General features: G+C 63.1%; 62 protein-coding genes and 1 pseudogene. 17 read left to right on the top strand and 46 right to left on the bottom strand.

From position 1 onward, the window contains the following. Positions 1–27: 27 nt before the first annotated feature. Positions 28–1,428 carry an FAD-dependent oxidoreductase gene (locus WKI89_RS05295; protein WP_337868153.1) on the bottom strand — a complete coding sequence of 467 codons (1,401 nt, stop codon included), beginning with the start codon at positions 1,426–1,428 and terminating at the stop codon, positions 28–30. 423 nt (positions 1,429–1,851) lie between these two features. Between WKI89_RS05295 and WKI89_RS05290 the strand changes: the two genes are divergently transcribed. From WKI89_RS05290 to WKI89_RS05280, 3 genes are read left to right on the top strand one after another with little or no spacing between them, the layout of a single operon-like run. After that, the gene (locus WKI89_RS05290) at positions 1,852–2,085 is read left to right on the top strand and encodes a hypothetical protein (protein ID WP_013012840.1); all 234 of its coding nucleotides are present in this window, start codon (positions 1,852–1,854) and stop codon (positions 2,083–2,085) included. Between the two features lie 32 nt (positions 2,086–2,117). Further along, positions 2,118–2,516 (top strand): antitoxin Xre/MbcA/ParS toxin-binding domain-containing protein, encoded by a 399-nt coding sequence (locus WKI89_RS05285; RefSeq protein WP_182482433.1) that lies wholly within the window; start codon positions 2,118–2,120, stop codon positions 2,514–2,516. Continuing rightward, positions 2,513–2,971: an RES family NAD+ phosphorylase gene (locus WKI89_RS05280; RefSeq protein ID WP_119358747.1), complete on the top strand. Its 459-nt coding sequence runs from the start codon at positions 2,513–2,515 to the stop codon at positions 2,969–2,971. Before WKI89_RS05285 ends, WKI89_RS05280 begins: the two co-directional genes overlap by 4 nt. A 73-nt stretch (positions 2,972–3,044) precedes the next feature. Here WKI89_RS05280 and WKI89_RS05275 read toward each other — a convergent pair whose 3' ends face one another. Continuing rightward, positions 3,045–3,260 (bottom strand): hypothetical protein, encoded by a 216-nt coding sequence (locus tag WKI89_RS05275; protein WP_110528498.1) that lies wholly within the window; start codon positions 3,258–3,260, stop codon positions 3,045–3,047. A 232-nt stretch (positions 3,261–3,492) separates the two neighbouring features. Between WKI89_RS05275 and WKI89_RS05270 the strand changes: the two genes are divergently transcribed. Continuing rightward, positions 3,493–3,669 (top strand): hypothetical protein, encoded by a 177-nt coding sequence (locus tag WKI89_RS05270; protein WP_337868152.1) that lies wholly within the window; start codon positions 3,493–3,495, stop codon positions 3,667–3,669. 66 nt (positions 3,670–3,735) lie between these two features. Here WKI89_RS05270 and WKI89_RS05265 read toward each other — a convergent pair whose 3' ends face one another. Continuing rightward, a complete protein-coding gene (locus tag WKI89_RS05265) occupies positions 3,736–4,455 on the bottom strand; it encodes a sigma-70 domain-containing protein (protein ID WP_119358832.1) in 720 nt (239 codons plus the stop codon). A 351-nt stretch (positions 4,456–4,806) separates the two neighbouring features. Next, entirely contained in the window at positions 4,807–6,309 is a 1,503-nt protein-coding gene (locus tag WKI89_RS05260; RefSeq protein WP_013012834.1) for a VWA domain-containing protein, read from the bottom strand. A gap of 89 nt (positions 6,310–6,398) precedes the next feature. Between WKI89_RS05260 and WKI89_RS05255 the strand changes: the two genes are divergently transcribed. Next, positions 6,399–6,869 (top strand): hypothetical protein, encoded by a 471-nt coding sequence (locus WKI89_RS05255; RefSeq protein ID WP_110528495.1) that lies wholly within the window; start codon positions 6,399–6,401, stop codon positions 6,867–6,869. A gap of 46 nt (positions 6,870–6,915) precedes the next feature. Here WKI89_RS05255 and WKI89_RS05250 read toward each other — a convergent pair whose 3' ends face one another. The 25 genes from WKI89_RS05250 to WKI89_RS05130 form a co-directional block, all read right to left on the bottom strand. Next, positions 6,916–7,119 carry a hypothetical protein gene (locus tag WKI89_RS05250; RefSeq protein ID WP_146237985.1) on the bottom strand — a complete coding sequence of 68 codons (204 nt, stop codon included), beginning with the start codon at positions 7,117–7,119 and terminating at the stop codon, positions 6,916–6,918. Beyond that, on the bottom strand, positions 7,071–7,223 hold the full coding sequence (locus WKI89_RS05245) for a hypothetical protein (RefSeq protein WP_165363906.1): 153 nt from the start codon (positions 7,221–7,223) through the stop codon (positions 7,071–7,073). The genes WKI89_RS05250 and WKI89_RS05245 overlap by 49 nt, the downstream gene beginning before the upstream one ends. Next, positions 7,223–7,726 (bottom strand): hypothetical protein, encoded by a 504-nt coding sequence (locus tag WKI89_RS05240; RefSeq protein ID WP_129865580.1) that lies wholly within the window; start codon positions 7,724–7,726, stop codon positions 7,223–7,225. The genes WKI89_RS05245 and WKI89_RS05240 overlap by 1 nt, the downstream gene beginning before the upstream one ends. Beyond that, positions 7,723–9,015 (bottom strand): hypothetical protein, encoded by a 1,293-nt coding sequence (locus WKI89_RS05235; protein ID WP_129865581.1) that lies wholly within the window; start codon positions 9,013–9,015, stop codon positions 7,723–7,725. The genes WKI89_RS05240 and WKI89_RS05235 overlap by 4 nt, the downstream gene beginning before the upstream one ends. 109 nt (positions 9,016–9,124) lie before the next feature. After that, on the bottom strand, positions 9,125–9,544 hold the full coding sequence (locus WKI89_RS05230) for a hypothetical protein (RefSeq protein ID WP_129865582.1): 420 nt from the start codon (positions 9,542–9,544) through the stop codon (positions 9,125–9,127). Next, positions 9,541–10,167 carry a hypothetical protein gene (locus tag WKI89_RS05225; protein ID WP_129865583.1) on the bottom strand — a complete coding sequence of 209 codons (627 nt, stop codon included), beginning with the start codon at positions 10,165–10,167 and terminating at the stop codon, positions 9,541–9,543. Before WKI89_RS05225 ends, WKI89_RS05230 begins: the two co-directional genes overlap by 4 nt. Positions 10,168–10,176: 9 nt before the next feature. Continuing rightward, a complete protein-coding gene (locus tag WKI89_RS05220) occupies positions 10,177–11,475 on the bottom strand; it encodes an S-layer homology domain-containing protein (RefSeq protein WP_254431547.1) in 1,299 nt (432 codons plus the stop codon). Positions 11,476–11,589: 114 nt separating this feature from the next. Then, the gene (locus WKI89_RS05215; protein WP_129865585.1) at positions 11,590–12,807 is read right to left on the bottom strand and encodes a hypothetical protein; all 1,218 of its coding nucleotides are present in this window, start codon (positions 12,805–12,807) and stop codon (positions 11,590–11,592) included. Next, positions 12,804–13,670, bottom strand: coding sequence for a hypothetical protein (locus WKI89_RS05210; RefSeq protein ID WP_129865586.1), 867 nt, complete (start codon positions 13,668–13,670; stop codon positions 12,804–12,806). The genes WKI89_RS05215 and WKI89_RS05210 overlap by 4 nt, the downstream gene beginning before the upstream one ends. Further along, entirely contained in the window at positions 13,667–14,077 is a 411-nt protein-coding gene (locus WKI89_RS05205) for a hypothetical protein (protein WP_129865587.1), read from the bottom strand. The genes WKI89_RS05210 and WKI89_RS05205 overlap by 4 nt, the downstream gene beginning before the upstream one ends. Further along, positions 14,074–14,664, bottom strand: a complete 591-nt coding sequence (locus WKI89_RS05200; RefSeq protein WP_129865588.1) for a hypothetical protein — start codon at positions 14,662–14,664, stop codon at positions 14,074–14,076. The genes WKI89_RS05205 and WKI89_RS05200 overlap by 4 nt, the downstream gene beginning before the upstream one ends. A 3-nt stretch (positions 14,665–14,667) precedes the next feature. Beyond that, positions 14,668–16,287, bottom strand: coding sequence for a hypothetical protein (locus WKI89_RS05195; protein WP_337868151.1), 1,620 nt, complete (start codon positions 16,285–16,287; stop codon positions 14,668–14,670). Then, positions 16,287–17,258, bottom strand: coding sequence for an AAA family ATPase (locus tag WKI89_RS05190; RefSeq protein ID WP_337868150.1), 972 nt, complete (start codon positions 17,256–17,258; stop codon positions 16,287–16,289). Before WKI89_RS05190 ends, WKI89_RS05195 begins: the two co-directional genes overlap by 1 nt. Beyond that, the gene (locus WKI89_RS05185) at positions 17,222–17,680 is read right to left on the bottom strand and encodes a lytic transglycosylase domain-containing protein (RefSeq protein WP_337868149.1); all 459 of its coding nucleotides are present in this window, start codon (positions 17,678–17,680) and stop codon (positions 17,222–17,224) included. The genes WKI89_RS05190 and WKI89_RS05185 overlap by 37 nt, the downstream gene beginning before the upstream one ends. Then, a complete protein-coding gene (locus WKI89_RS05180; RefSeq protein ID WP_337868148.1) occupies positions 17,668–18,225 on the bottom strand; it encodes an HD domain-containing phosphohydrolase in 558 nt (185 codons plus the stop codon). Before WKI89_RS05180 ends, WKI89_RS05185 begins: the two co-directional genes overlap by 13 nt. Beyond that, positions 18,222–18,455 carry a hypothetical protein gene (locus WKI89_RS05175; RefSeq protein WP_337868147.1) on the bottom strand — a complete coding sequence of 78 codons (234 nt, stop codon included), beginning with the start codon at positions 18,453–18,455 and terminating at the stop codon, positions 18,222–18,224. The genes WKI89_RS05180 and WKI89_RS05175 overlap by 4 nt, the downstream gene beginning before the upstream one ends. Position 18,456: 1 nt before the next feature. After that, positions 18,457–18,951, bottom strand: coding sequence for a hypothetical protein (locus tag WKI89_RS05170; RefSeq protein WP_337868146.1), 495 nt, complete (start codon positions 18,949–18,951; stop codon positions 18,457–18,459). Then, positions 18,938–19,147, bottom strand: a complete 210-nt coding sequence (locus WKI89_RS05165; protein ID WP_337868145.1) for a hypothetical protein — start codon at positions 19,145–19,147, stop codon at positions 18,938–18,940. The genes WKI89_RS05170 and WKI89_RS05165 overlap by 14 nt, the downstream gene beginning before the upstream one ends. Beyond that, a complete protein-coding gene (locus WKI89_RS05160; protein WP_337868144.1) occupies positions 19,137–21,452 on the bottom strand; it encodes a type IV secretory system conjugative DNA transfer family protein in 2,316 nt (771 codons plus the stop codon). Before WKI89_RS05160 ends, WKI89_RS05165 begins: the two co-directional genes overlap by 11 nt. Then, complete coding sequence (locus tag WKI89_RS05155; RefSeq protein ID WP_119358815.1) at positions 21,449–21,670, bottom strand: hypothetical protein; 222 nt, start codon at positions 21,668–21,670, stop codon at positions 21,449–21,451. Before WKI89_RS05155 ends, WKI89_RS05160 begins: the two co-directional genes overlap by 4 nt. Before the next feature lie 8 nt (positions 21,671–21,678). Continuing rightward, complete coding sequence (locus tag WKI89_RS05150) at positions 21,679–23,070, bottom strand: hypothetical protein (RefSeq protein ID WP_337868143.1); 1,392 nt, start codon at positions 23,068–23,070, stop codon at positions 21,679–21,681. A 9-nt stretch (positions 23,071–23,079) separates the two neighbouring features. Further along, the gene (locus WKI89_RS05145) at positions 23,080–24,447 is read right to left on the bottom strand and encodes a hypothetical protein (RefSeq protein WP_337868142.1); all 1,368 of its coding nucleotides are present in this window, start codon (positions 24,445–24,447) and stop codon (positions 23,080–23,082) included. Continuing rightward, positions 24,444–26,888, bottom strand: coding sequence for a TraC family protein (locus WKI89_RS05140; RefSeq protein ID WP_337868141.1), 2,445 nt, complete (start codon positions 26,886–26,888; stop codon positions 24,444–24,446). Before WKI89_RS05140 ends, WKI89_RS05145 begins: the two co-directional genes overlap by 4 nt. Before the next feature lie 79 nt (positions 26,889–26,967). Beyond that, the gene (locus WKI89_RS05135) at positions 26,968–27,279 is read right to left on the bottom strand and encodes a hypothetical protein (protein WP_337868140.1); all 312 of its coding nucleotides are present in this window, start codon (positions 27,277–27,279) and stop codon (positions 26,968–26,970) included. Between the two features lie 7 nt (positions 27,280–27,286). Further along, on the bottom strand, positions 27,287–27,625 hold the full coding sequence (locus tag WKI89_RS05130) for a TrbC/VirB2 family protein (protein WP_337868139.1): 339 nt from the start codon (positions 27,623–27,625) through the stop codon (positions 27,287–27,289). Between the two features lie 54 nt (positions 27,626–27,679). Here WKI89_RS05130 and WKI89_RS05125 point away from each other — a divergent pair, with 54 nt between their 5' ends. Both WKI89_RS05125 and WKI89_RS05120 read left to right on the top strand, forming a co-directional pair. Beyond that, complete coding sequence (locus tag WKI89_RS05125) at positions 27,680–29,401, top strand: hypothetical protein (RefSeq protein WP_337868138.1); 1,722 nt, start codon at positions 27,680–27,682, stop codon at positions 29,399–29,401. Continuing rightward, entirely contained in the window at positions 29,370–29,951 is a 582-nt protein-coding gene (locus WKI89_RS05120) for a hypothetical protein (RefSeq protein WP_337868137.1), read from the top strand. Before WKI89_RS05125 ends, WKI89_RS05120 begins: the two co-directional genes overlap by 32 nt. A 53-nt stretch (positions 29,952–30,004) precedes the next feature. Here the strand turns inward: WKI89_RS05120 and WKI89_RS05115 are convergent, their stop codons facing one another. Continuing rightward, a complete protein-coding gene (locus WKI89_RS05115; RefSeq protein ID WP_119358807.1) occupies positions 30,005–30,643 on the bottom strand; it encodes a hypothetical protein in 639 nt (212 codons plus the stop codon). A gap of 137 nt (positions 30,644–30,780) precedes the next feature. Here WKI89_RS05115 and WKI89_RS05110 point away from each other — a divergent pair, with 137 nt between their 5' ends. Continuing rightward, on the top strand, positions 30,781–31,026 hold the full coding sequence (locus WKI89_RS05110) for a hypothetical protein (RefSeq protein WP_119358806.1): 246 nt from the start codon (positions 30,781–30,783) through the stop codon (positions 31,024–31,026). Positions 31,027–31,112: 86 nt separating this feature from the next. Here WKI89_RS05110 and WKI89_RS05105 read toward each other — a convergent pair whose 3' ends face one another. From WKI89_RS05105 to WKI89_RS05060, 10 genes are all read right to left on the bottom strand, one after another. Continuing rightward, the gene (locus WKI89_RS05105) at positions 31,113–31,679 is read right to left on the bottom strand and encodes a hypothetical protein (protein WP_337868136.1); all 567 of its coding nucleotides are present in this window, start codon (positions 31,677–31,679) and stop codon (positions 31,113–31,115) included. After that, positions 31,676–32,506, bottom strand: coding sequence for a hypothetical protein (locus tag WKI89_RS05100; protein WP_337868135.1), 831 nt, complete (start codon positions 32,504–32,506; stop codon positions 31,676–31,678). The genes WKI89_RS05105 and WKI89_RS05100 overlap by 4 nt, the downstream gene beginning before the upstream one ends. Before the next feature lie 37 nt (positions 32,507–32,543). Then, complete coding sequence (locus WKI89_RS05095) at positions 32,544–34,010, bottom strand: hypothetical protein (RefSeq protein ID WP_337868134.1); 1,467 nt, start codon at positions 34,008–34,010, stop codon at positions 32,544–32,546. Positions 34,011–34,040: 30 nt separating this feature from the next. After that, the gene (locus WKI89_RS05090; protein WP_245958784.1) at positions 34,041–34,271 is read right to left on the bottom strand and encodes a hypothetical protein; all 231 of its coding nucleotides are present in this window, start codon (positions 34,269–34,271) and stop codon (positions 34,041–34,043) included. Next, positions 34,255–34,572 (bottom strand): hypothetical protein, encoded by a 318-nt coding sequence (locus WKI89_RS05085; RefSeq protein ID WP_245958783.1) that lies wholly within the window; start codon positions 34,570–34,572, stop codon positions 34,255–34,257. Before WKI89_RS05085 ends, WKI89_RS05090 begins: the two co-directional genes overlap by 17 nt. 20 nt (positions 34,573–34,592) lie before the next feature. Continuing rightward, positions 34,593–34,940, bottom strand: a complete 348-nt coding sequence (locus WKI89_RS05080; protein ID WP_337868133.1) for a hypothetical protein — start codon at positions 34,938–34,940, stop codon at positions 34,593–34,595. Positions 34,941–35,229: 289 nt separating this feature from the next. Beyond that, complete coding sequence (locus WKI89_RS05075) at positions 35,230–37,158, bottom strand: DUF927 domain-containing protein (protein WP_337868132.1); 1,929 nt, start codon at positions 37,156–37,158, stop codon at positions 35,230–35,232. Between the two features lie 48 nt (positions 37,159–37,206). Further along, complete coding sequence (locus tag WKI89_RS05070) at positions 37,207–38,151, bottom strand: hypothetical protein (protein ID WP_337868131.1); 945 nt, start codon at positions 38,149–38,151, stop codon at positions 37,207–37,209. Next, positions 38,114–38,575, bottom strand: a complete 462-nt coding sequence (locus WKI89_RS05065) for a hypothetical protein (RefSeq protein WP_337868130.1) — start codon at positions 38,573–38,575, stop codon at positions 38,114–38,116. Before WKI89_RS05065 ends, WKI89_RS05070 begins: the two co-directional genes overlap by 38 nt. A 75-nt stretch (positions 38,576–38,650) precedes the next feature. Next, the gene (locus WKI89_RS05060; RefSeq protein WP_337868129.1) at positions 38,651–38,905 is read right to left on the bottom strand and encodes a helix-turn-helix transcriptional regulator; all 255 of its coding nucleotides are present in this window, start codon (positions 38,903–38,905) and stop codon (positions 38,651–38,653) included. A gap of 62 nt (positions 38,906–38,967) precedes the next feature. Here WKI89_RS05060 and WKI89_RS05055 point away from each other — a divergent pair, with 62 nt between their 5' ends. Then, on the top strand, positions 38,968–39,672 hold the full coding sequence (locus WKI89_RS05055; RefSeq protein WP_337868128.1) for a helix-turn-helix transcriptional regulator: 705 nt from the start codon (positions 38,968–38,970) through the stop codon (positions 39,670–39,672). Further along, positions 39,669–41,207 carry a recombinase family protein gene (locus tag WKI89_RS05050; protein WP_337868127.1) on the top strand — a complete coding sequence of 513 codons (1,539 nt, stop codon included), beginning with the start codon at positions 39,669–39,671 and terminating at the stop codon, positions 41,205–41,207. Before WKI89_RS05055 ends, WKI89_RS05050 begins: the two co-directional genes overlap by 4 nt. Here the strand turns inward: WKI89_RS05050 and WKI89_RS05045 are convergent. Further along, a pseudogene (locus tag WKI89_RS05045) lies at positions 41,155–42,198 on the bottom strand (YifB family Mg chelatase-like AAA ATPase); the annotation flags it as partial. The gene WKI89_RS05050 and the pseudogene WKI89_RS05045 sit on opposite strands and share 53 nt — an antisense overlap. Before the next feature lie 144 nt (positions 42,199–42,342). Here WKI89_RS05045 and WKI89_RS05040 point away from each other — a divergent pair. From WKI89_RS05040 to WKI89_RS05030, 3 genes are read left to right on the top strand one after another with little or no spacing between them, the layout of a single operon-like run. After that, positions 42,343–42,642, top strand: a complete 300-nt coding sequence (locus tag WKI89_RS05040; RefSeq protein ID WP_337868126.1) for a hypothetical protein — start codon at positions 42,343–42,345, stop codon at positions 42,640–42,642. After that, positions 42,639–43,541 (top strand): ROK family protein, encoded by a 903-nt coding sequence (locus WKI89_RS05035; protein WP_337868125.1) that lies wholly within the window; start codon positions 42,639–42,641, stop codon positions 43,539–43,541. The genes WKI89_RS05040 and WKI89_RS05035 overlap by 4 nt, the downstream gene beginning before the upstream one ends. Before the next feature lie 34 nt (positions 43,542–43,575). Beyond that, positions 43,576–43,860 (top strand): glutaredoxin family protein, encoded by a 285-nt coding sequence (locus WKI89_RS05030; RefSeq protein WP_337868124.1) that lies wholly within the window; start codon positions 43,576–43,578, stop codon positions 43,858–43,860. A 203-nt stretch (positions 43,861–44,063) separates the two neighbouring features. Here the strand turns inward: WKI89_RS05030 and WKI89_RS05025 are convergent, their stop codons facing one another. Then, on the bottom strand, positions 44,064–45,905 hold the full coding sequence (locus WKI89_RS05025; RefSeq protein WP_337868123.1) for a transcriptional regulator: 1,842 nt from the start codon (positions 45,903–45,905) through the stop codon (positions 44,064–44,066). A 602-nt stretch (positions 45,906–46,507) separates the two neighbouring features. Here WKI89_RS05025 and WKI89_RS05020 point away from each other — a divergent pair. From WKI89_RS05020 to WKI89_RS05005, 4 genes are all read left to right on the top strand, one after another. Continuing rightward, positions 46,508–47,293: a hypothetical protein gene (locus tag WKI89_RS05020; protein ID WP_337868122.1), complete on the top strand. Its 786-nt coding sequence runs from the start codon at positions 46,508–46,510 to the stop codon at positions 47,291–47,293. 181 nt (positions 47,294–47,474) lie between these two features. Further along, the gene (locus WKI89_RS05015; protein WP_337868121.1) at positions 47,475–48,275 is read left to right on the top strand and encodes a hypothetical protein; all 801 of its coding nucleotides are present in this window, start codon (positions 47,475–47,477) and stop codon (positions 48,273–48,275) included. 134 nt (positions 48,276–48,409) lie between these two features. Beyond that, positions 48,410–49,612 (top strand): adenylosuccinate synthase, encoded by a 1,203-nt coding sequence (locus tag WKI89_RS05010; protein ID WP_337868120.1) that lies wholly within the window; start codon positions 48,410–48,412, stop codon positions 49,610–49,612. Positions 49,613–49,665: 53 nt separating this feature from the next. Beyond that, a complete protein-coding gene (locus WKI89_RS05005; protein ID WP_337868119.1) occupies positions 49,666–50,211 on the top strand; it encodes a histidine phosphatase family protein in 546 nt (181 codons plus the stop codon). 2 nt (positions 50,212–50,213) lie between these two features. Here the strand turns inward: WKI89_RS05005 and WKI89_RS05000 are convergent, their stop codons facing one another. From WKI89_RS05000 to WKI89_RS04985, 4 genes are all read right to left on the bottom strand, one after another. Then, complete coding sequence (locus WKI89_RS05000) at positions 50,214–51,341, bottom strand: ABC transporter permease (RefSeq protein WP_337868118.1); 1,128 nt, start codon at positions 51,339–51,341, stop codon at positions 50,214–50,216. A gap of 70 nt (positions 51,342–51,411) precedes the next feature. Next, positions 51,412–51,849, bottom strand: coding sequence for a hypothetical protein (locus tag WKI89_RS04995; RefSeq protein ID WP_337868117.1), 438 nt, complete (start codon positions 51,847–51,849; stop codon positions 51,412–51,414). A gap of 368 nt (positions 51,850–52,217) precedes the next feature. Then, complete coding sequence (locus WKI89_RS04990) at positions 52,218–53,816, bottom strand: DAK2 domain-containing protein (RefSeq protein WP_337868116.1); 1,599 nt, start codon at positions 53,814–53,816, stop codon at positions 52,218–52,220. A 23-nt stretch (positions 53,817–53,839) separates the two neighbouring features. Further along, positions 53,840–54,181 carry an Asp23/Gls24 family envelope stress response protein gene (locus WKI89_RS04985; RefSeq protein WP_337868115.1) on the bottom strand — a complete coding sequence of 114 codons (342 nt, stop codon included), beginning with the start codon at positions 54,179–54,181 and terminating at the stop codon, positions 53,840–53,842. Between the last annotated feature and the right edge of the window lie 131 nt (positions 54,182–54,312).

Here is a 54,312-nt window from a genome sequence, read left to right as displayed (position 1 = left end):
GGTAGTAAGCGCCTGACCGGTGCTGGGTCATCGCACACCTGCCTTCAGCGGGAAACTGACGGCGAAATTCCCCCGAACCGTGAAGGAAGCTGGACGGCTGCCACTGAATTTTTCGATGAGTGCCGGGATGATCACTTGTGCGGCCAGCCTAGCCCCATCCACGTTCTTGGCGGCGGGACCAAGCGTCAAAGAGGCCAGTGGCCCGGCTGCGAAGAGGCCTGGGTGGCCGCTGACCTCAAGCGTGCCGTCCTCCAGGACCGGGTAACGATCGGCGAGGAGCTCGACCTCATCCGGCAGAAGCTGCGTGTCAGGGGATAGGCCGGTCGCCAAAATCACCAAGTCCACATGCTCATCGGCGCCCGATGACAGGTTGAGTTCGAGGCGGCCGCTGGCTGATGCTCGGACAGCCAACACCGTGGCATGACGGTGAACCCGTAAGACGCCCGCTTCTTCTAGGCTGCCCAGCCGCGGCAGGAACTCCAGCATGATGCTGCCACGGGATTCCTCCAGCAACGTACCGACCTTCCGGGCCAGGCTAGGCAGCCGCCGGAACCGCGCAATACCCTCCGTTCGGAAATAAGCCGTGTCGAAATCGGCACACCGGTAACGCTCCTCGCGGCGTAGGATCCACACGGGCCGTGCTCCGGCCTCGAGCGCCCGGAGGATGGTGTGGGCCGCGCTGAGCCCACTACCGACGACGGCGATCGTCTGGCCCGGGTTGAGCGCTGGCTTCGCGTATACCGAACACACCCGCGCGGGATAGCGGCGGGCAGCCTCCGAGAAAACCTGCGGCCACACAGCCTCGCGGTTGCCCGCTGCCAGGATGACTGTCTTGGCCCGGATGACCGGCCCCTCGGCGGTAGCGATCAGATATCCGTCCCGCCCCGGGTCAGGTCTAACCGAGATTACCCGCGCGCGGTAGGCGATCTTGCGGAGCTGATGTACCCCGATCATGTGGGTCGAGTGGCCGATGAACACGTCGAGCGGGACTACGGCGCGCTGGCCCGAGAGGCCCAGCCAGACCTGCTCGCGCTCGAGCGACGTCAACTGGTCGAGGTGAAGACGAGCGAAGTCTAGCATCTGCATGTCGCCGTCCGGGGCGATGTGGTGCTCGTAGGGGCTGCGCATGACCCTTTGCCCGGTGGCGTTCATGGCCTGGAAGAACTGCCCAGCGAGGAAGGAGTGTTTCTCCAGCAGGATCATCCGGCGCCGCAGGCTGGGTACGTGCCAGAGGTGGCAGGCTATGCCGCTGCCAATAATCCCGCCTCCAATAATCACGATATCTGCTGAAGTTGGGGGTAGGTCGGGGCGAACCGCCCGGAGTGAATGATTCACGCCCGGAAAAACACGACCGACTGGACTATCAAGAAGCTCAGGGTCATGCCTGAGCTCTTCGATGCTGTTGCATCGGCGGTTAACTTCCAGCATAGCCTCGAATTTAGATGACTCGGGACTCTTAACAATATAGGTAGAACTACAAACGCCCGGCCTCGGGTGAGCAGGAACCGAGCACGCTTCTCGCTGCAAGGCATGAGCGGCTTTTTTCTTTTGTCCAGCACGAAAACCATGTTTTCTCCTTCCCTTTCGGGACCCCTTACGGGGCTGGTGACGGATATGGGCGGACGCTCCCGTACCGCTCCCCTCGGCCATGTTGCGAACCGGTGCACGTCCCGATCCGTTTCGCGCACACCCCAAAGCTTGTCTGCAACCGGGACTGCCAGGGTCCGGGGCTGGGGAAGCACCCCGGAGTGGGTCTTGAACCTGTTCGCAACGTAGCGACATCAGCGCCTTGTCCATGGGCTCCATCGCTTGGCCTCGTCATAGACGGGCTCCAAGCCCCTGGCTTCAGCCATGGGGTCTACGACCTGCCTGTGCGCCGCGCAGTCAGGACTTACGGGTTGGTTGTCTTTCGATGGGGAGGCGGCCACCGCCTTCCTGCACTTCAGCGCGGACTACTTCCGGGTGCTGGCGAAGCGCTACGGGGAAGACGCCCGCTTCCGCCGGGGGCGGGACTACCTCGAGGCCGATCTCTCCCAGGCCCCCCGCACCCTGCGGGCGGCGAGGAGGCTGGGGCTGGAGCGTTGACTTGTTCAAGGTGGAACGCCATAATGTCCCATATGGGAACAGTGCTCCCCCTCCGCTTCGACGGCTCACCCACTGACGTGGCGAGCGTCCGGGAGGGGCTGCCGGTGGAACTCATCCCCGAGGTGGCCCGGCGCTACGGTCTGGATCAGCAGGAGGTGCTGGAGGCAGCGGGCATCCCCAGGAGCAGCCTCCACCGCTACAAGGGCCTGGGACGCCTGAACCGGGAGCAGTCCAACCGCCTGTACCGGGTGATCTACCTGCTGCGCCGTGCCGAGGAGCTCTTCGGCTCGCCCCAGCTGGCGGCCTCCTGGATGAACAGCCCCAAGGTGTTCCTGCACGGCTCGAGCCCCCTCGCGTACCTGGACACTGAACCTGGCTCCCAGGCGGTGGAGCACCTCCTGGGCCGCCTGGAGGACGGCCTGGTGACGTGAGGGCCTGGCGCATCGCCTCGCGCAGCTACGCCCACACCGCCTTCACCGGGGAAGGGGCAGCCAAGAGCCCCGGACGCTGGAACCGCCTCGGGGTCCCGGTGGTGTACCTGGCCGAACACCTCTCCACCGGCATCCTGGAGGTGCTGGTTCACGTGGACGACCGGGCTCACCTGACCGCGTTCGCAGCCATCGAGGTGGAGATCCCCGATCCCCACGTCGAGGAGCTGAGCGAACTGCCCCCCGACTGGCGGCAGTTGCCCGAGCCCTACCCCGAGTCCACCCAGGCTCTGGGTCTCGAGTGGGCCCTGAGCCTGCGCTCGCTGGCCCTGCGGGTTCCCTCGGCGGTGGTGCCGGTGGAGTTCAACCTGCTGCTCAACCCCCGCCACCCCGCGATGAGGGAGGTGCGCACCGGCGAACCCCAGCCGCTCTTCCTCGATCCGCGCCTGCTGCGCTAGGGTACACTCTGTGCAAAAAAAGAACCTCCCAAGGAAAAGGATTATCCTCGGAAGGCAAAGAAGGACGGAAGGGTTAGTCGAGGATGACGACCGAAGGGAAGAGAGCCCTCACAAACTCCACAAAACCCCGTTGAAGGGCTTCACTGCGGAAAGTGATCCTATAGGCGGGCTTGAGCCAACCCTGGTCTCCTTCCCATTCGACGAGTCCACCTGCTTTGAAGCCCAGGTAGAGCAACTCCGCAAGCTTCTCGCCGGTGCGCAGATCTGGACAGACAAAAACCTTTTCCATTTTTACCTCCTGACGACAATATTGTATTGTTCAATCTTGACCGCTTCAATCCCCCTCGAGTACCATAAAAAGTGGAAGGGGAAGCCTTTTCCCCTCCTGACCGCAGATGCGCCGGGCTTTCCCGGCCATCTTGCGTTAAGATGGAGCTATGCCTAAAGCAATTCACGAAGGAACCCGAGTTCGCTTCGTTGACACCGATCACCCGGAGGACCTGGCCTGCTTTCTGCGCCACATGGCTGCGTCACTCGGGGAAGAGCCTCTGCTTGATGTTTCAGGCGATACGGTGGTTATCGAATGCCAGACTGCCCCACGGATGCTCGAGTTCCTCGAGGGGTGTCTCAACGGGCGTCTGGTGCCGGTATGGGACAGCAACGGGGCTTACTTCCGCGAGCGCGGCCCGATGAACTAGCCACCGGCCCAAAAAAGAACCTTCCAAGGACAGGGATGATCCTCGGAAGGCAAAAAGGCTTGCCTGCTATGCGACCATGCGGGCCTTGAGCGTCGCCGCCAGGGCGTCCAGATTGGCCTGGGAGACTTCCTCTCCCGCCAGGAAGCGGTCGAGTGTAGAGAGTTCCTCAGCCTTCAGCCCCAGTCGGGCTTTCTCCAGGGCTTCCTCAAGCTCCTCGAGCACGTCTTCCTCTTCGGTTGACGCAACCATCTCCTCCAGCCGTGTGCCGGTCTCCGGGTGTGGAGCCGATAGGCTGAGAATGCGGTTTGCCTCCTCCAGGTAGAGCAGGCGCTCGAGGGTCTCCTCATCGACCCCGAGGGCCTGCGCCAGCTCGGGGTGGGTGGGGGCGCGTCCCTTTTCCCCTTCCAGCTCCAGCCGCACCGCCACCAGCTTCTTGAGAAGCCGGTTCTCGCGGTACGTGCCCACGCCGTCCTGGGTCAGCCGCTCCCGGACCTTGCGGTCGAGGGCCACGTTCACCCAGAAGGTGAGGTTCTTGGAGCCGGAGGGAAGCGGTTTCGAGAGCACCTCCACCACTTCACACAAAAGCTCCTGGGCCAGGTCACGGGCCTCGTCGCCGAGGCGGTGGAACAGCCGGAAAGCCTTCTCGAACGCCAGGTAGCCGTAGTGCGCCACCAGGGCCTCGAAAGCCTGGCCATCCCCGTGCTTGTAAGCGATGTAGTTCCGCATGACCATCTCCCGCGACAAAAGCCCGAGGCCGCCGACCATCAGCCGGATGCTGTCGTACATGGCTTTACCTCCTGGGAATATAATACTTGATAACGGCAATAAGAAGTGACATACTGAGGACGCCTGCGAAGGCTGCCACAGCCGAGTGCTGATGGTTTTACTTCCTGCACCGAAGCCCCCCGCAAGGGGGGTTAGGTGTCTAGGTGTTATGTATGGCCGCGGTCGTGTTTTTAAGGCCCGCATACCTCCGTTCCGGTCAGCGCGCTTACGCAGGGTCCGACGTCTACCGCCAACAGATATACGACGGCAGGCGCATCCTCATACGGGCGCCCTGGCCCTTGGAGAAGCGTCGAGTTCTCCGCAGCCGGCAACGCCGGGCGGACCCGCCCGGCGTTGCGAACCTTCAGTAGCCTACTTTCCGGAGCGGTCATGGGGTACCACCACGTCGGCCGAGCCGTAGCCAGTGTTCCCGCTGGCGTCGGTGGCCCGGTACGTGACTGTGTAGACGCGGCGGTTGCCCTGGGCGCTGCGCTCGGCCCGCACGAAGATCCGGCCGTTAGTGGTGATCTGCACGTCATCAGCGGTGTTCCCGTCGCCCTGGCCGTCGTCGGGCTCGCTTACCTTCACCCCGACCAGCTCCACCCTTGGGGTAGGGTCGAGGTTGTCGCTGGCACTTACAGCAGGCTTGACCTCGACCAGCTTGTGGTTGGGTGGCCAGAGGGTAGATGGGGTAACGCTCACGGTAACACTGGGGGGCTCACGGTCTACCGTGGAAGGGTCGGTGTCCCGGATGTTGTTGAAGATTTCACCCAGGGCATACTCGAAATCGGACTGGCTTCCGCCGGGGAGGTAGAAGTACTTGCCCCCGGTTTCCTCGGCGATGCGCTTGAGCACGACCTGGCTAGAAAGCGCCGTTGTGCTCACGCTCTGAACGCCAATGCCTGCCCGGCTGGATACCGAAGCGGGCGGGAGACCACAATCCCCTGAGAGCAGCACGTTCACCCGGACATTGTTGAGCTTGGCCACCGCGAGGATCCCGCTCACGTCGCCGGGCTGGGCTGAGGCGTCGGTGATTACCACCAGATCTCGAGTGTGGTCCACATAAGGCCAAAGGGCCAAGATCCCCGAGCTGATTCCGCCTAGCACGTTCTCGGGACAGTCATCGCCACCCCAGGCGTAGAGGCCATTTACCCAACCAAGGATGGCGTTGCGGTCGGTGGTGGTGCCCAGGACCCTGACGTCGTCTTTGAAGGTGATCAGGTTCCACAGGGTGTACTCGTCCTCAGGGATGCTATTTATATACCCGGCGAGGGAAGCCTTGACCGCTCCGATGACGCTGCCCATTGAGCCGGTATCATCGACCACCAACGATACTGCGCGGGGTCTGCACTGAACATTGCGCTCGTTGGAGTACCGCCGTGCTAGCGGAATCGCGATCACCCCGCCATCAGGGTTGACCGCCTCGATGTTGAGCTTGCTTCGGTAGACTCCGTCACGGCAAGTGGCCACAACGACCAGCTCGTACTGCCTCCAGGTCGCACCTGCCGCTCCCACCTCCTTACGGACCCGGGGGCCGGTGGCAACCTTGGTCCAGACCCCGCCCTGGTTGCGTTCTAGCTCCAGGAACGCTGTGAGGAGGAAGGGCTCACTGCTGGGCGGGCATCGACCGATGGCATCGGCTTTGACTTCGGTAGGATTGTACCCCGACTGGTGCGGATAATTCAGGGTGAAGACGCATAGGCTGATGTCGATCCCCTGTGCGCTTACACCCCCAGCCGTACCTCCTATGGGATCGAACTGAACAGTGACAGCATCAGGGTCGGGTCGTTCCTGACCAAGATTCACCTTGCTGGGACTGACAGAACAAGCTGATAGCAATGCAGTTAACGCTAACAAAAAACGAACCTTGTTCATGGACTTAAGTCTAACAGTAAGAACTAGACCAAGGATGTTTGGATGACCTGCTGGGCGGTATGCAAAGGTCCCAGGTCTATACTGGCAACATGCAGCCCATGTCTGATCCTGATCTAGAGTTGCTGCGGGGGAGCCTACTCGAGGCAGCCGAAGCGCTGAGCCGTCTGGCTCGGGAGCCTGGCCCAGGAGGCCTCGAGCTCGCGGCCGCAGTAACCCAGGCTGTCTCGGAGCTGAACGGACAAGTCAATGCCCTGCTGTTGGGTCTTGCCGCTCGACCAGTGGAACCCATGGATGAGGCCTACCTGCGCTACCTAAAGGACCTGGTCCGACTGCGGGCAGGGGTGATGGAACTCGAGCAACTCCTGCTCGATCGTGCAGCCTTCGAGCGAGCGCGGGAGGAGTGGCTGGGCTTGACGGTCTTGCTAGACCGAACTTTAGAGCCGTTGATTGATCTGATGACGTTCGCTGATCCTAGCCAGCCGGAGGCTGACCTGAGCCGGGGCTACTCCTTCGACAGCGAGACTCTAGGCTTCACCCGAGTGAGGTTCAAGCCGCGTTGACACTCCTACGGCGGGCGGGAGGAAAGGCGTCTGTCACCCGGGGTGGTCAGTGAGCCCCATCCAGGCTGGCTTCGGGGAACTGCTCGAGGGGCTTGCCTGGGTCCACCCCTCCTTCACCACCCGGCTGGCCGTGCCCGGGGCTCAGTTCGTCCACCCCAAGGTCTGGCTGGGCATCCCTGTCCCCGAGGAGGCCCGCGTCGTTCAGCGCCCGGCCTGCGAACGCACCCACCGCCACAGCCAGGCCAGCCACAGCCAGGCCAGCAGCAGACCCACCGCAATTCCCACCCCCACCCCAGCCTTGAAGCCGAAGCCCACACCCTGTTGCCAGACCAACGCGACGTGCTCGAGGGTCATCAGAGTCGAGGCTCTACCAGCACCACGTCGTTCTCCCGCTCCAGGGCGTAGATCAGGTCATAGATCGGGCGGAAGAAAAGGGGGCTGAAGCCGAAGAAGACCGACACAAAGCTCTTTGGCGTAGGCTGAAAGCTGAACCGGCCCACCGCCCGAGGCTGATTACTATTGTTCCGCAGCATCTCAAACACGCCCCGCTGACGCTCCCACCCTTCGGTAAAGACCTGATCGAGGGTCTTGTTGCCCATCTCCCACCCCAGGGCATTGTTCCGCTGGGCCTTGTTGAAGAAGAGGCAGTTGACCGTCTTGGGTTCAGGCAACCCCCGCAAGGTTACGGCCTTGACCTCCTCCTTGAGGGCTGTCCACACCGCGTTGCACTCCTCCGCCGGCAGTGGCCGCCACAGAGGCCCAAGGGGAGTCGGCAGCCCGCCGGGGGTCATCACCTCCCCCTGGGCCAGGGCAAACCCCATTACCACCACCAGTACCAACAAACCTCTGATTCTCATCTAAAAAACCCTCCTTTCTTTCCGATGCCAAGGTAGCGGCTGACCCGCCGCACCCAAGATTCTAAAGCCGCGATGCGGTTCTCCGTCGAGCGCCGCATGAGCTCCTCGGCCTCCTCCAACCGGTTCTCTACCTCGAGCAATATCCGCCCCCGCTCCTCGTCCATCCGGGCCCGCAGCTCCCGTAGCTCCTTCTTGCCGGGGGGCAGGGATTTATCCTCGGAAGAGGAAGCAGGCGCGAGGGTGTCTACCCTATGGCTCACCTTCAGGGCCAGGTCTCTGGCCTCCCGTACCGCCTCGCGTAAGGCCCGAAGCCCTGGGGCCATCCCCCCCAACCGGGTCTCGCTGCGGTGCAGGCCCGCCTCCAGCCGGGCCACCGCCCGGCGTAGCTCCTCCACCTCGGCCTCGAGGCGGCCTATCTTCATCAGCGCCGCCCCCAGGGTCAGGGCATCCTCGCTGGGCAGGGGGAGCCACTCCCCCTCTGGCTCCTCGTCCGTTCGGTGTACGGGCCCTGCCCGTCCCAACAGGGGATCGTCCGGTTCGTCCACCTCGAACACCCGTTCGGCCTCCCGCGTCCGGCTGGCCGCCTCCTCCTCGGACGCTCGCACGGCCTCCAAAGCCTGCCGCCGTCCGACCGAACGTTCGGGGCTGTAGAAGTTCATGGCCGCCCGCATCCGGGCCTCGGCTAGCTGTCCGTTCGGCTCCTCCCCGAACACCGTCCGGTAAGCCTCGATCCACTTGAGGCGGCTGCGGTTTTCCTCGGAAGAGGAAGCAGGGCTCGTTTCGGTGTCCACGTTTGGTTGTACGTCCGACCCAACTGGGGCAGTCTTGCCCCCTGGCTCCTCCTGGCTGTTCGGTTCGGGAGGCAAGTCCCTGATCTGTTCAAGGGCCTCCTTCCGACTCCGCACCGCTCCGTTCTCCATCAAGCGCATGGCCCGGCTCACCCGCGCCTCGAACAGCTCGTCCACCTCCCCGAACACCGCCCGGTAGTCCTCCCGCCAGCGGGTGCGGTTCTTGCCGGTCAGAGGTCTCGCTTCAGCGACCGGCAGGGGGTTGTCCATCCTGGACAAGGGGGGTTGTCCATCCTGTCCATCCAGGTTGTCCATCCTGTCCTTTGAGGTTGTCCGGGGTTGTCCATCACCCTGTCCACCCTGTCCATCCGGGTTGTCCACAGCCAGGACAGGGGGGGTGTCCAGGGGGTGTCCATCCTGTCCCTCCACCCTGTCCACTAGAGGGGGTTCAACCACCTTTTCTCTCGCCTGCACGTTTTTTTCTTCATCCTCGTTAGACATTTTCAACCTCTGTCTTTTTAGCGTTTTCCTCTCTCCCACACGCAAAAGGACAGGGGGTGTCCGGGGGAGGGGGAAGGTGGTAAATAAGGCGCTACAAACATGTCCAGTTTCAGGGTTTGACTGGGAAGGGCAGGGGGCCCATCGTGTACTTGACCCAGGCAAGCCATATCCCGAAGCCAACCACCATACCGATCTCCCACCACCAGCTCCGCCGCTCCTGCCTGCTTGCCAGCACGAGCATCTGTGCGGTGTAGGCTGCCGCTACTGCCACCATCATCGCCTGCACGAACCCCTGCTCGTCCAGCCGGGGGCCCATAGACAGCACCCCCACCGTCCAGCCCGAACCCAGTCCTATACCCAGCCCCGCCGTCGCCTCGTGCGAGGCAAGCCGCAAAGCCGGGATTACAGCCAGGACTGCCACTGCGAGCAGGTTGGGTGAGTACATTACCGCCAACCCGATATAGGCTGCGTACACCAGGGCCGCCAGCGCCCAGAACACCACGTTCGTCCGACGTTCGGGCTCGTTCATGGCACCACCACCCTCCCGTCCGCCTCCAACCGGCTGACCCGCACCACCCCCTCGGTCTCACCCTGCACCAGCCGGAAGGCCACGTCCTTCCCGGTCGGGGTGGACAGGGTGGCCTTACCCTGGGCCACCACCTCACGAGCCACCAGCACCCGCCCGTTCAGGGTGGCCGGTGGGGTGTCGGCGTAGGTGGGCACGCCCGCCGCCTCCTGGGGGAGCATCCAGGCCTCGGCCAGCCCTCCCTGTCCAGGGTCAACCCAGGCTGCCGTTACCTGAACGTTCACCCGTTTACGGGACAACCCCACCAGCGTTCGGCGTCCGCGTTCCAGCGTGGCCTCCGTCCGGCCCTCCTGGTAGACCAGCCCATCCCGTTCGGCCCGTCCGACCAGGGTGTACGCCCCGTTCGGCAAGCTGACCCGGAAGGTGTACGGGGCTGTACAGCTCGTCCAGCTTCCCGCCGTCCGGTTGTCCTTCAGGGCCTCGAGCCGAACGCAGGCCCCCTCGAGCGCCCCCACCACCTCCACCTCCGGCGTGGGCTGGAACTCACCCGCAATCCCGGACAGGGTGTCGCATCCAGAGACCAGGAGGGCCAGCGCGGCCCCCCCGAGAATAACCAACCTTTTCAACGCTGCCTCCTAGAACCCCAGCTTGTACCCTACCCGTACCGTGAAGTCCGTCCGGCTGGCCGTTGCGTTCAGGTAGCGGAAGCTGAAGCTGCCCGGCTCGCCTGCCACCAGCCCGTCCACGCTCTTGAGGCCGAGCTCCAAAAAGGGGTTGCTGTTGGACTGGAACTGCACCCCCCACTCGCTGCCCTGGGTTCCGCTTCCGGGGAACGCCACCAGCCGGTAGTACCCCCCAAGGCTGCCAAAGTCGGCTTTCCAGTCGAGCCGCCCTTCCAGCAAGCTGTAGGGCTCCTCGCCCTGGTAACGGTAGTACCCCAAGGTTGGGGTCAGGTTGCCGAAGCGGTAGCCCACCCGAGCAAACAGCAGGTTGCGGGACAGGTTGCCCTCATGGAATCCGGCCCCCACCCCGCCCTCGGCCACCAGGCCGGGAACCAGACCGCCGTCCGGCTCATGCACCACCGAGGCCACCCCAAAAGCCGAATCCCCGTAGCCTGCGCTCAGTTTCAGGGCCACCCCCTCGAACGCCTTGAGATCGCCCCGGCTCTCCGCAACACCGTTCTGGGAGCGGTGCTGGAGCGCCAGTCCGTCCTGTTCGGCCCGCACCTGTACGCCCGCCTGGGATAGCCGTCCGGTGAGCCGAACGCCGTTCGCCTCTCCCTGGACGAACACCTCACCGTCCGGCTGCCCGTCCGAGAGGCCGACCGAACCCCCTACGGTGAGCCTTGGGGCGTTCTTGCCTTTCTTCTCCAGGGTGTCCACCCGTCCGCCCAGTTCAAAGACCTTTTTGTTCAGTTCCCCCTGAGCGGCCTGGGTACGCCCCTCGAGGTCGCGGATGACCTGCTCGAGGGCGTTCACCCGGGCCTGAAGCGTGCGTAAGTCGGCCTCGCCGCGCTTGATCAGGTTCTCCAGCGCACCTACCGAACCGAGCAGTTCCCCGATTTCCTCCCGCGTTACCATCTGGCTGGACACCTGGGCCAGTTCCTCGGCCAGCCCCTCCACGTTCTTGCGGGTCTCCTCCAGGCCCGCCTTGACCTCGGGGTAGTCCTCCAGCGCCTCCTGCACGATCTTCAACGCCTCCTGGAGATCGCTGATGGCGGCCAGCGCCTCCTCGAGCCGGGCCTGGGAGTCCTGGGCTAACGCCTCCCGCACCCGCTTCGCCACGTCATCCGCAAAAACCAGATAGGTGCGGTACAGCATGGCGGCCACCTGATAGCGGGTCATATATTCCCTTCCCCTGAAGGTGCCGTCCGGGTAGCCCTGCACGATGCCCTTCTCATAGAGAAACCGGATGCTCTCCAGGTTGGCAGGCACATCCGAGAAGGGGGCCTGTTGCGCGAGGGCTAAACCTAGACTGGTACTCCAGACTGAAAAACCGACTTTTGCTAGTTGCCTAAGATTATTTTGCAAAGCCATAGCAATACTATATTACCGCATATTTGCACAATAATCCTGCAAGCGCACCACCTGGCCCCGGTAAGCCTCGCCTCCCATCAGCCCGGTCGCCATTGCCAGGTTGCTGACAAAAGGTTCCCCCCGCAACCACTCGATACCCACGCCTTGCGGTCTTCTGCCGTAGCCTTCCAGCCCCGGAATCTGCCAGACCTGACCGTTCACCCGCACGATTCCCCCTGCCTCTACGGGGAAGGTGCCCTGTACCTGCCAGTAGGTGCGCTCGAGCCAGGGTCGGATGCGGGCGGTGACCTCCTCGTGGGTCTTACGGGTCTCGAAGAGCCGGGGATAGATGTCAGCCGCCGTACACCAGTTCCACCCGCACTGAGTGCCTTCACCACTGCCCCGGTAGCGTCCCTGGAGGTCATAGATGTAGTATCCGCGCCAGCCACAACCAAACCGGCAACTGGCGGCGTACTCCACCGAGCGGAAGGTCTCCAACCCCGTACCAGGGTCAAAAGTGAAGCTCGTGTTGTTCCCGAGCGCCCCCGTATACCGGCTCGTCCGGCTGGTGTCCACCCCCACCTCCACCCGCGCCGTCCGTGAAACCAGCGTGCAGTCCCCCCGTACCGTCCCGCCTGCTTCTACCAGGGGTAGGGTCTGGCCGCTGTAGATGCGGTAGGGGTCATAGCCCTGCACCTGTACGTCCAGCAGCCGCCCGTTCCACACATGGGTAAACAGGTAGTTGCTGCTCTGGGGGTCGCCCAGGTAGCGCTCGGTGGTCAGCAGCTCCACCCGTGCGGTGAGCGCCCCCGTCCAGCTACCCTCCACCCAGGTGCGGCCCTCGCGGGGAGCCCCGGAAAGCCCCATCCACAGGGCGATGCGGTCGTTCTCGGCCCATCCAGGGTCGTAGATGAGCCCCTGACCCCTGAGCACGATGCCGTCGAGGGTACTGCCCTTACCCACAATGAGGCCGATGGGCTCCCGGATACTGCCCGGCAGCACCCGAATAGCGGCGTTGGCGCTGCCGCAATACCGCCTGGCCTCCGTCTGGGGTAGGTAAAAGGTCGTGGGCCCCACCGTGCGCCACTGGGAAAGCTGAATAGCCCACGGGGTGATGCTGGGCACTACCAGATGCAGTTCCCCCGGCGTGTTCAGCACACTCTTGAGCCCCGCCAGGTCGTTCAGGCTACCGCCGGTGGTCTGGGCCAGGCCCAGGCCCATTGAGGCCAGAATCATCCAGATACTTCTCATGGGGTTACCTCCCGAGCACTCTGTTGCAGCGCGGCCAGGGAGAGCGCCTTGCGGAAGAGTTCAGCGCCCCCTTTGGGTAGCTCCACCACCTGCACCTGGGGGTCGCTGAAGTCCCCCACTGCCGAAAGCAGGATGTAGTCGTGCCGGTAGCCCCGCACCACCAGCACCCCCGCCACCCCCCGTCCGCCGATCTCATACGAGCGGCTGTCGCGGATGCCACCAAAGGCTCCCAAGCTCACCCCTCCCTGCTGAAACAGGCCGCTCACCGCCTGTCCCTGCACCGCATACAACCGGCTCTGCACCGGGGCTATCGAGTAACAGATGCCTGTGCAGCGGGGGAGAAAGTTGCCGTCCCGGTTCAAATAGCCCCGCACCAGGTAGTCCCGCAAGACCGCCCGCACCGGCTCGGCCAGGCCGGTGACCAGGCCCTCGATGAACATGGGCTGTCCGCCTCGGAGGTTTCCAAACATTTCGATGTAGTTCGTTGCCTCCGCCTCCCGCCATAGCAGCCAAGGAAGCTGCCCCCCCTCCACCGTCCAGGGGATCAGCACCATCACCCTGGCCTGGGCCACCGCCGCACAGTTGGGGCTGCTGGCGCTGAAGATGTACTGCCCGTTGAGCGAAGCGTTTACAGACAGGCTCAGGCTACCAGCGTTGGTGTTTTGCCACGCCCAGACCTGCGAGTAGGTATCCCAGCGTCCCTCAATGCGAAGGGAGAGCTCCAGCCGCTCCACCACCGCCCCCGAACGCACCGTTACGTTCAGGTTGCCAGGGCTCACCACCCCGCCCTGGGGGTTCACCTCCAGCGTGAGCGGGCAGGCCCAGGCCAGGCCGCTGAGCAGCAAAGCGCCAATCCATCTCATGAGCGTCCTCCCATCTGCCAGAGCTGCTCGAGGTAGTAGGCCACCTGCATCCCGATCTCCGGGCTTGCCAGTACCGTCCACAGCCCTTTGTTATCCCGCACCACGAAGTACCTCCGGTCAATGAGCAACATGCCTTTACCCCTCAAACCCTTGAGGTAGCGCACCTCCATCCCGGTTCGCACCCAGCCGGGCAGTGCGCCCCCCACCAGCACGCGGGTGCGTGCGGGTAGGACACGGGCGAAAGCGGGGTCAGGGAGGTCGCCAATCACCAGGGCATCTTGCCCCCCTACGCTGCTCACCCATCCCACCGCCTGGGCAAGACTGGGGGTCTGGAACAGGATTTGCTGACTCTGACCCTGAGCGAGGCCCAAACCCATCCCCAGAAGAAGGAAGGCCAGGAATCTCATTTGACCTCCTGCTTGCGCTGCTGGGCGTTCCTGATCTGATCCACCAGCAAGCGTCCCCAGGTGAGCACCTGGCGCAGGGTGGGGCCGTCGAGCTGCCACCAGCTCGGCATGTAGACCACCTGGTTGTCCAGGATGAGCAGGGGCAGGCCCGTGCGCCCCACCACTCCTAGCGGTTCGTTCTCGTTGCTGCTGGCCGCCACCTTCACGAAGCTGGACAGCTCACGATTCTCCGTCCAGCCTCTAAACCACACCACCTGTTCCTGCGGGACTACCGCGAAAATCTGGGGCCGCTGCTGCTGGCGCTGGGGGTCGGTGGTGCGTAACCAGCCGTCGAGGTACTGGATCACCGGCTGGAAGGACTGCACGTCCCCGATGATCAGCACCTCACGGGAGCGCTCGAGGCGGCTTTGCACATCCTGCTGCCAGTCAGCCGGATAGATCATGTCCGCCGGTAGCAGGCAGGTAATCCGCAGGGCGCACAGCCCGTTCCGCAAGAGGTCGTAGGCGGTCTTGTAGTCCCGCGCATCAATCGCCAGGCTTCCTCCTCCGAGGAAAACCGTCAGAAACAGCACATAAATCCAGCGCATCCTTCACCTCAACAGCAGGTCGTACACGTTGCCCGAGAAGCCGGGGATGCTCACCCCGCTCACCCCCAGCCCCGGCTGGCCCTTGACCCTGGGAATCTCGTACCCTTCCGGCACGCTCACCCACCCCCAGTAGGTGCGCTCACCCGCGAAGGGGAGCACATAGGGCGCTACGGGGATGGGCCGGGGGAAGTCCAGGCTTCCCGTCAGACTGATGAAGGGCGGGCTGGGGATCAGGCTCACTTTGATCCGCACCGGCACCCACCAGTAGAACAAAGCCCGCATCCCTAATGAGGCCGCCACCCCCAAGGGGTTGCGGTCGGCGCGGAAGTCGGGCACGGTGGTGACCTCAGCCCGGTTCCAGACCTGGAAGAAGCTTAGATAGCCAAACCGCTCGTAGATGTAGGGATTGGAGGGGGGGAACCAGCGCTTGAGCTCCTCCAGCCGCCAGGCCCCCGGCGCGTTCTTGTGGTTGATGAAGAGGTCGCGCCCGGCCAGCTTGCTCCCCTCGTCGGTAGCGGCCAGGGTGTTCAGCGCCAGTCGCATAGCCTTCTCGTCCAGCCCAGCGATAAGCCCGGTCAACTGGGCGCTGACTGGCTGCAAAAAAGACAGCTTGGACAGGCTATTGAGCGCCTGGTAGTAGTAGGCCGTCCCGGCCAGCCGCTCAGCCTCGGGTAGCCGGGGCAACGCCCGCTGCAAGGTTTGCAGCATCCCCTGGGCCTCGCTCACCAGGTTCTGCGGGGTGAGGCCGTCCAGCGTCCGCATCACCGGCGTCACCACCGCGCCCCCCTCCAGCACATGGGCCTGCCAGGGCATGGGGGCGAAGACCCTGAGCCTTGTGGGGTCAGAGAGGTCGGTGGGCACTCGGGGCCTCAGCGCACTCAGTACGTCGAGTTGATAGGCCGGATAGTACGTCGCCACCGCGTGGGAGATTCCGTCCGAGACCCGTGTCTGGGCTGCGCTGTCGTTGAACCACAGCGGCTGCCCTTCCTCGTACCCCGGCGTGCACCAGGAAAAGCCGATAGCGTCAATGTCCAGACAGAACCCCGGCACGTACATCAGGGGCAGAATCTCAAGCCCTAACCCGTCGCAAAAGTCCTCGCTGTTCACCTGCGGCACCGGCCAGTAGGCGTCCAGCATGTGCTGGCCCTGGGCGGCTGGACTGGGCCAGCCAAGCCCTGGGTCGAACCCCTGGGGTACGCTCCCCGAGGGCACGTCCACCTGTACCTCCGGCAGGGGCGGGTTGAGGTCAGGCCCCTTGAGCCCGGCCCAGCAGTACACCGCATAGAGCGCGGGGTTGTTGAGCCGGGTAATGACGTGCCAGTAGTAGCGCTCCTCGAAGCGCTGCCAGGCTTTTCTCAGGTCGCGGGCCACCTCCTGGGTGGTCAGCAGGTCGCTCATGGGTAGCCGCCACTCGTGGGCCACCGCCGCCCGCCCCTCGCGCCGGGCCTGCTGGTTCTCCTTCCAGCGGTCGGCCCGCAGGACTTCCACAAAGGGCCATTTGAGCAGGGTGAGCCGTTCCAGCCGGTAGTCCGGGGCGCTCACCAGGTAGCGCGTCGTGTCAGGGTAGCGGGGGTCTTGCGCCAGCGCTACCCCGAGCAGCAAAGCCAGTCCAATCCATCGCATCAATCCCACCTCCCTAATTGCAATCCCTCGGGTTCACCCCCTGAGAGCAGGGTGTCCAGGGCCTCGGCAAACTCGGGGTAGAGCACGAACTTCCCCTTGCCCCGCACCTCCAGGCACATGGCGAAGGACGGGCGGCTTCTGCGCCTGCCCTCGTTCGGGTCGCCCAGGATGGGCAGCAGCACCGGGTTTTCCAGCAGGTCGAGGATGGTCTCCCCGTGGGCGGTCGCCACCACCCGCACCCCCCGCCTCGAGGCGGTCAAACACTGAAACACGTCCTCGTTGTAGCCGATCTCGTCCGCCACCACCACCTCGGGGCTATGGTTGGCGATGGCCTGGTAGATCACCCAACCCTGGTTCTTCGAGGGTGGGTCTGGCACCTGCAAGCGCCTCGCTGGGGAGATGCCGGGATGGATGAGCTTCCCATCCCCGCCGATCTCGTTGCTGGTGTCCACCACCGCCACCCGTGGCCCGTAGCGCCCGGCCAGAATCCGCACGATGTCCCGCAAGAGGGTGGTCTTCCCCGTCCTGGGCGGCCCCACCACCAGCATCGAACCACTCTGCTCGAGCCAGGGCCGCAAGGGTTCGGCCACCCCCATTACGAAGCGCCCGATGCGGATGGTGACCCCTACCGTCTCCCCGTAAGCGTCCTGGATGCGGCTGACACGGTGCAACGTGCCCTCCAGCCCGGCCCGGTTGTTCTCCTTGAAGCCGCCCAGCCGGTGGGTCAGGTAGGAGAGGTCGTCCTTGTTGACGGTGCGGCTCTCCAGGATGTAGACCTGATCCGCTGCGGTGTAGATCAGGGGCTTGCCCAGGTCGAGCACTATCTCGTCCAGGCTGTCCCGGTGCGCCTCCACCTCCACCCGCACCCAGGGGGGCAGCCGCTCCATCAGCCGGGCGAACTCCTCCGGGAAGCGCTCGTGTACCCAGACCCGTGTTACGTCTTGTTTTTCTTCAACCACTGGTACACCCATAGCACGTCCCTCACGTATTTCTGCGTCTCGGGGTAGGGGGGGACACCCCGGTACTTTCGCACCGCCCCCGGCCCGGCGTTATAGGCGGCCAGGGCCAGCCGCCAGTCCTGGAAGGTGTCCCACTGCTGCCGCAGGTAGCGGGCGCTGCCCCACAGGTTCCACTGCGGCTCACGCAAACGCTGCTCTGCAATGCCCATCGCCCGGCCCGTCCCCGGCATAATCTGCCCCAGACCCACAGCCCCCTTGGGAGAGACCGCGTTCACACAGAAGCGGCTCTCCACCCAGACCAGCGCGATGAGCAGGTCGGGGTCGAGGCCGTAGCCACGGGCGTAATAAGCCGCCACCCCTGCCAGGTCAGCAGGCACCCGCCCGCAGGCCAGGCCCAGGGAGAGGGCCACCAGCAGGGCCATCAGCCGCGACATACCCCCTCCGGGCGCAACGACTCCAAGGCCCACTGCACCACCGCCGGATCAAACTGGCTGCCGCTGCCCGCCTCGAGTTCCCCCAACGCCTCTACCCACGAACGAGCGGGGCGGTAGGGCCGCTCGGCCAGCATCGCATCCAGCGCATCCAGCACCGCACACACCCGCCCCGCCAGGGGGATTTCCTGACCCGAAAGTCCGTACAGATACCCCTGCCCGTCCCAGCGCTCGTGGTGGTAGAGCACCGCATCCAGCCCGACCTTGTTTATCCTGGTATTCTTGAGTGTAGCCAGCTTGCGGTAGCCGATGACCACGTGAGTTTTCATCGCCTCCTGCTCCTCCTGGGTGAGGGGGCGCGGGAGCAGGTAGGGGCGGCCCGGCACGAACAGCCGCCCGTAGTCGTGGTACAACGCCGCGAGCTCAAAGTCCAGCCCCAGGCCAAAATCCTGCGCGGCCTGAGCCGCCCAGCGCCGCAGGTTGGGGGTGTGCCCCAGCAGGCCCACCAACCATATCGCGTGCTCCTCTAGCTCCTTGAGGGTGATCATCGCTCCATCTCCTCCGAACGCTCAGCCTGCACCGCCATCCGCGCGATCCCCCGCCGGATGTGGCGCAGCTCGTCCAGTAGCGCCCCCTGGTAGAGCACCAGCGCCCCCAGCAGCAGGTTGATTACGCCAAACTCGATCATGCTGCCCCGGAGAAGAAAAATCCCCGGCAGCACGCCCGAAAGACCGACTACCACCCCTACCCAGCCGATGATTCGTAAGAACTTCTCCACCCTACCTCCACCGGGCCAACCGCCGCTCCACCAGCCCGTCAATCCGGTATGGACGGGCCACTGCGAAGGCCTCTACGAACTGCCGCACCAATGCCGCCACCTTAGCCGGGGACTCCTCGAGGCGGTACACCGGCAGGCCCATGCGTTCCTCGCGGATGACCGCCACGCGCCTGTCCACCACGAGATAATCCCCTCTCGTAAAGCCTAGCAATCTTGCCCCCGTGTTCGGCAGCAACGAGGCCCACGGGGTGTAAGAAGGGCCTGACTCCACCGTGTCCGCCCGCGTGAGGATGTACCCCCTGGCCCCCCGCTCCACCACCGCCACCCGGTACCCCTCGGCTACTGGGCGGTCGTCGAAGAGAGCCATCTCCAGCAGCACCTCGCTCCGCGCCGACGCTACTAACCGGCTCACCTCCGCTTCGGAGAGCGTGGTAGGCGTAGCAGGGGCCTGGGCCAGCCCTATCCCTGCAAAAAGTAGCACGCTAAGCAGCCGCACCGTCCACCTCCACGCCAAAGGTCGCTGCCCATCGCCGGGCCTCCGGGCCTACCACCAGCAGCAGCACCCAATGCCCTTCCCTGCGGTACAGGCGGTAGCCCAGACCCGGCAGATAGACCAGACAGTATTTCCGCTTGCCGTCCCACCGCACCACCGTGGCGTTCTCGAGCAGCTGCCAGAACAGTTCAACCCGCATGGCCGCCCTCCATCCGCTCCAGCGCCACCTCCACCCGCACCTTTCCTTCTTCCGAGGGGAAGTGTTTGGCGTACTCGCGCAAAACCGTCTCGGCCTCCTCCTGGCTCATCTCCACCACCCTGGCTCCGTCCTGCCTGTGGTTGCGGGCCCACTCCCGCACCCGGCACCAGCGCACCAGGGCTACCACAAAGCCTTTGTCCAGCGCCTCTAAGCCCTTGGAGGTGACGTTGATGGAAAGCTCGTTTTTTCCCCTGACCTCGATCCAGCCCTCCCGCACCCAGGCCGTCTCGGGTGGGGGGAAACCCTCGGGTAGCACAAAGCGAATCCCGGTGGTGGTTTTTTTGTGGTAGTAGCGCTGGAAGACCGGCAACAGGCTGGCAAGCTGGCGGATATAGCCCTCAAACGCCCGGGGGTCGCTGACCTCCCGCGCTCTGGACTGGGGCAGAGGTCTCGCTTCAGTGACCGGCAGCGGCCCAGCAGCCTGGGGAGCGGATGTCACTGCCGCCCCCGCAATAGGCTTGTGCCCCTCTGCTGGTCGCTGAACCCCGCTGGACGCAACCCCGGAAGAAGAAGCAGCAGGGGTTTTAGCCGCCACCTGCCGGGTCTTGCTGTAGAGGTGGTGCAGCGGGTGCTGGGGCTCCCACATCCCGCCCAGGTAGGTGCGTACCGGTGGCTTGCCGTCGAGGATTACCACCGTCTCGCCCTTCTTCACCTCCCGCATCTCCTCAGCGGAAAGCAAAAAGCGGGCCTCCTCGCGTTCCCCTTCGCCCTCGCTGCCCGAGAGAAAGCCGCTTTTAGAGGAGCTTCTGGAGTAGCCCACCACCGTCTCATACCCGAGCGTCCGGGCCAGCCACCGGCGGTCTTCCTCCGAGAGCCGCTCGAGCAGATACACCTGCTGCCCAAATGTCCCCTGGATGCTCTCCCACACGTCCCGCCCGTACACCGAGCGCCCGTTGGCGAGGTTCTGCACGCTCACATGGAAGGCGGCCCCCTTGCTTCGCATGGTCTTGAGGTTGTCCTCGATGCCGGGGAGCTTCCCAAACGCGGTGAACTCGTCGAGGTAGACCGAGGTCAGCGTCTTCAGCGTCCCCCCGTTCCGGGCAGCGGCGCGGTGGATTTCCCTGTCCATGATGCGCTTCACGAGCCACAGCAAAGCCGTGGCCTTGCCCCCCTCCAGGTGCTCCTGGGGGATGCCGATGTAAAGCAGGCTGGGTTCGCTAAAGAACTTCTCCCAGGGGATAGCCCCCTTTCCAGGCAGGCTCGAGGCGTCCAGGTGGTCGTTCTCAAACAGCGAGAGCTTCCCTGCCAGCCCCGCCACCACCCCGGCCAGGATGTCCTCGCGGGTCTGCAAGACTGCCCCGATCCGCTCCTTGAGGTGGGGCCGCACCTCGGCGTAGGCTTTGATCTCCTCCTTGCCCTGGCGCAACAGGTTGAGGATGTGGCGCAACGAGTAACGCCCTTCCTGGCCCTCAATCCAGACCAGCCCGGCCAGCAGCATCCGCTCGAGGTTGGCGTAAAACTCAGCCCCCCCGTCGGCCAGGCGTGGCACGATGATGTCCGCGATGTTGCTGGCCTCCTGGGGGTTCTCCGCCCCCTCCAGGAGGGCGATGCGGGCCGAACCCGCCACAAAGGGGGTGTAGCTGTACACGTTCCGCCCGAAGTAGCGGTAGTAGCGCACCGCCTCCATCAGCCCGCCCTCGTCGGGCCACTTTAGATCAAATACGACAGCGCTCCAGCCGTCCCTGGCATCCAGCAGGATGTTGGGCTGGAAATATCCGGTGGTCTTGCCCCCGCCGGGCTTGCCCACCACCAGCGTCCCGGTACGCCGCTCCATGTGGGGAACCCGCAAGGGCTTGCCCTCGAACAGGCCGTACCAGCCGCTACCCTTCTCGCCCAGGTAACCCGCCAGGTCTTTGGCGGTGGCCCAGCGCCCTTGACCAGGCAGCTTGCGCGGGCGGTGGGGGCGGATCAGGAAGGGCAGCATCCCCAAGACGAAACCCCCGGCCACCACCAGCCGCAGGGTGTCCAGGGGGAGGGCCTTCTGCCAAAGCTCGTTGAAGGCGTTGGAGCAGTTGCCCAGGAAATCCCCCGCACAGCGGAGGACGAGCTCGCTGGGGGTGGCTGCCTTGAGCGCTTTACCCCACCCCGCCCGCATCATCCCCTCGGCCACCTCTATAGCGGTCTGCCAGCCGATCCAGCCCACCGCCCCCAGCGTCCCAATCATTAGTAAGCCGCCTCCCAGGCGGAGCAGCTTCTGGGAGGTGGGCACCTCAAGCAGCGAACCCGGACGACGTACCGCGCTCATATCTTTTCGATCAACCTCCGGGTGGCCGCCTCCAGGGTGCCGTAGACACGCTCCACCATGACCCCATCTACCTCAAGCGCCCAGGTGCCGACTTCATACCCGGCCCTGCCGTGCTCGGCCCGCACCGCGCTCACCGCCCGTACCACACAGTCGCGGCCCTGGTAATAAAACCAGCGCCCCAGCAGTTCGTTGTTTTCGATCAAATCGGATGCGTTCATAGTTCCTCCTAATCACTTGATGGCCCCGGCAGACCGCGTGGATTCCCCGCCGCCGGTAGTTCACGTGGAGCAGGCCTCCACTCGCCCTCGATGATGTTGTCGTCCCCGTAGCTCCTCCCGCCGTAATAGGGCTGCATCGCGTAGGCCGGAGGGGGTAACTGGCCTGCGGGCATACGGAAGCTGGGCTCATCCCGCACCGTACTGGTCTTCGCGGTACTAGGCCCGCTATACACCCGCCCGCCCAGGGAGGACGCCCCTAGCATCTGGCGAACCCCTGTGGCAACGAACCCGCCAACAAAACTCATCGCCACCCGCTCCACGTTGAACAGCACGTAGGCGGCTGCGGCCATCCCTGCCAGCAGCAGGATGACGCCGAGCAGCCACGCCTGTACCGCTGTGGTGATCTGCTGCACCACCGCATTTGCCTGGATAGTGAAAGCCTTCAGGTTGTTGCCGAGGGTACACTTCACATCAAGCATTCCACAATCGCCTATCGCGTCTACCACCACTTCCAGGCCCGCCTCTTTCTGGGCCTCGATCCGCTCGAGGGCCTGCTCCACATAGGCGTTGACCTGGTTCACCGGGCGGTTGATCCCCATCTCGACCGCCGCTTTGAAGCCGATGGGCAGCAGCAACACGATGAGCAGTGCCCCTACCACCGCCGCGATCCACTTTCCAAACCAGTCCGCCGCCCCACCTTTGGGGAATATCAGCATGGCAACGGCCAGGGGGAACAAGGCCACCCCAATCTCCACCGTGAACGAGGCCACCACGATCAGGATGAAGAAGAAGAGCATGAAGGGAATCAGCAACAGGGTGGCCCAGTTGAGGTACTGCATGACCTTGCTGGCCCCTGCGCTTGTCCCCGAGGCCACCGTGCGGGTCGTGGCGTTCTTGGCTATGTTTTCAGCGGTTTTAGCGGTCATTATCTTAATCGCCCCTACCGCACCCATAAAGGGCACTACCCGCATAGCCAGCGCGTCCAGGCTGTCTCCGGCATCCGCCAGTGTATTGGCTGAGGCGTCCACCCCCCATTCCCGTGCAGCCGTCATGGCCCGATCCAGGGTGTTCCCCACGAACCCGCTACTCCACAGGGAAAGCAGCAAACCCACCACCGCCAGTCGGACAAAAGTGCCCTTGATGGCTTCCAGCCCGCCTCCTACGATGCCCTGCACGATGCCGTAGACGAAGCCCAGCATCACCAGGGCCAGGGCCAGCTTGGAGATGCCTACCTCCAGGCGGGTCACGTCGCGGCTGATGCTCTGCAACCAGCGGTTGATGTCGAAAAACGTCCTGAACAGATTTTCCTGCTGCGCGGTGTTGGCCGGTGGAATCTGCGGCTGGTCGGCCAGCCCCATCCCCGCCAGAAGCAGTAAAAGCAATACCAGAATCCGCAACATATTCTCCCCCTATGGACGGATGCACACCGTACTGCCGTCGTTGCCAGCCCCGAGCACCCCATCGGGACAGGCCACCGTGCGGGCCATCGCCGCCAGCATCCGCAGGTTGGCGGTCTGGCTTTCGGCCTCCTCCGCTATCTGGGCCATCGTGCGCTCCACCTCGCCCTGCCAGGCGTTTATCTCATCGCTTCTGCGCTGGAGTTCAACCTCTAACAGGTTGGAAATCTGCTGTATGGTGTAGGCCTGCTGCACCGCCGATTCGCGCATGGCCTGCACGATGTCCTGGGTGTTCCCCAGGTTTTGCCGCATTATTTTGGCCTGGGCATCTACCAACACCTCCAGCACCTCACGGGTAGAGTTGGCTTCCCGGGCCCGCCGTACCACCTGCTCCGCCTCGCCTTCCTGACCGGGCAGGGGATTGGTGACCTGTAGGGCCTTCTCCAGTTCCTCCTGGGTGCGCCCGGTGCTCGAGCGCTCCACCTGCTTCTCTGCGGCCCCCTTGATGGCCTCTACCCGCCCCTTCTGGAGCACGAGGCTCTCCCGCTGCTGGTTGCTGACCACCGAGGTCAGGATCAGGTTAGGGTTCAGCTTCAGCGCTTCCAAGGCCCACCACGACGGGCTGCCGTTGGGATAGGGGTTGTTGCGTAGGGCTTCCACCTGCTTTTCCCGCTGGCGGGTCATCCAGTTGCTGAGCTGGGCCACTGCCTTGCGGTAGTTGCGCCGGAAGGCCAGAAAGTCGCTCTCTAGCTGGTCGGCCTCGACGTTACCCTCAGCCAAGCCCAACTCCCCGCCTAAACCGTTGACCAGGTAGCTCACACCAGTGATGAACCCTTCCCGCTTAAGCATGTCGAAGTCTTGCCGAACCTCATCCCACATCCCCACTGCCCGATCCAGCGTGCGGTAAACCGTGCATACCCAGCGCACGCTCTCCAGGCTGAAGGTATTGATGGTGCGGCAGGCCGTACCTCCCCACTGCTGCACCTGCTGCCAGATGGCCTCAAGGTTCGCCGGGTTCTCCGAGGGGGGCTGGGCCGCGGGGTCTACCACCACGCTGAAAAACTGGCGTTTGGCTCCCACGTTGATGGTGGTTAACGAGGATGCTTTCGGCGCACTGGCCGCCGCTGTAAAGACAATCTCCACCGTGGTGTTTTTCTGTGGATCACTTACCGTAATAGCGTTGGGAGCGTACGTCACCCCTGTGGGCAGCCCGGTGATGTTGATGGGTAGAGTCCCGGTAAATCCGTCCGGCAGCACCGCTAACGTGCTTTTAACCGACTGGCCTGGCGCTAACGAGACCGGCACCGGGGACAGGCTGATGGTGTAGCTCTGGGCCAAACCCATCCCCAGAAGAAGAAACAGCGCAAATATCCGCCTCATTTCTCACCTCCATAGGCCAGCGCTCGCACCGCCCGCATCACATCCCCGCCGTAGCGCTTCACCATCTCACGTCGCTTCGCTACCTCGTCCTTGGTGGATGTAAACAGCCAGTAGTCCACGGGGCTGGGCCGTACCACGATGACCTCTCCCTCCCGGCCTTCCCCGGTGCGAATCCAGGCTAACGCCTCGGAGTAAACCCCCTTGACCCCGGTCAGACCCCCATGTACCGCGATGGCCCGGTCGGGCATCCCCAGCACCTCCCGCATCACGGCAAGCTCGGCCTCGCTGCGTGAGAGACGTAGCAAAAAGTGGAAGGTGGTGTTCTGCAACAGCGCCCTGGGCCCCTCCCCGGCGAAGTCGGCCAAGCTCTGGGTAATGCTCCAGATGCCCCCGCCCAGGAAGCGAAAGCGCCTGTACAGCTCCTCGATGAGGCGGCTGGCGTAGGGGCTCTGAAAGACCTTCCAGGCTTCATCGAGCACCACCAGCACCCGCCGTCCCTGGCCCTTTTTGGCCCGCTTCCACACCAGGTCGGCGATGAGCAGCGTGCCGATGATCTCCAGGTCGTCCTTGAGGCCCTCGAGCTCGTAGCACACCACCCGCGCCTGGGCCAGGGGTACGCTGGTAGGCCGGTCGAGGAACCTCCCCTTGGGGCTGTCGCCCACCCAGGACTGAAGCCTGAGCGCCAGCTTCCGCGCCACTTCCTTCTCCGAGGGTGAGGCCGGACGGCTGCCTATCTCGTCCAGCAGCACTAGGGTCTGCGCCAGGTCAGACAGACGGGCCCCCTGGTACACCTTCTTATAGCTACCGTCCGGCTGGGGCACGTCAGGGCTGGCTCGCTTGTAGGTCTGCTCGATGGCCGCCTCGAGGATGGCGTTCTCCACCGCCTCTTCGGTTTTGTCCTCGCCCGGTGGCAGCATCGCCCGCAAGAAGCGCAGCACGTCCTGAAGTTTCTCGGGGCTGGGCTCGGCCTCACCCTCCTCGAGGTCGAACATGTTGACCGAGGTCTCTCCACCAGGTCGTATGTCAATAAACGCTCCGCCAAACGCCTCCACCAGCGCCTCGTAGTTCCGCCCCCGGTCGAGGATCACCACGTCCACCTCGTCCCGGCGTAGCAAATCTGCGAGTACGTACTGAGTGAAAAAGGTCTTTCCCGATCCCGAACCGCCCGCCACGATGCCGTTCCAGTTGGCCGTGCGGGGTGTAAAGGGGTCGAGGTAGGTCAGCGAGCGGAAGCGGTTATGCAACAGCACCACCGGCTTGTCGTGCCCCTTCCAGGCCCCCGTGAGGGGCACTAGGTCGGCGGCGTTGGACTCCAAGAGGCTCACCACCTCGTCGCTGATCCCCCCGCTAAAAGGGGCGCGGCTCGTCCAGGGCTCGAAAAGGCCATTTTTGAGCTGTCGGAAGGGATTGCCGGGAATCTCCGAAAGTTTGCCCACCACCTGGTTGGCCCGCCGCTCCAGGGCCTCCCGCTCCCGCTCAATCAGAATGAGTGAAACGCCCACGCGATATACGTGGTCGCCGGTCTGTGAAATGTGGGCAATCGCCCCCTCAGTCTCCTGTTGTCCGATGATAACGTTAGGGTCTACATAGGTTTCGGTGTTGGCGCTGGCCGCATAGAAGCGCCGCGCCCGCGCTTTGAGGGCCTTCAGGGCCTTCTCGTAGGGCTCGTGGTAGAAATCCACCACCAGGTAGTATTCCCCCCCACCGGCTAAAGCCAGCACGTCCCCCATCTCGGTATAGGTCTCATCGGGGATGGTGTACAGGCTGAACATGCTCAGCCAGCGCCCGCCTACGTATAGCGCCTCCCGTATGCTGTTGTCCACCTCGCTCCGCAACAACTGCGCCCGCAAGGTGGGCGGCTTGAGCCCCGGCATTTTCTCCACCGCCGCCCGTGGGTAACGCTGCCAGGTGGGGCGGTAAGCGGGCACCCCCGAGAGACGCAAACCAGGGTTCAGGTAGCGGTAGGCCAGGCCAAAGACCGCCTGGGAGTCCATCTCCCGCACCTCCACCCCCCGCCCCCTGGCGATCATGCGGATGCGCTCCCGGATTTTGACCCCTTCTTTGATCAGCCCTTCCAGTTCTGCCTTCCCGAACGGCAATCGCTTGGGCCGCTTGCGTCCAAAGCTCACAGTGAGGAAGGCCCGCCGCTCCATGACCTCGCCCCGTTCCCACAGGGTGCGCCAGTGGCGATACCGTTCCTCTGCCAGTTCACGAGCTACCGGATGGCTGGGTGTGTAGGCCGTCCGGTATGCGTCCACCACCCCTTCCGGCGCGGGGGCCGCCTCCACATATAGCCGGGCTCGTGTGCCCTGAGGCACGCCGTTTCGCAGAACACTCCGCACCATGTAGAGCAGGCCCTCGAGGTCGCTCTGGCTGAGCAGCAGGGTGGGCTTGAGCAGCAGCTCCACCCCCACCTCGGCCCGCCCATCCTCAAGCACCATCAGCCCCTCATGTATCTCCCAATAAGCAAACTCCTCGGTAAGCGAGTGCTCCCGAGGGCGGTTGAGTATCGTTAGCCCGCTAGTCTCCGCCATTCTCCCTCAACAAAAGTGGAACCGTCTCTTTATCCTTCCCCGGCAAATAGCGGTCGCTCTGGGTCAGCCATAGCATCTCATGCAGCAGCGACGCACCTGGGTAACGTTCACGGAGTTTGTCCGCCGCCACCAACGCCAGATAGCCCGTTACTGCTCCGGCGAGCAGGCCCATCGCCGGGTGCATCCCCTCCATCAGCCGCAAACCGATCACGAAGCCCAGCCCGATAACAGGCAGTTGCCACACCTCCAGGCCGACAATCGTAATGGGTTGATAGAGACGGTACACCCGGCGACGCATACAACCTCTAGCAGGCTGTCCCGCTTATGAATATTTTTGCAAACGAGGGCGCAGCAGCCAGAATCACACCACCCACGGCTGCCCCGATCATGAGCGGAACGGCTTTTTTCCCACCAATCATCAGACTAATGCCACCGATGGCGAACATGATGATGACCAGGGCCAGCCCAAACGGGCCCTTCATGGCGTTGTAGATGTTGCAGATGGCGGTGGTCAGGTTGGTGAAGGCCGCATCCGCCTGGGCGTGGGCCACGCCACCCAGCCCCACCAGCGCCAACCCCATCAGCAACCCACGAATCTCCGGTAAACCCATGATCTTTTTAGCTAAAAGGCCGATTTTACTCATGCTGTCACCTCTACGATTTTTTGTTACCCATTACGGGTAATATGATACTACCATATGCGACTTGACCCAGAGATTAAACAACAGGTTGAGGCTGTCCTGAAAAGTCCAGTCCCTTCACCCACCGACCCTGAGTTTGATGAGCTGCTGCTGCGCCTACGCAAGGAGAATCCCGAACTGGCCGATCTTCTCGAGTCCGGCATCCTCTTTGACGACCTGCCCACCCCGGAGGAGGAGACCCAGCGGGCGGTGGCGCGGCGAAGCTGGCTACTCACCCTCAAGCACCGCCTGCTTGACCGCTACGACGAGCTCACCGGGGAGTGGGTGCCCTCCCGTCCCAAACAGATCGCGGTGGGGTTTGCCGGTCTGATAGCGGCCACTACCCTGTGGTTCATCCTCTCCACCCGCAATACAGAGCCCGCCAAAGGGGGCCTGCCTGTGCCGGTTCCAACCGCTACGACTACGACCGCACCTCAACCCGAACCGGCACCCCCTGCTTCAGCTAACTCAGAAGCAGCCGCTACTGGAGGGACAGCCGCAAGTACAAACGGTGAGACCGCCGCTGCCACAGGCCAGAGCCAGAGTCCACAAGATACGGGTGCAACTCCACCCCCTCCTAGTGGCTACTCTGAAGTGCCGCCCCCACCTTCAGGGTATCCAACCACCCCGCCGCCCTCGGGTTATTCGACCACAACTGGCGCTGCACAGACACCACCGCCCCAACCCATGACCCTGTACGTGGCGAACGCCGGAAGCGCGACTGCACAGGCTGCCGGCAGCGGTCAGCAGACCTCCAGCGATGCTACTGGCCCAACTCCACCGGCCCCGCTGACCATCGCTACGGCTACCACCACCCAGAGCCAGGGCGGGCCGCTGACCCTAACGAGGCCCCAGGCCCCCTCTGCACCCTCTTCTTCAGGGCGTCCCATTACCGGCTCTGTGGCTGAAGACGTGGCGGCAGCAATCCAGAACCAGCCGGTTTCCTCCAGCCGCTCTTCCGCTTCAGGCCCAACTGATGGGGCTCTGAGCCTCAAGAAGGAAACCCAGCCCACCTTCACGGTACGGGCAGTTGAGGGCCAGGGCGGAAAGGGCGGGAGCTTCTACCTGGTGGGCGGGCAGGCCCAGACCTCAACGCCCGCTTCTACACCCACACAACCACCTGCACCCGGCGCGGCGTTGCCAACCTTCCCCTCGGCTCCGGTAGCACCAGCAGCTACCGGCCCAGCGCCCGCGCCAGCGATGGCCTCTCCCTACCCCCTGGGCACCCGCCTCAAAGGGCGGCTGGGTATCGGGGTACTCATCGCCGAAGGTGTCCCCGGCCCGGTAGCAGTAGACGCTGAGGACGGCTCCACCTGGGTCGGTGAGGTTACGCTGGACGAGACCCGCCGCCTCAAAGGGAAGCTCACCAAGGCCATCAAGGACGGCAGGGAGTACACGGTCAGCGCCACCCTGCTGGACGCCGAGGGGACGCTGGGGGTGGCGGCCAGAGTGCGCGAGGAAGCGCCCTCCATCGCCGCTGACCTTATCCGGGGCAGCCTGCGCGGGGTGAGCGATTACGTCACTGCGGCCTCACAGGCCAAGAGCGTGACCGTGCTGCCGGGGGGCGGGGTGGCCCAGTCCTCGCAAACCCCGCCTTTGGAGCTATTCATGGCCGGAAGCCTGGCGAACCTGTTTGCCCTGCAACAGGACAAGAAAGCGGTGGTACGGGTGGCCCAGGCTGAGAAAGGAACGGAGGTGGTGATCCTTGTTGTCCCAAGCCAGGAACCTGCCACGAGGTGAGCGACAAGCAGTACTGGAGCGTATCCATGAAGCCCTGCGCTGTGATCTGGCCCTCTCCGAGGGCCAACTCATGCGCCATTACGGGATGGTTCCCTCGGAAAAGGAAGCCCACCGTGTGGGCATCTTCATCGTGCGGGCGGTGCTGAACCCCTCGCACCACGCCAACCGGCTGATGGAGGTGCGTTTCTACACCCCCTTTCTCTGGGTCAGCCGCCTGGGGCCGCCCCTGCTGCGGCATCTGGCCGGGGTGGGGGAGATGCGGCATATCCTGGGGGCCAGGCCCGAGGTGTGGCGTACCGATACCCACCGCATCCACTACCGCGAACAGCCCGATGCCTACTGGTACAGCAAGCTGGGCCCCATCGCCATCGAGTACGACGCGGGAAGCTACTCCCCGGCACTGCTCAAGCGCAAAGCCGAGACCTTCGCCCTGCGCTTCGTGGGGCAATACTGGGGGGCTCCCACCGAGAAGAAGGCAGAGCAGCTACGGGTAAAGCTGGCAGGGTTCGGGCTGGAGCCGCGTTTTGTGCTGGCCGCGCCCTGGTGGTAGCTTTCTTGCCCCTGCGGGACAGATGTAGATAGAAAACAGGGGCAAGATGCCCCCTATTTTGCCCGGAGTGCTTTCAGCTCTTCCTTCCCCCAGCCCTCAGCCTCCCGGCTGCGCTTTAGCAGGCTGTCGGGTAGCTGCGGCAGGCGTTCTTTGAGCGCGCTGAAGGCCCGCTCGAGGCTCGCCCGCCGCATTCCCAGGTCGAGGGCTACCCGGCTTCCGAACCGCCAGGCCGCCAGCCAGAAGGCCCAGGCGTTCTCCTGGGTGGGTTCTGCCCGGCAGAGCGGGCCACCCTCCGGGTCTCCGAGCAGCACGGCTTTGTCCGCCAGACCGAGCTGATCCAGATCGGCCCGCCACGCCTCCCACTTTTCCTCGGGGAGCCGCCGGGCCCGCCACAGGTAGAGCGGGGTGTCCGCCAGGTCGAACTGGCGGGCCACCTCCTCCCAGGAAACACCCGCCCGCACCGCTTCTTCCTGGAAGACACCCTCGATGACCAGGGCGTTTTCCTCCGTCTTCGCTCGTCCTTCCAGAACGCCCTGGGGCCGCTCGCCTTCATAGACGGGCAGCCGCACCGGCCTGGGGGTGAGCAGGCTCGCTTCCACGGTGGCCCGGTCGAGTTCCACCGTAAGACCTCGAGCCAACCACCCCTCGATCTGATCGCTGGTGAGGGTATTCGGAAACACCGCAACGCGCACTATGTTCCTCCTTTTTGGTAATATCTTACTGAGGGCTACCTGGTTCCTTTTCGGAAGGGTCAGGCAGGCGCTCAGTCTCAAGTCGAAAAGACGAGAGGCTGGGTTCGCGGCCTGCGCCTCTCGTCGGAAAGGAAACTATGGTTAAGGTTAGCACACTCAAAGGCTACGGTAAAGTCGAGATGGTGGTCAGGCGTATTGCAGAACGTGAAGGCTGGGAGATCATCCAGGTCAGGGGGGCACTGTTTGACGCCACCACCGCCGACCTCATGGAAGAACTCCCGTCCTACGTCGAGTGCGAGCAGGTTCGCCAGCACCTCCTCGAATCCGGGGATGAGGTACTCGTTCCCCTTCCTCGCGGCTGGTTGCTCGCTCGAGTGCGCTAAGACCCTAAGGCCCTCAGTCCTTTTTGCCTCTCAGAGACTATCCTTTTCTCTGAGGGGTTCCATTTTGCCCCCTTTCTTGCCCCCACTCACTCCTCGCCATCCTGCTCCAGGGGCAAGATTTCACGCACTGCCCTCACCTCCAATCCCCCCTCCCGCACCATCTGGTCAAACCGCTTGGGGTAGGGGTGGTAGACCCGCACCTCTTCTGCTGTCCCCAGCTTCTTGCGCTCATACCAGCCCATCCGCCGCAGGGTGTTCCTGAGGCTCCGGGTGCTGTACGCCCGCAGGCTGGCGATCACCATCAGCCGCTTTCCATTTCGGCTCATAAAGGCGATCCTTCCCCTGGGGTTTCGCTCCAAAAAGCGCCACCCTTCCCGCTCCGCGATGCGGATCGCCCGGCGCAAAAGCACCGCATCGGCCACTGCTGTAGCTCGGGGGCTGTAGAAGCGGGTCATCGCCAGCACCTCTACCCGCCCCTTGGGGCCCACCACCACCGCCTTGCCCAGGACAGTGGGGATGATGCCCAGGTAGCGGCGTCGCACCAGGTCATAAAACGTGGCCCTGGGCATCCGCACCAGGGCCTCCTCTACCAGCATCGGCCCTCTCAGATGAAGGCTGCGAATGAAACGCTGATACCGCTCCGCAAGACTCATCGCCCCTCAAGCTCAATCCGCGTCCCGGCCATCACCGAGCGCTTCAACACAAGCTGCCGCCCGCTGCCGATCTCCACCAGCCCCCACTCCAGCGCAATCTCCCCGGCCCGGGCCCCCTCCAGCGTGATGAGGCCCGAAAGGGCCTCACCGGGGTTGATCAGGGTCTTCAAGGGCTCTCGCTTGAGGCTGTAGGAGAGTCGGTTGCCCCCCTGGGTGACCACTAGCCTGCCGGGGTCTGCCGCAACAGTACGTGCTCCCCGGTTCTCCAGGGTGAAGAAGATGGTGATGGTGCCCTTTCCATCCGAGGGCACCTGGGCGGTGGTGGTAAAGCGCACCTGGTCGGGACTCACCGGAGTTGTTTGCGTTTGCGGAGCAGGACTGCTCGCCTGGGGCTGCGGGCTTGTGGTTGGGGTGCTGCTCACCGGCGGGACGTAGAAGGGAGTCGGGGTCTGGGTTCTGGCCCGGCTAAGCTCAATCACGTACCGCCGTGGCCCCACCCCCGGCCCGATCTTCAAGGTAAACAGCAGCGTGCGCCCCGCCACCTCCACCACCAGGTCGGTCTGCCCGGCCTTCTGGGTGGCCGAGATGAGGATGCGCGGCCCGGCGCTCTCCACCCGCAAAAGCTCACCCTTGGCCGAGGCCAGGGTGCTCACGGTGTCCCAGAAGTCCATCACCGTGGTAAAGCCCGGCGAGACCTCGATGAGCCCCGGCACCCGCACCAGGTCGTCGGCATAGTAGGTCTTGAGCACCGACTGCCCCAGGGCCATCGGTGCAACCAGCAGCATGAACAGCAGGGTTAGTTTTTTGTAATAACTTATTGCCTTCATACAGGCATTATATGACAATAACCCGTTGTCGAAAATGCTAGCGCACTCGGCTAGGGAGAGGGAAGTACATCCTGAAGGGTTTACTGCTCGACCAGAAGAGCCAGATTCCCCGGAAGAAGGAGGCCAGGCCAGTTGCCAAGATTAGCATCAGGAATGCGAAGAACGCCTGCTTCGGCCCCTTTGCCATTTCCCAGGCAAGGAACAGTTCTAGCCCCCCCACTGCTAGCAGCGTCCAGAACTTCCACGGGGAGAAGCTGCCAAAAAGCGCCATGAAACGTAGAACCAGCGCCCCCATGAAGGCGATATAGGCAGCGTCCACCCCGCCCGGCTTGGAGAACCCGGCCCCTGCAAACATCACCATCTCGAGCAGGAACACCAGCCGCCAGCCCAAGGCCCTCCAAACAACCTGCCCGAAGTGGGGCCTGGGCGGAGCCCCTGGCGGCACCAGCTCCACCACGAACGCGGGCGGGGCCTTCATGTGCCCTCCGATCACCTCCCCACCCTTCAGGCGGTACCGGCCCTTCTTGGGCGAGATGACGGGTGGTGGGGCCTGTCGGTTATACAACCACCCGGCCACCTGGTTCACCTCGTTGTCGTCGAGCGCGTGCTTACCCCCCAGGTACTCCTTGATGGCCCCCTCGTCCCGCAAGGCCAGAACACTGCCCACCCGCCCCTGGGGTTCCTTCAGGTTGGGGTTCAGCACCACCGGCAGGGCGGAGATCGCCCTCCCTGAGTCTTCCCAGACCCGCTTGGCCTCGGTATCAGCGATAAGGGGGAACTCCGCCACCACCAGTACCCCCGCTGGCCCCACATAGAAGGTGGCTGGCGTGTCGTCCAGAACAACCCGGCGCACGTGGTGCTCAGGCCTGGCCGTAGCAGACCGGGAAGGCCTGGTCGGGGCCGGATCGGGCTTGATCAGCAGCCGCACCACCTCTTTCACCTCGTCCGCTGACATAACCGCCTTGCCGTAGCAGGCTTTGCGCTCGAGGGCCTGTCCGTCTCGAACAGCCCGCACCCTGAGCCGGGAGAAACACGGGCGCAAGCGCTCTTCCAGCTCGAGGCGCACCTCCCTCCGCTTTCGCGCCTCTGCCGCCACCACCCACACCCCTGCCGGGCCTACCCAGAACTCATAGTCTTCCCCACGGGGCACAAGGCGGTAAACCGGGCCTGGAGCCTCCGGCGCGGTAGCGGCCATCCGGCGGTAGGCTGGGCCTGAATATGCCCGCGAGCCCAGCGCATACTCGAGCGCACCCACCGCCTTGCGTCCAGCCTGCTCGATCTGCTCCCGGGTAGGCATGGACATCCAGGCGGGCCGGTTGTGGATGACCCGGTTCCTCAGCCTCAAGAAGCTCTGCACCGCCCGCACCGCCTCCGGTGAAAGGCGGTGCTCCACCTGCACCAGCAGCTCGCCTGCACCCCTGGCCGGGCGGGTAGCCCCCAGGCGCTCGAGCAATTGCTCCACCTGGTGGCCGTACTCAACCGTAATGGCATAGAGTTCGCGCATGTTGCTACGTTTATTTAATGGTTGCCCTACCTAGAAAGGCAGGTCATCTTCCTCTTCTATGAACTCTGCATGAGCTTCTTCTGCTGCCCGATCCGCCGCCCAGAAAGCCTCGTCGAAAGTATCGTAGCTTCCTATCACCGTCTCCACCCCTTCCTCGTCCCGGTGTACCGCCTGGAAGGTGTGGATATTCGGCTGGCGCACGAACCACACCCCCTTGCCTCGGTACGACTGGAAGACCTCTCGCTCAAACATCCCGTTCATCTTGATAATCAATGTCTACCTCCTTATCGCTCACCCCACGCGGCTGTCCCAGCCGCCAGGTGTAACAGACCCTCGAGCCGCTATCCTGGCTCTCGAACTGTACCCGGCTTCTCAGCAACCGCTCCTCGAAACGGCTCTCCGCCACCAGCTCCCAGAGCGTGCGAAAACCCTCCTGCTCCCGCACCCGTACCTCGCGCCAAACCTCTCCACCGGCCTCCACGGGCCTCGAGAGGAAAAGCTCCCTGTCGTGGTGGGCCTGCACCACAATGGCTCCCGGCGGCATCCGTAACGAGAGAGGCACGATCTTAGCTCGAGGCCGGATCAGCATAAAGTTTCCTCGGAAGAGGAATAACCCTCTGGCGCTTTGGGGAAGGCTCGAGCCACCGGCTCCACCCGGTCGGGCCACACCCCGAGCAGCTCCACCGTCCTCGCCTGGGGCCAGCCCGCCTCAAACCGCTCCAGCAACCCCCTCAACCAGCTCTCAAGCGTCCATCTTGGCATCCCAGGAAACCGCGCATGGGCTTCCAGTTCAGCCTCGCTCGGCACCAGCAGCGCCCAGTACACCACCTCCCCATCCACGATCAGCCGTAGCCTCCGGCATCCCAACCGCTGCACCTTCCTGGCAATGGCGGGCACCGCTCCTAATAACGCACCCCAAGGACTCCCCATACCTACCCCCAAATTAGTCCCAACATTCCCAACAGCCGGGTTCCCTAACCTCATCTTTCCCGTCCTGGACACACGTTTTCATTATCCCCCCAAACTCCCAACACTTGTGAAGGGAATCACAGCAAAAGCAGTTTGCCTCGTTTTGAACGGCATTTCTGCCCGTTGGGACAAAATTGCCGTTTTGACCCCTCCAAAAGCCGCTTTTCCCAACGCTTATTGTGCTGTCCTGCACACAAGAAACGCAATTTGTTGGGACTGTTGGGAGTCCTAGCAATAGGGGGCTCATATATCAGACCTGTACCTCATAGCCCGCTTCTTCCGAGGGACTGTTGGGAGAAAAATTACTCCCAACAGGCTGATTTTTCCCAACGGGTTTTTCCTCGTCAGGGACGTTGTTATTCGCCGTGTTGGGACTGTTGGGACTGTTAGCGAGGATACCCCCTGGGATGTGCAACACGTCGCGGGTCACGCCCTGTATCCGCACCCCCACCCCATAGCGCACCCGGCCACCCCGCTCCTGCGAGCGGATCAGGCCGCGCTCGCCCAATCGCTTCCACAGGGTGCGGGGCGTGGGCAGGGGCTCCCCGCTCTCCATCGCTAGGCGGTTGAGGGCGGCGTAGGCGGTGGTGGGCTCGAGGTAAATCCCCTGCTCGTCCACCCATCCCACCTGCGGCCCTTGTGGAGCCCACACGTTTGCGGTGGGCTGCCACAACCAGCCCCACCGCTCGGCGTCCAGTGGGGGCTCCTCGGCGTATAGCCGGTTGCCCAGGTGGGCCCGGCGGCTGCTGAACAGCCCCAACAACAGCGGGATGAACCGCTGGGTCGGGTCAGCGTCCTGCTGGTAGCCCGCCTGCATCCCGGCCACGGCCTGCAACACCCCGGTTATCTCGCTCTCCAGGGCGGCAGCCTGGGCCTCATCTATGAGACCGATCTCCGTCCAGTACGCCCGCACCACCTCCCACACCGCATGAAGCCGGGCCACCGCATCGGTGGTGCGCCCGTGCTCGGCAGGGTAAGCGGAACGACGCTCGGCAGCGCGTAGCCGCACCTGTTTGCGTACCCCCTCCAGCCGCCCCGCCAGCCAGCGCACCCAGGCGCTCAAGGCCAGGGACAGGCGATGCACCTCCCGCTGCATCCGGCTGAGCGCCTCAAGATTTACTTCTCCGGGGATCAGTTCCAGCACCAAACAGCGTGCCCTGACGCTGTGGCCTGGGGGTAAATCCTCCCCGGTGATGAGCAGGCTGCCCCTGGGGGCCCGCTCCGGCTGCATGGTGCCATCGGAGCGCATCCGGGCCCGCCCCACCCCGTTGCCCTGGTTGCGGAGGATTCGCGAGGCCTTGGCCTGCAACTCTTTCTGCTTGCCCTCATGCCCGGTAGGGGCGTAGTCGTCCACCAGCAAGAGCGCGTCCTTGGCTGCAAACGCCAAGGCTTCCAGCGCGTTGGCCGTCCCCTCCCAGTTGGTGGGCGGGTGGGGCTGGGTGTGCCCCCACAAGGCCTGCACCAGCATGGAGACGCTAGTCTTCCGGGCCCCGGTGTGTCCGGCCAGGTAGAGGCTACCCATCGGGTGCTCAATCACCGCACCCAGGGCATACAGCAGCAGCGGCCAGGTAACCCGACGGGGGGCCACCTCGAGCAGACCCACCAGGGTTTGCAGGGCCGCAAGCTCCGCCTTCCCCTCAGGGGGCTGGGGCAGGGCAAAGCCCGCGAGCTCCGGGGGCAGGTCAACCTCGAGGCCCCCCACGCTCCCGCCCGGCCCTATCCCGCCACCGGCGTGCAGATAGACCCACTCCGTCCCCCTCCGTATCCAGCCGGTATGGGCGTAGACCGTGGTCTGCTCTGGATCGCTCAAGTGCTGGATGGCCGCCCGCAGGTGGTCGCGGTTGCTCTGGCCGGGGGCCACGATAGCTCGGGCTCCCCACTCCCGGATGGGCCAGTTCATGGCCGCAAACTCACTCGAGCGCACCCGCAACCGTGGGAGGGGGCCGTCCGCGCCCTGGCCCTCAATCTCAAACAGCAGCTCGTCCTGTACCCCGTCCGTGCGCCGCACCTCGCGGCGGATGAGGCAGGCGAAGTTACACAGAGCCACATAGCGCACGGTCTGGTGCTCCCCCCGGCCCTCCAGCCGGGCCATCTCGATGCGGGCTTGCCGCACGCGGTAGCGGGGGTAGCCCGGCAGGATTTCCTCACTGGTCAGTTCTTGATATATTGTTTGTTGCAAGGAGAACCTCCTTTTTTTCATCCCACCTGGCGGGGTGGGGTGATTTTTTTAGCCCATCAGCTCCATCAGCCGCTCGGCCAGGGCAGGCTGCCCCCACCGTGCGGCGTACTCACAGGCGTCCATACCACCTCCAAGCGACGCTAAGACAAAAATCGCAACTTCCTGCTGAACCCGGCTCTCCTCACACCAGCGCCGCACGGCGTTGCGTCCACCCTCATCCTCATCGGCGTAGAGGTAGACCCGCCGCCCTTTGAGGTAGTTCCAGGGTACAGCCCCCTCCACCCCAGGCAGGCCCACCAGGTCGGCCTGTCCTTTGAGAGCAAACCAGCTCGTGATGGCGTTGAGTTCGCCTTCCATGACGATAACGGGTCGCTCAGGCCGCTGGGCGAAACCAGGAGAGAACCAGGCCGGTGCACCCCGGCCTGGGGTGAGGTAGCGGTAACGGAAGTCCTGGGGATTTTTGAGCCGGGCCTTGATGGCCTGCACCTCGCCCGTGGGCCCCAAAATGGGAATCACCAGGTCACCCTGGCGGCTCGTCCCCAACCCCACCCGCCGGGCCTGCTCGAGGGTGATCCCCCGCCCCTCTATGGCCGCCTCGTCGAGGCGCTGCTGGGCTGCTGCCAGGGCCCGCTGCTCACGCGAGGTCAGGCCCACGGAAGGGGAAGGCGCTATGGATACACTTCGCTGGCGGAAGCGTGGGGCCTCTGGCGGGGACACTTCGGCCCTGCTTTTGATGATTTCTGCTGCCGTCTCCTTGCTCATCCCCGACTTGAGCAGCAGGTGGAAGGCGTTGCCGCTCTCCCCGGTGGCATGGTCCTTCCAGAACCAGACCCCCCGAGCCCTGAACAAAGAAAGCGAGGGGTGGGTATCCCCTCGCCACACCGCCCGGCAGACTCCTGCCTTGCCTGGCCTGGCCCCGGCCTCCGGCCACAACTCGGCCACCAGTGCGGGCAGATCAATGGTCTCGATGCAGCGCGTCAGGGTGTCCTTCACTCTCCACCTCCTCCAGCTCGTGGACGAGCACCTCCAGGCTTTCTCCGCGCCAGACCTGCACCTCGAGCCAGGCCAGCCCCACAGACACCAGGAGCCGCCCGCCCATTTCCATGCCCAAAGCCTGACAGGCAAAGCGGGCCCTGCAGGCCATCTCCAGCACCTCCTGGAGTGCGTCAGGGAGCAGGGACAGCGGGTGCAGCATCATCCCCATCCCTTCCAGATCGAAGGCGATCTCCGGAAGAGGTCGGGTGTCCGGGAGCCGTGACCGCATCTCCTGGGCAGAGCGCAGCAGCTCTGCGATTCTGCCCGCCGGGAGGCTCACCGCCAGGCGCTTGTGGCGGGGTGTCAGCAAGAACAAATCTCTCTCCAACAAATCTCTCTCCATTTGCATCACGTCGTGGTGCGCCCTGCGCACCCTGGTCATCTACTGACGCTAGCACGATTTCCAGCGCTCGCCGGACGAATGATGAGAAATCTTCGTTTTCGCTGTACTGACGCACTAATCGGACACGTCGTGGTCTAGGTGGCACTCGAACCCCTCCGCGATCTGTAACAGCAGCCTCTCCTCGCTAACGCCCAGCCGCGACGCCAGCACCCTCGCCAGCTTGCGGCTGCAAACCAGCGAGGGCCGCCGTATCCTGCCCTGCTCGTACTTGGTCAGTAGCGACAAGGTGATACCAGCTCCCATTGCCAGCGACTCCTGGCTCAAACCAGCACGCAGCCGCAGCCGACGGATGATGTTGGGTTGGCCCATGCCAGCATGGTAACATATTACTAACCTGCTAGCAATATATTACATGTAATAAACTACTGTATATGCCTAAGAAAAGTTTCCGTACAGCCCCCACAGAAATCCACACGCCCCAGTGGGCCCGACTTCTGCAGGCCCGGCGTGAGAAACTGGGTTATTCCCGCGAAGGCCTGGCCCTGGCCGCCGGAGTTTCCCCTTCCCTTGTTGCCAAGCTCGAGCGAGGAGCCCACGACATTCGCGACATGAGCGTGGGGCGTTTACAGGCTCTGCTGCGCACCCTGCACCTGCCCTCGATTGAAGTGCTGCTCGGCGAGGGCACAGCGGAAGAGTTTGCACCCTCTGCCCCTGGCGTTGTCGCCATACCCTACTACCCTGCCCTGGCCCCCGCGTGCGTGGGGGAGGAAGCGCCCAGCAGAAGCTACCTGGACACCCGCCTGCTTCCAACCCGCCCGGGCTACACCAGCTTCTTTCTGGCCTTGCTGGAGCGGGAGGCGCTGCGCTCAGAGGAGTTGCAGCTTAGCGAGGGCTCTGTACTGGTGGTCGAACGCAGAGCGGTTCTGGAACGGGGCGTTACCCTGCTCGGCTTTGTCGAGGAAATCCGCCGCCCCCTGATTTTCCGCCTCCCCTCCGAGGCCAGTCTGGTACGTCCGGTCGGGGGCACCGGGGCAACCTTCTGGCTTCTGCCCGACGGCTCACTCCAGACACCTGCGGGCCGGAAGGCCGCGTATGTTCCGGTGGGCATCGTTCATGGGGAGTTCCGCCAGCCATGAGGCAGTGCGCTATATATACCCGGGTATCCACCGAGGAGCAGGTTGAGCGCTACTCCCTCGAGGCTCAGAAGGAGGTGCTCACGCGCTGGGCTGAGGTACTGGGGTATGAGGTAGCGGCGACCTACACCGACCCTGGCTACTCAGGAGCCCAGGAGGATCGCCCCGCCCTGACCCGCCTGCTCGCGGACGCACAGGAGGGACGTTTTGCGGTGGTGCTGGTCTACCGGCTGGATCGGCTGGCCCGCAAGGTGCGTCTGGCCTACGACCTCATCGAACGCCTGGAGGCCTGTGGGGTGGGTCTTATGAGCTACTCCGAGCCGAACATCAACACCACCACCCCCATCGGCAAGGTGGTGCTGGGAATCATGGCTGTGTTTGCCGAGTGGGAACGGGACACGTTCGCCGAGCGCAGCCGCCTGGGACTGCGTAAAGCCGCCCAGAGCGGGAAGTACCTGGGTGGGATTGTGCCTTATGGTTACACCATCGAGGATGGCCGCCTCAGTCCGCAGCCCGAGGAGGCGGTGGTGGTACAGCAAATTTTCACCTGGGTGGCCGAGCGGGGCTGGAGCACCGAGCGGGTAGCTCAGGAACTCAACCGCCTCGGCATCCCCCCCAAATACCGGCGGGATGGCCGTGGGGTGCGGGGTCAGCGTACTGCCGGGGTCTGGCGGGGGGGCGGTGTGCTAAGGCTGCTTAAGAACCGAACGTACATCGGCGAGTACACTTACGGTAAACGTACCCGCAAAGTCCAACCGGAACTGGTTAAGATTGCCGTGCCGCCCATCGTGGAACCCGCTCTCTTTGAGGCCGCGCAGGAACAACTCTCGCGCAATACCCTGTTTGCCACACGCAACGCCCGTAGCGTGTACATGCTCAAGGGGCTCATCCGCTGCGGAACCTGCGGACGTGCCTATGCTGGATCAGCCGATTACTACGCCTGTGTGGGGCGGGTAAACCGCCAGGCCTCACCCATCCCCTCCATGCGCTGCACCGCACCCCACGTGCGCCGGAAAGATCTGGAAGAGGCCATCTGGCGCGACATCCGCTCGTTTCTGCTCAACCCTGGTAAGGCGCTTCAGGCTTTCCTGAAAGGGGAGTCTCGTGAAGAGAACGAGACCGCGCTGCTGGAGAAACGTCTGCGCTCCCTCCTCGACGCCCGTACCCGGCTGTTGGATCTGTACCTGGAGGGGGGAGTAGATAAGGAGAGTTACTTTAGCCGCCTGGAAGAACTGGACACTCGGATCAAAGAAGTACAGGCCGCTCTAGAAGAGGCCCGTCGGCAGGTGATCGAGGAACGCAAACGTCAGGAATCGCTGTCAACACTCGAGGATCTGGCCCGCCAACTGCGGGACAGAATAGATAAACTTACCCCGGAAGAGAAGCAGGCGGTCGCACGGGAGCTTGTAGAAGTGGTGACAGTGCGCCCGGGCAAGGGTGAGGTTCAGGTAGAGGTGCGTTACAGGTTTGGGCAGATTGCACCTCACACGGGCAGGGATTCATGGCCGCAATCAACAAAAACCGCGCAGGATAGGTGAAGCTGGCCCGGGCCCGCGAGATGGTCACCACCCCGTCCTCCAGGGGCTGACGCAGCACCTCCAGGGCATCGCGGGAAAACTCGGGGAACTCGTCCAGGAAGAGCACCCCCCGGTGAGCCAGGGAAATTTCACCCGGTTTGGGGATGGTGCCCCCGCCAATCAGGCCCGCATCGGAGACGGTATGGTGGGGGCTACGGAATTGCGGGGTTTTGATGAGACCACGCATCAAGCGTCCGGCAGCAGAGTAGATGCGGGTCACTTCCAAGGCCTCTTCGTTTTGCAGCGGCGGTAGCAGCCCCACCATACGCTTGGCCAGCATGGTCTTGCCCGAGCCAGGGGTGCCGGTCATCAGCAGGTGGTGAGCCCCAGCCGCAGCGATTTCCAGGGCCCGCTTGACCTTGGCTTGGCCTTTCACATCGAGCAGGTCGAGCGAGGCTTCCAGATTTTCTACCAAGTCTTCTGGACGGGACTCACGCAAATCTTCCTGACCGAGCAGGCAGCGTACTAATTGCGCCAAGTTAGCCGCACCGAAAACCTGGACACCTTCAACCAGGGCAGCTTCTTCGGCAGAAGCGTGTGGCATGAGTAGTTTGTAGCCATCTTGAAGGGCACCCAGTGCCAAATTCACTGCACCCGGCACCGAGCGCAACTCCCCATCTAGGCCCAGCTCGCCTGCCGCCGCAAAACCTTGTAGGGCCTCGAGCGGGATAACCCCCTGCGCGCAGAGCAGCCCCAACGCAATGGGCAGGTCGTAGTGGGTGCCTTCTTTGCGCAACTCGGCCGGGGCCAGGTTGATCACCACCCGCCCCTGGGGGTAGGGAAACCCGGCGTTCTTGAGGGCCGCCCGCACCCGCTCGCGCGACTCCTCCACGGCCTTATCCGGCAAACCCACCACCGCATAAAAAGGCATGCCCTGCGAAACGTCCACCTCGACCGTGATGGGCTGGGCCTCGAGGCCAAATAAGCTATAGGTTCGTACTTGCGCCAGCATAGCTACCGCCCTCCAGCTTAGCGGGAAGCTTTGCAAATCTTGGGTAATTGCCAAGGTCGAGCGTCCCAAACAGCTGAGGGCTTGGCGTACCCTCCACCCCACAAACCTCTCCCCTCCCGCAAGTGGCTGTTATGCTGTTAGCCAATGAACGACCATCACGACATGGGTACGGAAGACCAAGACAACACCATCCCCCGTCGCTTGATTGGGGAAGTATCGTACGTGTTGTTTGTATCGGCACCCAGGGTTATTGCCGAGGGCATCAAGGCCCGGTTGGAACAAAGCCGTATTCCAGTCCACCTCGAGACCCCTTTCACCAGCTTTGGCCTGCCCGAAGCCTACATGGGTACCTACATTGGGGATGTGAGCCTCTGGGTGCCCGAGCTCTTGTACGACGAGGCGATGCTGATCATCGAGCGAGGCCACCAAGGAGAACCATCATGAGCGTAGTGGGGATTGACCTAGGCGGAACCAAGATTATGGCGGGGGTGTTCAGCGAGGGCGTCATCAAAGCTAAGGTCACGGTGCCCACGCCGGAAGAAGGCGGCCCGGCCGTGATCGAAGCCATGGCTCAGGCTGCACGGGCCGCCATAGAGTCTGCGGGTGTGGCCGTGCAAGCTATTGGCCTGGGCACCCCGGGGCCCCTCGACTTCAAGCGGGGCCGGATCAAGTTTGCCCCCAACATCGCCAACTTCACCGATTTCCCCATCGTGGAACTGCTCGAGCAGGCCACCGGCTACAAGGTCTACATGGAAAACGACGCCAACGCCGCGGCCCTGGCCGAGCACAAGCTGGGGGCCGCCCAGGGCGCCGAAAGCACCCTCTACATGACGGTCTCGACCGGGGTGGGGGGCGGCTTTGTCTGGGGCAACAAGGTGCTGCGGGGTGTAAATGGGCAGGGAGGCGAGATCGGGCACATCACCATGCAGCCGGGCGGCCCCCTGTGCGGCTGTGGGCTGGATGGCTGTCTCGAGGCCCTGGCCACCGGCCCGGCCATGGAGCGCATGGCGCTGGCTTCCTTCAAGCGTGAGATGAACACCCGCGAGCTATTCGCGCTTTTCCAACATGGCGACCCCAGGGCCAGCCGCATCGTGCTGCAGGCCGCAAGCTGGGTGGGCATCGCGCTGGCCTCGCTGGTCAAGTGCTACGACCCCGAGGTGGTGGTGCTGGGGGGTGGGGTGGCCCTCAACGCGGGACAGGCTTACCTGGACGAGGTGCTGCGCGCCTACCACCGCTACATGGAAAACTGGATCACCCCGCCCCTCCACCTAGCCAAACTGGGGGGCGAGGCTGGGCTGTTGGGGGCGGCCTTGACGGCGGCCATCGAGGTCGGTGAGGCCTAAGCAGCGTTGTCAAAATCACACAATTCCCTTCACAATGCCCGTAAACTCCTGGCTGGCCATGATTACCATGTACACAACTTCCTGGTGCTCCGACTGCCTTGCTACCAAACAAGCCCTCTCTACCCTTGGGTTGCCCTACACCGAAGTAGATATCGAACAAGACTTGAGCGCGGCCGAACTCGTCATGAAGGTCAACAATGGCAAGCGCAGCGTGCCCACCCTGGTTTACGGAGATCACGCCGCTTCGATGAGCCGTTTCTCTATTGCCAAGCTAAAGGCCTGGCTCGCTCAGACCGGGCTCGAGGTCAACAAAAGTTAGAGCGGTTCTCGGAAAGAACCCAGTCATCCTCAAAAGTCCAAAAATTGTGCTGAACTCGTTTTTTGCCGCTAGGTAACTCGAAAACATGCGTCTGCGCCAAGACGCATTCTCGTTTTCGTTAGCGGCAAAAATAGAGGGAACCGCGATGGCTTCGCGTAAAAAGAACAACCGGGGCTCTTGGCCCCGGTCTTCTGTTTGAGGATTTAGTATTTCCTCGCGGCTTCTACCGCGCTACGAAAAAATTCGAATACCTCTACTTTCGGCGCGGACTGGGCCTGGGCCGAAGGGGCCACGCGGTAGGAGGTGGCCTCCATATCAATCAGGCCGCTTTCGGCACTGCTGGTGAGGCGGATGCTGGCCCCAGCCGGAACCCGAAACCAGATGTCAAGTTCTTCTTTCACGGGCAACAACAGGGCATTGTCGGCTAGGGCACCCGCCTGAATGCCAGGAAGGAAAATCACTCGAGCTTCGCGGGGCTCCTGGATTTCGAGCATAAGGGGCGCGGCACGGCCCGAGATACCCACACCCAAGGGGTTTTCCACATAGATGTGGCCTTTGAGGTGCAGCAGCGAGGCTTCATCGTGGCTGGCCCACATGATGCCTGAAGTGGTGGCCTGCGAAGGGGTACGTACCCAACGAACGTGACGGCCATCTACTTCAAAGCCCTGTCCAAAACGGGCTTCTTCCAGCAGAGCCAGTTCGCTGCCTTTGGCAATCTCACCTACGCTGGGCCCCATCGGCAGGGTTTCGTTCATACCCAACCAGGCCTTGAGACCATAGCGCGTCCAGCCAGGGAGGGTGTTGACGAAAGTGCCCCAGTCGGCGGTATCGCCCGCCATCAGGCGGTGGTAGGCCTCGGCCATGCGCTGTTCTTCCATGGCGCATTGTAGGGCAGCCTGGCGATGGTACTGCTGGCGACGGCCCGGCTGCAAGCCCAGATACAAGACCCGCCGGCTGGCATCGTCGGAGAACTGCCACTGTCCGGCGTAGACCAACCAGCCCCGGCGCTCGAGCTCGTCCAGATAAGGCGTCGCTTCCAGCGCATCCAGCAAGCCCTGGCTGTAAGACCCTGGATGCACCGAGAGCCGCTCCAGCGACAGGCGGGCCTCCAGCGAGAGCATCCGGGCCTCGAGCTGTACCTGGGCCCGCACCCGCTGCGGCAGGGGCACCTCGGCCCCGGTATGGGGCACGGCCAACAGCTCCCGCAGGTGGCCGGGCGAGCCCCCCGAAGCTAGGAACAACAGGGCCGCTTGCGCGAAGGGAAGGTTCGAGAGCATGGAGGCGCGGGCCTCGGCCCACGACAGGGGGGGCAGGGTAATGTAGCGGGTGCGTTCGGCAGGGTAGTGGCTGCGCAATTCCAGAATTAGTTTGGGGTCTTCGCCGTAGGAGGAGCGTTCTACCACCCAGAGCCCATCGCGGTCGGTAAGAATGCGCTCCATCGAAACATCGGCATACGGTGGGCGCAGGTAGTGCAAGGCCTTGCCACCCCCCCGAGGCCCCTCCAGAAAGGGCATACCCAGAGCTTTGGCCAGGGCCTGGGCAAAGGCAGTACGCCCCGAACCGGGGCGACCCATTAGGATCAATACCGAGGGTAGGGCAAGCTGTGAGGCCACCTCCTGCACCAACCGTTCGCGCCCCACGGTGCCGGAGCTATTGGCCATGAGCTGTGAACGCTGGCCCTCGAGCCAGGCCCGGAATTCCACCGAGAGTTCTTCCAGTCCCTCCATCGGCGCACCCGGAGAAGGCGTACGATCCAAGGAAACAAAGGGCGGGAGTTGCAAGGGGTCTTCGCCGGCTTTAAACAGGGTGTAGCCCAGGGGTGCCAGGGCCTGGCTCAAGCGGTGCAGTTCAACCCGCAGGTTTTGCGAGGCCGCAGTATGACCCCAGAGTAGATCGGCTAGAACTTCGCGCCGGGTAGCGCCCTCCAGGGCCAGATAAAACAGAATGGCCAAACCCTTGCGCTGGAGCTTTAGCTCGCGGCCTTGATATTCCAGCCGGGCTGGCCCCCATAGTTTGAGTTGGATCGGTCCTCCAGCTTTATTCATGCGTACACTCCTTGCAAATCCCCTTGGGGTCCAGGTGAGTTGCTTACGCCAACCGAGTACCTTACGGCATTCCGGTGAAGCATTCGCCTGGTGGCGAAAGTCCCGGTGTGAATACCATGCTGGCAATGTCCGCAAAACTCGCGGTGCGCTATTAGGGCATTGGGGTATACCACCAGGGCCGATTCAGCACGGGATTGTTTTCGCAACCCCTGCCGGGATACAGACATCAGCGGACGGCTCGAGCCCGCTCGCCAAGTCTCTTGCTTGTGACCTCCTTTTCTCAAGCGTGAACTCCTTCGTTAAACCTCCATTGCAGGGTAACACGGTAAAGGGGAATCCCGTGGTCAAAATGCACAACCAAGTCACACCCCTGTTTGGGGGGGTGCTGGTGGCTAAGCGCAGGGGGCTCAACAACGCATCAGCCCAACCATCAACGTTTGTGTAGGTGCTTGGGATAATTTCCACGTGTTTCACCTTGTAAGGGCCTGGTAGATTTTGTCGTAACTGCAAAGCCTTACGCAAACCCGCACATTTTCAGTCTGCCCCCGAGCTGTGATGTATAAACAACCCCAACCCGTGTTGATAAGGGACAATCGGTGCGTATGTGGCTCATCAAAGTTTTGCTTCTTCTAGCAACCTTCGGCACAGCCCTAGCCCAATCCTCTAACTGGCCGCCCAAGCTCGAGACCGGCCAGGTCTGGAACTTCGCTATCGAGTTCTCCGGTCAGCGCTACGCCTGGAACGTTCAGCTCGGCCCCATTCAGGGTGGGGCTTTTGCCGCCAGCGCCGAAGGGTTGGACAAACGCAGCGCTCAGGTGGCCTACTTCGCCGATACCTTGCCGGGCACCAACTACAAGAATGTGTTGGTTTTCGACTTCAAAGCCCCAACCACCCCCTCGAGCTTCGCTTCGCCCTTTACCTGCATCATCCAATCCAACGGCCAGGGCTCGGTGGTCATGGCCGGGATACCTTGCCGCGCTAGCCTAGGGGCCGCCGCAGTGGGCGCGCCAAGCACCGCCGGAGCCCCCATCTGGCTCAAGGAAGCCCGTAAAGAGCCGGTGCCAGGGCAGACCTGGCGGCTCGAGGCTTTCAACGTTGCTTGGAACCTCAGCTTTAGCAAAGCCGAAAGCGACGGATTTTCTGGCACGGCCAAAATCGTGGAAAACCGCAGCGGCGATCCGCTCCCTGCCGACTGGGCCCTGCGCCTGACCTATCTGGGCCGCACCATCCGCTTGGATATTTCAGTCGGACAAGCCATCATCTCCTGCCTGCTGGAAGACCAGTACCAAAACGCAGTCAACGGCACCCTGCGCGGCGAGGCCAACCTCTTTAGCCAGGGCCAACAGGGCAGCCGGGGCCAGAGTAGTTGCCGGGTAGTGCTGCCATAGTAAGTTGCACCGGGGTAGATTGGCAAACCAGCAGAATCGGCCTATGCGTACCTGGCGCAATTTTCCACCGATCTTTCGAGGCCGTACCTCGCATTTCAATTATGGAGATACTCGGATGGTCGCTTTATCCTCATTCATGTCGTATCCTGGTGAATAAATTTGACCCACAGGAGGCGCCGTTATGCACGAGGACACCAGGGCTGAGGTTCGGCAAGGGCAGTTTTTCCGCTATGCTCTTCCCAAAGGCTGGTCAGTGGCCGAGGACGGGAATTTCGCGGTTGTCCTGGTAGCCCCCGACACGGCTGCCCTGACCATCATGGTGGGCAATGCGGGACTTCCCATCGGCTACAACCCCATGCAATACGTTTACGAACGGCTTGCACCGCAGTTCCCTAATTTGAGACTGGGTCAGCCCCAACCAGCCCAGCCCGTGATGGGGATGCGCGGGGCTTGGGCCTTCGAACTTGCCTACAACTTCAATGGGAAGCCCTGCAGGGGCATCGCCAAGTGCAGCGTGACCTCCGGCTACGATAGTTCTACGCTGGTCATCACTTGTGCCGCAGCCCAAGAGAGGCAGTGGGCAGGCTACGCCACCTGGCTACCACAAATAGCCGAACAGATTATTCCCACCCACAACGCGGCCTTTGGAGCCAGCGCAATGATGATGCAAAGCCTGCGTAACTCCATCGCGCTACGGCAGCAAGCCCTGGAATACCATGAATGGTCGCGGCAAACCTGGCAGTCAGTTGTGGCCCATCACGATCAAATTCAGGAGAAGAACAACTTCCATTTCCGCGAGAACCTAGGAGGTGTGGAAACCTTTGTCAATCCGTATGATTCGAAGTTGGTTGAACTCTCCAGCCAGCACACCTACCATTGGGTGAACCGCCAGGGACAGGTCTTCTCCACCAACAACCCCAGCGAGAACCCCAACGCGGGCAGCAGCGAAGAGTGGGTGCCTATGATTCGCTACAAACCCTGAATGTTTGGGTATTTTACCCCCAACCCTTCAGCCCTCAAAACCCAGTTCAATTGCCAAAGCTACACCCAAGGGCCGTGTAGTTTTCCCCAAGAGCTGGCTTTCCACTTTGGGCACTTGGCCTTAGGCTGGATAGCGTGCCAGGAATTGCTATTATCGGAGCCCAGTGGGGCGATGAGGGAAAGGGCAAAGTAACCGATGCCCTCGCAGAAAATGCCGACTTTGTGGTGCGCTACCAGGGCGGGGCCAATGCAGGCCACACCGTGGTGGCCCAGGGTAAAACCTTCAAGCTCAACCTGCTGCCCACCGGGATCATCCACCCCCAGGCTACCAACATCCTGGGCGACGGCATGGTGATTGATGTTTTTCGCTTCGCCGAAGAGATGCAGAACATCCATGCGGAAGGCTTGCAGCCCAAGGTGCTGGTTTCGGACAAAGCCCATCTGGTACTGCCGCATCACAAGGCGGTGGAGAGCCGCAACAATTTTGTGGGCACCACCAAGCGTGGCATTGGCCCGGCCTACTCCGACCGCGCCCGCAGGGTAGGAATTCGAGCCGGCGATCTGCTGGACGACGCCGTGCTCAAAGAGCGGGTCGAAACCCTGCTTACCGAAAAACCCAACTCCACCCGCGAGGCAGGCTGGGATTCCCCCAAAAAGGCCCTGGCCGACCTGCAACGGATGCGCGAAATTTTAGCTCCCCACATCGCCGATACCGGCCACCTGCTGCGCGAGGCCATCAAGCACGGCAAAAAGGTGCTCTTCGAAGGGGCCCAGGCCACCCTCCTCGACCTCAACTACGGCGACTACCCCTATGTGACCAGCTCACATCCCACGGTGGGCGGCATCATTGTGGGAACGGGGGTGAACCACAAAGCCATCAACAAGGTCTATGGGGTCGCAAAGGCCTATGCAACCCGGGTGGGCAACGGCCCCTTCCCTACCGAACTGCACGGCGAAGAGGACGAGTTTCTGCGGCAAAAGGGCGGTGAGTTTGGCGTGACCACAGGCCGCGCCCGCCGCACCGGCTGGTTGGATTTGGTGCTACTCAAGTACGCCTGTGAGGTCAATGGGTTCGATGGGCTGGTTCTAACCAAGTTGGATGTGCTCTCCGACTTCAAGACCGTGAAGGTAGGGCTCGAGCACCGGCCGGACGGAACCGTAAAATACGAAGAACTACCGGGTTGGGGCGACCTTTCGGGTATCCGCAGCCGCGAACAGTTGCCTGCCAGCGTGCGAGATTTTATAGAGCTGATCGAAGAATATACCGAGACCCCGGTGGTGATGTTCTCCACCAGCCCCAAGCGGGAAGACACCTTTGGCGCGGTGAGCTGGGTATAGCCTATAAATGCAGCATACATTTGCCGGTTCGTTCATGGCCTACGCTGTTTTTGATGCGTGGTCTGTTGGTTGTTGCGGTTTTGTTCACAATCTGGTCACAAGTCGCCTTTGCCCAGAACAACTGGTCGGCCCTTCAAAACGGGAGCATCGTTCTGCTCCGACACGCCCTTGCCCCTGGCACGGGTGACCCCGCCAACTTTCGGCTGGACGACTGCTCTACCCAGCGCAACCTGAGCGACGAGGGCCGCGCCCAGGCCAGGCGGCTTGGCGAGCAGTTCCAGGCCAGAAACATCAACGTAACCAAGGTGCTCACCTCGCAGTGGTGCCGGACGCGGGAAACCGCACAACTGGCTTTCCCCGGACTGGTACAGGACGAGCCTGCCTTCAACTCGTTTTTCAGCGACCGTTCTACAGAGGCTGAACAAACCAGAGCTGCACGCCAGATTCTATCCCAGAGGCGTGGGCCGGGGGTGCTGGTGGTGGTGACGCACCAGGTCAACATCACCGCCCTGACCGGGGTCGTTCCGCAGTCGGGCGAGGGCGTGGTGGTGCGCATGCGGGGAACCGAGGTGGAGGCGGTGGGGCGAATAAGACCCTGAACTTAGCGCAGCACCTCGCCCGGCTTAATCCGCAAGGCCCGCCAAAGGGGCAGCAGCGAGGCCAGCATCACCACCAAGAGGCTCATAGCCGAAACCCACACAAAATCGGAAGCCTTGATGTCCACCGGTAGTCGGGTGAGAAAGTAGAGCTCGCCCGGTATTTCTACCGGACGCCACCGGAAGTAGCTGGACAATCCCCAGCCCAGCAGGTTGCCCATTAGGATGCCCAGGGTTCCCAGCATCAGCCCCTGCAGCGCAAAAACCCCTGCCACCTGGAGGCCCCGTGCCCCCATCACCCGCAGGAGCGCAATATCGGGGGTTTTCTCGATAACCGAAAGCACCAGCACGCTGGCCATACCCAGCGCGGCCACCACCACAATCAGAAACACCACAATGCCAATCACCCGTTTTTGCAGGGCCAGTTGCTCAATTAAGGTGCGGTTGCTAGACTGCCAGGTCTGGGGAAAGTAGCTGCTGCCGGCCAGGGCCACCCCAACTTCGGGGGCCTTATCGGGGTCGCGCAGGCGGAACTGGTAGCCCGAGAGGGCGGTGGGCTGTTCCATCAGTGCGCGGATATCGGCCAGGGTGGTGAAGGCAAAGCCGGCATCGAGGAGGTAGTTGCCGGTCTGAAAGGTGGCGACCACCTCGAGCTCTATCCGCTTCTGGTTGATCGAGACCAGGAATAGCTTATCGCCCGGATAGGCCCCCAGGCTGCGAGCCAGCGCACTGCCCAGGACAATGCTGCCCTCTCTGAGTCGGGACAGGTCGAGATCGGGGTAGACCGCCTGTCCCCCCTCCCCCAGGCCAATCAGGGTAGCGAAGTCGGCGCCCGCTCCCCGGCCTGCCTCGGCGCGGCGGGTGAGCAAGGCCTTGCTCAAAAAGACCGGGGCCTGCCCCACGACCTCTGGGTTTGCCGGTGGAGCAGGGCTGTTTTCGGGGTTCAGGCTTTGCAGATAGAGGTGGGGCACCGCTTTGAGCGTTGCGTCCACCAGCCCCTTGATAAAGCCATTGGTGAGCGAGAGGGCGGTAGTGAGCACCATGATGCCAACGGCCACCCCCAGCAGCGTAATGAGGCTCTGGGTACGTCGGTAACGCAACTGGCGCAGGGCGAGAAACCAGATGAATTTCATATCGAGGGCCAGACGTCAAGAGGCCAGCGCCCGGTGCTGTTGGGCTCCAGACGCTAAACCCTCTGCTATCTTACCCACGCCCGCGCTGAATAACTGTCACCCTGACGTTGCGTACCCCGAAGCGGATGGCGGTACTGCGATCCGGCAGCCATACATCCAGGCGCTCCCGTTTGCGCGGATGCATGGTATCTTCCACGACAAAAACCCTGTCCTTAAACAGGTAGTTGAAACGCCCTTTGCCTACCCCCGCCGGCGTACCCAGGTCTTCCAGCATCACTTTGGAGCCATAGGGCAGTTCGCGCAGCATATCCCGGCTAACGGCGATGATACCGATGCGGGTGCGTGCACCCGTGGCGGTAATGAAGGGCGTACTGTCGGTTTCCCGCACCGAGGAGGTATAGGCCGTGGCCTTGAGGGTCATCACCCTGGGGGCCTGGGCCCAGCTCAGTCCAAATGCTGCAATTAGCAGAATCAGGCTCGGAATGTGGAGGCGGAATAATCCTTCCATACCTCCTCGAGGGTAGGGGGGTTGTTCTCAGATTCTCTTAGAAAGCGGGGTAACGACTCTCATTTATTTGTTAGAGTTTATTGGAGCAAAACCAGATAGTTTTTATTTTTGCTTGCCGGAAGGAGTTTGTTCTAGCTTTTACTTTATGAGTTCAACATAAAGTGTTTCTTGAGGTTTCTCATCTCCGCTATGACAGCTTTCTGACATCTTCTACGTCCCTGTATGTCCAGTTTATATCGTGCCAAACGGATTTTCGTCTAAGCAAAACGGCAAATCCTCGTTACGTTTTGGGCATATAGAAGTAACGCCCAAACGAACCGCTATGTCGGATTTGAACATCCGACTGCTTCATTTTTAGCTGGTTGGCATTATTCCAGCACTGCAAGGTAATCGTAGAGGTCGGGCCCTCCTGGGTGAATCTCAAGGCTGAGGTCGGAGAAGGCCTGAGCGATCCGAGCCGCCAGGACATCCAGGGTGTCTTTGGTGACCGTGGGGCCGTGGAAAATGGTCAGTATCTCGTGCTCCTGTTCCTGGATGGCCAGTTGGATCATGTTGAAGAGGGCGTCCTCGGGGGTATCGGCCGCCAGGGCAAGTTTATCGTCGCGTAGGCCGATGGGCTGGCCCTCCCGGACACTCACCCCCCCAATCTCTACGCTGCGGCTGGCCTGGGTTACCTCCAGGGTGGCGGCGTGCCGGGAGGCTGCCTCCATTTCGGGCAGCAGCTCACTCGAGGGCACCTCGGCCTGATAGACCACCGTAGCGGCCAGCCCCTGGCCCATGGTGCGGGTCGGGATCACGTGCACCGTCTTACCCTCGGCCAGGGCTGCCGCTTGCTGGGCCGACATAATCACGTTCCCGTTGTTGGGCAGCACGATCACCTCGGGGTTGGGGAGGCTTTTGATGGCGTCCAGGATGTCCTGCACACTGGGGTTGGCGGTCTGTCCCCCGGCCACGATACGGGCGCCGAACCCCCGAAAGGCCTTGACCAGTCCCCAGCCATTGGCTACCACCACCAGACCGGTGGGGGGCGGCGCTTCGTCGGCAGCCCCCGCCATCGAGAGGATTTCGGTGTGTTGCTGGGACATATCCTCGACTTTAGTGCGGATCATCTTACCGAAGCGGGCCACGCTGGCCAGCAACCCATCGGGATCGTTGGTATGGATGTGGCCCTTGACATAGCCTTCGGCCCCTACCACCAGCAAAGAATCCCCAAAAGACGCGACCGCCTCGCGGATTTTTTCCACCGGCTCGGCCACGCCTTCCATCAAAAACTCGGTGCAGTAGCCGAATTCTTCCTCTTCAAAGGCAGTCTGGGCATATTTCTCGATCTTGGGCGGTTCGGGCAGGGGCAGGCCCTTGAGGTAGCCCTCGAGGCCCTCTACCAGCCGCAACAGGCCCATGCCACCGGCGTCCACCACCCCCGCTTGTTTGAGCACCGGCAGCAGTTCGGGGGTGCGGTCGGAGGCTTCACGACCGCTCTGCAAAGCCCCTTGCAGCACTTCCTCGAGGCTGGCCGCCCCGTTTTCCGCCGCTCTGCGAGCGCCTTCTGCCACGCCCCGCGAGACGGTCAGGATGGTACCTTCCACGGGTTTCATCACGGCCTTGTAGCCCATGCGAGAGCCCTCCTCGAGGGCCTGGGCCAGCAAGGCCGGCGAAACCGCAGGGGCATCTTTGATAGCCTCGGCGAAACCCTTGAGGATCTGCGAGGTGATCACCCCCGAGTTCCCCCGCGCCCCCAGCAGCGAACCATAGCTGATGGCCCGGGCCACATCGCTCATCTTGCGGGTGTCGGCCAGATCCAGCTCGCGCCGCACCGATTGCAGGGTGAGGTGCATGTTGGTGCCGGTGTCGCCATCGGGCACCGGATACACGTTCAGGGCGTTGGTCTCCTCCACGTACACCGCGAACCAATCGGTCGCGTAGCGGAAGGCGCTGGCCAGTTCGGCAGGCGAAAGGGCATTAGCCACGGCAAACCTCCTGCACTGCTCCCCTACCCACGGCTCACCCCCACCACATGGATTCGCACGGTGGAGAGCTCGGCCCCCGCCAGGCTTTTAGCGGCCCAGTGCACCCGTTCCCCGATGCTATCCACCACGGTGGGGATCCGCGAGCCAAAGGCCACCACCACGTAAAGGTCGGCCTGGTACTTGCCGGCTGCGTTTGGGTCGGGCTTCACCACCACCCCCTCGCTGGCCTCGCTACGGCCCAGAATGCGGCTGATGGATTCGCGGATACCGGCAGGACTCATCCCAAGCACACCCGGCACTTCGTGCGCAGCCAGACCCAGGATGGCGGCCAGTGCGCTTTCCGTAACGGTGATGTTCCCTTTCAAAGTAAGCCTCCAGATTTCGATTGTTTACCCTTCAACCCCACCCTTTCCTGTAGCCAGAAAGCGAATGCTCGGGGTTGATTTGATTCCTTACGACGTAACTATAACGTAGCCCAACCCGCTTTCCAACCTTA

Source organism: Meiothermus sp. (assembly GCF_037443965.1).
Classification (GTDB): Bacteria; Deinococcota; Deinococci; order Deinococcales; family Thermaceae; genus Meiothermus.
The sequence above is the reverse complement of the archived record's forward strand: the minus strand, read 5'-3'. Positions and strand labels throughout refer to the sequence as shown.

Excerpts from the sequence above, each read along its gene's own strand:
- WKI89_RS05295 (WP_337868153.1), bottom strand. The coding sequence starts at position 1,428 with ATGCTGGAAGTTAACCGCCGATGCAACAGCATCGAAGAGCTCAGGCAT.
- WKI89_RS05290 (WP_013012840.1), top strand. The coding sequence starts at position 1,852 with ATGGGGTCTACGACCTGCCTGTGCGCCGCGCAGTCAGGACTTACGGGT.
- WKI89_RS05285 (WP_182482433.1), top strand. The coding sequence starts at position 2,118 with ATGGGAACAGTGCTCCCCCTCCGCTTCGACGGCTCACCCACTGACGTG.
- WKI89_RS05275 (WP_110528498.1), bottom strand. The coding sequence starts at position 3,260 with ATGGAAAAGGTTTTTGTCTGTCCAGATCTGCGCACCGGCGAGAAGCTT.
- WKI89_RS05270 (WP_337868152.1), top strand. The coding sequence starts at position 3,493 with ATGGCTGCGTCACTCGGGGAAGAGCCTCTGCTTGATGTTTCAGGCGAT.
- WKI89_RS05265 (WP_119358832.1), bottom strand. The coding sequence starts at position 4,455 with ATGTACGACAGCATCCGGCTGATGGTCGGCGGCCTCGGGCTTTTGTCG.
- WKI89_RS05260 (WP_013012834.1), bottom strand. The coding sequence starts at position 6,309 with ATGAACAAGGTTCGTTTTTTGTTAGCGTTAACTGCATTGCTATCAGCT.
- WKI89_RS05255 (WP_110528495.1), top strand. The coding sequence starts at position 6,399 with ATGCAGCCCATGTCTGATCCTGATCTAGAGTTGCTGCGGGGGAGCCTA.
- WKI89_RS05245 (WP_165363906.1), bottom strand. The coding sequence starts at position 7,223 with ATGACCCTCGAGCACGTCGCGTTGGTCTGGCAACAGGGTGTGGGCTTC.
- WKI89_RS05240 (WP_129865580.1), bottom strand. The coding sequence starts at position 7,726 with ATGAGAATCAGAGGTTTGTTGGTACTGGTGGTGGTAATGGGGTTTGCC.
- WKI89_RS05235 (WP_129865581.1), bottom strand. The coding sequence starts at position 9,015 with ATGTCTAACGAGGATGAAGAAAAAAACGTGCAGGCGAGAGAAAAGGTG.
- WKI89_RS05230 (WP_129865582.1), bottom strand. The coding sequence starts at position 9,544 with ATGAACGAGCCCGAACGTCGGACGAACGTGGTGTTCTGGGCGCTGGCG.
- WKI89_RS05215 (WP_129865585.1), bottom strand. The coding sequence starts at position 12,807 with ATGAGAAGTATCTGGATGATTCTGGCCTCAATGGGCCTGGGCCTGGCC.
- WKI89_RS05210 (WP_129865586.1), bottom strand. The coding sequence starts at position 13,670 with ATGAGATGGATTGGCGCTTTGCTGCTCAGCGGCCTGGCCTGGGCCTGC.
- WKI89_RS05205 (WP_129865587.1), bottom strand. The coding sequence starts at position 14,077 with ATGAGATTCCTGGCCTTCCTTCTTCTGGGGATGGGTTTGGGCCTCGCT.
- WKI89_RS05200 (WP_129865588.1), bottom strand. The coding sequence starts at position 14,664 with ATGCGCTGGATTTATGTGCTGTTTCTGACGGTTTTCCTCGGAGGAGGA.
- WKI89_RS05195 (WP_337868151.1), bottom strand. The coding sequence starts at position 16,287 with ATGCGATGGATTGGACTGGCTTTGCTGCTCGGGGTAGCGCTGGCGCAA.
- WKI89_RS05190 (WP_337868150.1), bottom strand. The coding sequence starts at position 17,258 with ATGGGTGTACCAGTGGTTGAAGAAAAACAAGACGTAACACGGGTCTGG.
- WKI89_RS05185 (WP_337868149.1), bottom strand. The coding sequence starts at position 17,680 with ATGTCGCGGCTGATGGCCCTGCTGGTGGCCCTCTCCCTGGGCCTGGCC.
- WKI89_RS05180 (WP_337868148.1), bottom strand. The coding sequence starts at position 18,225 with ATGATCACCCTCAAGGAGCTAGAGGAGCACGCGATATGGTTGGTGGGC.
- WKI89_RS05165 (WP_337868145.1), bottom strand. The coding sequence starts at position 19,147 with ATGCGGGTTGAACTGTTCTGGCAGCTGCTCGAGAACGCCACGGTGGTG.
- WKI89_RS05160 (WP_337868144.1), bottom strand. The coding sequence starts at position 21,452 with ATGAGCGCGGTACGTCGTCCGGGTTCGCTGCTTGAGGTGCCCACCTCC.
- WKI89_RS05155 (WP_119358815.1), bottom strand. The coding sequence starts at position 21,670 with ATGAACGCATCCGATTTGATCGAAAACAACGAACTGCTGGGGCGCTGG.
- WKI89_RS05150 (WP_337868143.1), bottom strand. The coding sequence starts at position 23,070 with ATGTTGCGGATTCTGGTATTGCTTTTACTGCTTCTGGCGGGGATGGGG.
- WKI89_RS05145 (WP_337868142.1), bottom strand. The coding sequence starts at position 24,447 with ATGAGGCGGATATTTGCGCTGTTTCTTCTTCTGGGGATGGGTTTGGCC.
- WKI89_RS05140 (WP_337868141.1), bottom strand. The coding sequence starts at position 26,888 with ATGGTGCTTGAGGATGGGCGGGCCGAGGTGGGGGTGGAGCTGCTGCTC.
- WKI89_RS05135 (WP_337868140.1), bottom strand. The coding sequence starts at position 27,279 with ATGCGTCGCCGGGTGTACCGTCTCTATCAACCCATTACGATTGTCGGC.
- WKI89_RS05130 (WP_337868139.1), bottom strand. The coding sequence starts at position 27,625 with ATGAGTAAAATCGGCCTTTTAGCTAAAAAGATCATGGGTTTACCGGAG.
- WKI89_RS05125 (WP_337868138.1), top strand. The coding sequence starts at position 27,680 with ATGCGACTTGACCCAGAGATTAAACAACAGGTTGAGGCTGTCCTGAAA.
- WKI89_RS05110 (WP_119358806.1), top strand. The coding sequence starts at position 30,781 with ATGGTTAAGGTTAGCACACTCAAAGGCTACGGTAAAGTCGAGATGGTG.
- WKI89_RS05105 (WP_337868136.1), bottom strand. The coding sequence starts at position 31,679 with ATGAGTCTTGCGGAGCGGTATCAGCGTTTCATTCGCAGCCTTCATCTG.
- WKI89_RS05100 (WP_337868135.1), bottom strand. The coding sequence starts at position 32,506 with ATGAAGGCAATAAGTTATTACAAAAAACTAACCCTGCTGTTCATGCTG.
- WKI89_RS05095 (WP_337868134.1), bottom strand. The coding sequence starts at position 34,010 with ATGCGCGAACTCTATGCCATTACGGTTGAGTACGGCCACCAGGTGGAG.
- WKI89_RS05090 (WP_245958784.1), bottom strand. The coding sequence starts at position 34,271 with ATGAACGGGATGTTTGAGCGAGAGGTCTTCCAGTCGTACCGAGGCAAG.
- WKI89_RS05080 (WP_337868133.1), bottom strand. The coding sequence starts at position 34,940 with ATGGGGAGTCCTTGGGGTGCGTTATTAGGAGCGGTGCCCGCCATTGCC.
- WKI89_RS05065 (WP_337868130.1), bottom strand. The coding sequence starts at position 38,575 with ATGACCAGGGTGCGCAGGGCGCACCACGACGTGATGCAAATGGAGAGA.
- WKI89_RS05060 (WP_337868129.1), bottom strand. The coding sequence starts at position 38,905 with ATGGGCCAACCCAACATCATCCGTCGGCTGCGGCTGCGTGCTGGTTTG.
- WKI89_RS05055 (WP_337868128.1), top strand. The coding sequence starts at position 38,968 with ATGCCTAAGAAAAGTTTCCGTACAGCCCCCACAGAAATCCACACGCCC.
- WKI89_RS05050 (WP_337868127.1), top strand. The coding sequence starts at position 39,669 with ATGAGGCAGTGCGCTATATATACCCGGGTATCCACCGAGGAGCAGGTT.
- WKI89_RS05040 (WP_337868126.1), top strand. The coding sequence starts at position 42,343 with ATGAACGACCATCACGACATGGGTACGGAAGACCAAGACAACACCATC.
- WKI89_RS05035 (WP_337868125.1), top strand. The coding sequence starts at position 42,639 with ATGAGCGTAGTGGGGATTGACCTAGGCGGAACCAAGATTATGGCGGGG.
- WKI89_RS05030 (WP_337868124.1), top strand. The coding sequence starts at position 43,576 with ATGCCCGTAAACTCCTGGCTGGCCATGATTACCATGTACACAACTTCC.
- WKI89_RS05025 (WP_337868123.1), bottom strand. The coding sequence starts at position 45,905 with ATGAATAAAGCTGGAGGACCGATCCAACTCAAACTATGGGGGCCAGCC.
- WKI89_RS05020 (WP_337868122.1), top strand. The coding sequence starts at position 46,508 with ATGTGGCTCATCAAAGTTTTGCTTCTTCTAGCAACCTTCGGCACAGCC.
- WKI89_RS05015 (WP_337868121.1), top strand. The coding sequence starts at position 47,475 with ATGCACGAGGACACCAGGGCTGAGGTTCGGCAAGGGCAGTTTTTCCGC.
- WKI89_RS05005 (WP_337868119.1), top strand. The coding sequence starts at position 49,666 with ATGCGTGGTCTGTTGGTTGTTGCGGTTTTGTTCACAATCTGGTCACAA.
- WKI89_RS05000 (WP_337868118.1), bottom strand. The coding sequence starts at position 51,341 with ATGAAATTCATCTGGTTTCTCGCCCTGCGCCAGTTGCGTTACCGACGT.
- WKI89_RS04995 (WP_337868117.1), bottom strand. The coding sequence starts at position 51,849 with ATGGAAGGATTATTCCGCCTCCACATTCCGAGCCTGATTCTGCTAATT.